Source organism: Pseudomonas sp. LFS044, from assembly GCF_047978245.1.
Classification (GTDB): Bacteria; Pseudomonadota; Gammaproteobacteria; order Pseudomonadales; family Pseudomonadaceae; genus Aquipseudomonas.
Genome location: NZ_JBFPFX010000032.1, coordinates 1 through 56199, shown reverse-complemented (window position 1 = coordinate 56199; position 56199 = coordinate 1). Strand labels below are relative to the sequence as shown.

Sequence of the window (56199 nt, the reverse complement as noted above, 5' to 3'; positions counted from 1 at the left end):
CCAGCAACACATTGAATTCCGACAGGTCGCCATGCACCAGCCCGGCACACAGCATCAGCACGATCTGGCGAATGACGAAGGCGTGGTACTCACGCGCCTCCTCGGCCTCCAGGTGCACGTCGTTCAGGCGTGGCGCGGCGTCGCCGTCGGCGTCGGTCACCAGCTCCATCAGCAGCACGCCGTCCTGGAAGTCGAACGGTTTGGGCACCCGCACCCCGGCACTGGCCAGGCGGAACAGCGCCGCCACTTCGGCGTTCTGCCAGGCATCCTCGGCCTCTTTGCGGCCGTACTTGCTGCCCTTGGCCATGGCCCGGGCCTGGCGACTATTGCGCACCTTGCGGCCCTCCTGGTACTCGGCGGCCTGGCGGAAACTGCGTTTGTTGGCCTCTTTGTAGACCTTGGCGCAACGTACCTGGGCGCCGCAACGCACCACGTAGACGGCAGCTTCCTTGCCGCTCATCAAGGGTCGCAGTACTTCGTCGACCAGTCCGTCTTCAATCAGCGGTTCGATTCGTTTTGGCGTCTTCATCAGGCTTGTGTTCGGGGTCCTGTCTGGCCTTATGGCTGGGTTGGCGGACATCCTCTCACAGCCTGATGCGACTTGCTCGTTTGTCTGCTCAGGCGGCTGCCCGCCGCTGCTCGATCATGTACCGAGCACGGTCGAACGCCCAGTTGTAGACCACCGTGTAGGGCAGAATGATCACGAAGAAGCCCAGCTCGACCATGAACGCCTGCCACAGCGAAATCTCGAGCATCCAGGCCGCCACTGGCAGGCACCACACCACCAGCCCCGCCTCGAAGCCCAAACCGTGAACGAAACGCGATAACGCCTTCCACTGGATGCGCGGGGTCACCACGAAGCGGTCGACCAGCGCGTTGTAGGCCATGTTCCAGGCCATGGCGATCAGCGAAAGCGTGACTGCCAGGCCACCGGCGGTGGCCAGCGACTTGCCCATGATCCACGACAACAGCGGCGCACACAGCAGCACGGCAAAGACTTCATAGCCAATGGCATGCACCAGACGTTCGGTGAAAGCGGCTTTTTTCATGACAAATTCCATCCAGATAATGACCTCGTGCTTCACATTTTCTTTGATGGAACTGATACTCACCACATAGCACCTATCGGTTTTATCAATACCTATGCGCTACTCGCCCGAAGCCCTCGTTGCCTTTGTCGAAGCCGCCGCCCTCGGCTCGTTCTCCGCTGCGGCGCGCAAATTGCGCAAGAGCCAGTCCACCATCAGCATCGCCATCGCCAACTTCGAGGCCGATGTGGGTTGCCCGCTGTTCGACCGCGCAGGCCGCCACCCTACGCTCAACGCAGCGGGCCGCCAGGTGCTGGGCCACGTCGAGGCGATCCTCGATGCCAGCGCCAGGCTGGATGCCTTGGCGGTGCGCCTGGCCGGGCAGGTCGAGCCACTGGTGTCGGTGGTGATGTCCGACAGCTACAGCGTGACGTTCCAGGGCGCGGTGATCAGCCGCTTCGCCGCCAGCTACCCGCACACCGAGCTGCGCTGCGGGCCAGCCGAGGACGCCGACGTGATCGACATGATCCAGCAGGGCATGGCGCACATCGGCATCCTCGCCGCACAGCCGCAGTACCCGGCCGACGTGGCCGTGGCACGCCTGCCAGAGCAGGCGGAGTTTGCCCTGTATGTCGGCACCGGGCACCCGCTGGCCACGCTGGCGGCAGTGCAACCGCAGCACCTGGAGAACGAGCGCCAGCTGTATATCCGGACTTACGCCCCTAGCCTGCACCGCGGGCGCGGCCAGGCCTGGTCGGCGCCCGACTACCTGACCTTGCTGGAATTCGCCGTGCGCGGCTTTGGCTGGGCCGAGCTGCCCAGGGCGCTGGTGTCGCGCTTCGGCAGTGGCCTGGTGGAATTGCCAGTGGCGGGTTACCCACGGCGCGTCGCCATGGATGTGGTCTGGTCACGCGGCCACCCGCTGGGGCCGGCTGGGCAGTGGCTGGTGCAGCAACTGCTCGAGCACACCTGATCAGGCAAGCAAGGCCTGAGCTAGACAATGCTGGAAGCTTTCCAGGAACACCGTCTCGGCCATGGTCATCCTCTGCTCCCTGTTCCAGAGCAAGTGCAAATCTGCGTTGACGATGCCTTCTGCAGGCGGCAACCGCCACAGCAGCCCCTTTTCCACATCTTCATGGAGGAGGTGTTCAGGCATGCAGCCTACTCCGTACCCCGCACAAACCAGCCGCTGAACTTCCTCTACGCTAGGAGACGATGCAACGATGCGCCCGGTGAACCCATGCTGGTCACGGAACATCGCAAGCGGCGACAGGTTGCCGCCCAACTGGTCGCTGACAAAACTCACGAAATTCTCCCCACGAAGCGACTCGAGCGTCACATCGCTGCGCCCAAATAATCGATGCCGCACGCCACAGAAGAACGCATAACGCTGGCTGACAAGTAGACGTTGCTCGAGCTTGGGCTGCGGAATGCGACACAGGCCGACGCCGGCTGTGGCCGTTTTCTGCAGCAAAGAGCTGATGATATCGGCGCTGCGCATGACATCGATTTCCAGTTCTACACGTGGATGCGCCTCGTGGAAATCGCCCAGGAAATCGTCGTAGAGCTGTGACTGCACTCGACTGACGCTCAGCACTCGCACCTTGCCTACTACGTCATCGCTTTCCTTTTCCACCGCGGCGCTGATGCGCGATACATCCCCATAAATATCGATGGCAATGCGCAACACTTCCTCCCCGGCAGCCGTAAGGTCAAAACGCGGACCACCTCGGAGAATGAGCGCGCAGCCGAGCTGCTCTTCCAGACGCCTCAGCGCCTGACTAACCGCAGACTGGGTCACGTGCAACCTGGCTGCAGCTCTGCTGATGCTGCCCTCTTGGCCAATCGCAAGGTAGGTACGCAGCAGGTTCCAGTCCAGGCGGTCGTTCAAGAATCGACGCCCTTCCCATTTGTTGACCAAAGCATCAGATCGTGAAGTTGGTGGATTCATTGAGTGACCTATTAGTAGCGGTGCTAATACGACGGATAAGAATTAGCAAATTGACTAATCATAGGCCCAAGGCGATAAATCTCGAAAGCGCCAACAGAGCGCGACCGGCTTAGCCAAACCTGCCCACCTGCCTATAACTCCAAGAAGGGCCTTGCATGCATACGTCAAACCAGCCGCGTCGTGCGGCGGCTGCCGCATTTGTCGGCACCACCATCGAGTTCTACGACTTCTACATCTATGCCACGGCGGCTGCGCTCGTCCTGGGCCAAGTGTTCTTCCCGAGCAGCAACCCCTTGCTCAGCACCTTGGCGGCATTCGGCACCTTCGCAGTGGGATTCGTTGCGCGTCCGTTGGCAGGCATGGTCTTCGGCCACTTGGGTGACCGTCTGGGCCGCAAGAAAATGTTGCTGGTCACCATGGTTCTCATGGGCCTGGCCACCACGGGCATCGGCCTACTGCCCAGCTACGCCAGTGCTGGCATCTGGGCACCTATCGGGCTGATTGCCCTGCGCATTGTCCAGGGGATCTCCGTCGGTGGTGAGTGGGGTGGTGCCGTCCTGATGGCCAGTGAACATGCTCCGGCCAAACGCAAAGTGTTCTACGCGTCATTCGCTCAGCTCGGTAGCCCAGCAGGCTTACTCCTTGCTCTCATCGCGTTCCGCCTGGTGTCTACATTGGAACCCGAAGAGTTCCTCAGCTGGGGTTGGCGCCTGCCGTTCCTGGCCAGTGGCGTGTTGATGCTGGTTGGCCTGGCAATTCGATTCGGCGTAGAAGAGAGCCCTGAGTTCCAAGCCGCCAAGGCCAAGCAAGAAGTCGTCAAATACCCGGTGCTGGAAGTGGTGCGTGACTGCTGGAGGCAGATCCTCTTTTCCGCCCTCGCAGTAACCATCGGCTCCGCAGGCTTCTTCTTCACCAACACCTTCATGATCACCTACGTGACCACCTATCAGGGTATCCCTCGAGCAACCATCCTCGACTGCCTGTTCCTGGTGACCATCCTGCAGTTCTTGACCCAGCCACTGGCCGCGCTGCTGGCTGAACGCATCGGCGAAGGCCGCTTCCTCAAACTGGTAGCCCTGCTGTGCATGGCTGTGCCCTACCCCATGTTCATGCTGGTCGGCACCCAGAACCTGGTGCTGATGACAGCCGGTATCGCCATGGCAGTTGTCACGCTCTCGGCTTTGTATGCGGTGATCGCCGGCTACATGACCCAAGCCTTCCCTGCCCACCTGCGCTATTCCGGGATCTCTCTGGCCTACCAGTTGATTTGCGCCATCGCCGGGGGCAGCACGCCGATCATCGGCACCCTGCTGGCCGACCGCTTCGCCGGCCAGTGGCTGCCACTCGCCGTGTTCTTCACCGCACTCTCCACGCTTTCCTTGATCGGCGTCTGTGGTCTCTCTCGCCTACGTGGCGAGCAGCAGCAACCCATCCCCGCCATCGCTCGTTAAATCAGGAGTTTTCATGAGCAAGCCGCACAACATCAGCGATGTCGAATGGCAGGCACGCTGCGAACTGGCCGCGCTGTACCGAATGGTTGCGCACTTTCGCATGACCGACTTGATCGACACCCATATCACCCTGCGTATTCCTGGGCCTGAGCATCACTTCCTGATCAACCAATACGGGGTGATATTCGACCGGATGCGTGCCAGCGACCTGGTACGCATCGACCAACATGGCAATGTCGTCGACCAGGCCAATGGCGAGCGCCGGGTGAACGCTGCTGGCTTCGTGATCCACTCAGCGATTCACATGGCACGACCGGACATGCACTGCGTGATCCACACCCATACCGCCGCCGGAATCGCCGTCTCGGCCCAGGAGCACGGGTTGTTGCCGATCAGCCAGCATGCATTGAAGTTCTACGAAAAGCTGGCGTACCACCAATACGAGGGCATCGCCCTGTCCCTGGATGAGCGTGAGCGCCTGATCGCCGACCTTGGCACCCACAAAGCGATGATCCTGCGCAACCATGGCCTGCTGGCCGGCGGCGCCAGTGTTGCCGAGGCCTTCCACGAGATTCACTTCCTGGAACGCGCCTGCCAGGCGCAAGTGCAAGCATTGGCCGGCGGCAGCAAGCTCATCTACCCCAGCGAAGAAGTGTGCCGCCACACCGCCGCACAGTTCCAACGCGACGAGTCTGCGCAAATCATCAGCCTGAGCTGGGACGCTGCCTTGACCTTGATCGAACAGCAACGCGAGTCGTACTGCTCATGAAGCCGCTGGTATTGCTTTCAACTGACCAAGCACTTCTGGGCCAACTGCAGTCTGCCTTCGCGCGCAGCGCTCCCCAGCTACGTGTGGTGCTGGCCAACGATCCCGCTGCCCAGGAGGCACAGGTAGCCGCTTGCTGGTTCCCTCCAGTAGGCAGCCTCAGCGCATTACCCAACCTGAAGCTGATTCACTCGGTGGCTGCTGGTGTTGATCACCTGGCCAACGACCCGAGCCAGCCAGCATTGCCAGTGTGCAGAGTCGTAGACCCAGCTCACCGCCAAGGCATGGCGGAGTACGTTCGCTGGGCGGTCATCCACTACCATCGGGACTTCGACCGAGCACTTGCCCAACAGCAGCAACAGGTATGGCAACGTCACCCTCAACGCCTCGCTGCCGAATACCGCATCGGTGTGATGGGGCTCGGTTCCCTGGGAGGCGCCATTGCCGGCGAGTTGGCCGAGGCCGGATATGCGGTCCGAGGTTGGTCGAGGAGTGCCAGGCAGCTGAACGGCGTGCGCACATTCGCAGGCGCTGGGGCGTTCGATCTATTCCTGGATGGCCTCGACCTGTTGATCAATCTGCTGCCGTTGACCGATGCCACTCGCGGCATTCTCTGCCAGAAAACCTTTGAAGCCTTGGCGCCGAACGCGGCAGTGATCAACTGCGGACGCGGGCAACACCTGCAGGTGGATGACCTGGTCAACGCCATCAACAGAGGCCGACTGCGCGGTGCGCTGCTGGATGTGTTCGAAAAAGAACCGCTGCCATTGGACAGCCGCCTCTGGAGCACGCCGGGCATCGTCGTCACACCCCACATGGCCTCATGCGCGTCTCACGACTGCATTGCCCAGCAAGTGGCCGAGAACGCTCGGCGCCTGGCCTGCGCTGAACCCCTCCTGAACCAAGTAGACCCCGCGCTCGGATACTGATCCCACCGCCTGTTTGAGGATTCATATCATGCATACATGCAATGGCACACGGCTGTGGGACGGCCTCATGGACATGGCCAAGGTCGGCCCGACTGCCAAGGGCGGCAACTGCCGCCTGGCACTGTCGAAAGAAGACCGAGATGGACGCGAGCTGTTCGCGAGCTGGTGCCGCGAGGCCGGCATGAGCATCCATGTCGACGCGATCGGCAACCTGTTCGCCCGCCTGCCAGGCCGCAATGACGCCCTGCCCCCTGTGGTCATGGGCAGCCATCTGGACACTCAACCGAAGGGCGGTCGCTTCGATGGCATCTACGGTGTGCTTGCCGGCCTGGAAGTGGTACGCAGCCTCCAGGACAAAGGCCTGCAGCTTGAGCGCCCATTGGAAATTGCGGTGTGGACGAACGAAGAAGGCGCTCGTTTTACGCCTGCCATGCTCGGCTCCGCGGTGTTCACGGGCGAGCTGCCCCTCGCCCAAGCGCTGTCCAGCTGCGATGCTGAAGGCGTCAGCGTGGCCGAAGCGTTGGAACAAACCGGCTATGCGGGTGAGCTTGCTCTGGGCCGTGAGTTCGACGCGTACTTCGAAGCACATATCGAACAAGGCCCAATCCTGGAAGATGCAGGCCTGCCCGTAGGCCTGGTGATGGGTGGACAAGCGATTTGCTGGCTGGACATCGAGATCAGTGGACAGGCCGCTCACGCTGGCACCACGCCCATGCCCTTGCGCCGCGACTGCCTGTTCGGCGTGGGAGAAATGATCACCGCACTCGAACAACTGTCACGCGACTTCGCACCCAAAGGTCTCGTTACCGTTGGCCAATTGCAGATCGCCCGCTCTTCCCGCAACACCATCCCTGGCCACGTGGCGTTTACCCTCGACCTTCGCCATCACGAAGACGCCGCCATCGCTGACATGGAAGCCAGCGCCCGTGCACTCATCGACCAGATCGCCACCAAGCGTGGCTTGCAAGTCCAGATCGAGCGCCACTGGCTGAGCCCGGCCACGCCGTTCGACCCGGCCTGCATCGATGCAGTACGCAAAGCCATCGAAGGCCTGGGCTACCCGTACCAGCCAATCGTCAGCGGCGCCGGCCATGACGCCATTCACCTGGCCCGTCACTGCCCAACCACTATGGTGTTCATCCCCTGCGTCGGCGGCCTGAGCCATAACGAAGCCGAAGACGCCTTGCCCAACGACGTGACCATGGGCTGCGACGTATTGCTCAACGCCGTGCTGAACCGCGCCGACCGGCGCTGACTTAGCCAGATCCACCCAGGCGCCCAGCCAATTCAAGAAAGCTGGGCCCACGGGAACGCTTTGCCCAAAAACAAGAAATAGCCGCTCCATCTTCAGCTGCCAATAACAACCAGAACCCATCTTTCGGGAGAAAATGGCAATGACCAGCCCTGCGTACACCGAGGTTGCCAGCACGCAACCACAACGCACCGCCGACATGAAAAAAGTCGCGGTCGCCAGTGTGATCGGCACCACCGTTGAGTGGTATGACCTGTTCCTCTTCGCCACGGCCTCGGCCCTGGTATTCAACAAAATCTTCTTCCCAGGCTTTGATCCCCTGGTAGGCACCCTCCTCGCTTTCGGCACCTTTGCTTCAGCCTACGGTGCCAGGATGATCGGCGCCGCGCTCTTCGGTCACTTCGGTGACCGCCTGGGACGTAAATCGATGCTGCTGATTTCGCTGCTGACCATGGGTGCGGCCACGTTCGCCATCGGCCTGTTGCCAAGCTACGAGTCGGTGGGCATCTGGGCGCCGATCATGTTGCTGACATTGCGAATTATCCAGGGCCTGGCCTTGGGTGGGGAATGGGGCGGCGCTGTGCTGATGGCCGTGGAGCACGCGCCAAAACATCAGCGTGGGCTGTACGGATCGTGGGTTCAGATCGGCGTACCGGCGGGTACGATGCTGGCCAATCTCGTATTCCTGATGTTCGCCACAACGCTGAGCAACGAACAGCTGCTGGATTGGGGATGGCGTGTCCCATTCCTGCTCAGTGTTCTGCTGATCGGACTGGGCTTGTACATCCGCCTGAACATCCATGAAACGCCGTCGTTCAAAGCAGTAGAGAACAAAGGCACCCAGGTCAAAGTGCCTCTCTTCGAAGTGTTCCGCAAATACTGGAAACAGGTTGTCCTGGGTGGCGTGGCAACCATGTCCACTGGCACCTCCTACAACCTCATTGTGGCCTTCGGGCTCACCTACGGCACCCAGACCTTGGGCTTCACACGGGGCGAAATGCTCACGGTGGTGCTGGTTTCCTGTGCAGCCTGTATCGGCATGCTCCCGTTCTTTGGGTCACTCTCCGACCGGATCGGACGTAAGCCGATCATCATCGGCGGGATCATCGCTGAGGCACTCGTGGCCTTCCCAATGTTCTGGCTGATGGACACCAAAGTGTTGGGCCTGGCCTTCGCCGGCTACTTCCTGATGATGACTGCATTTGCGGCCAACTACGGCCCCATCGCCACCTTCCTTGCCGAGCTGTTCGGCACTCGAGTGAGGTATTCAGGGCTTTCGATCAGCTACATGCTTTCCGGCCTGCTGGGGAGTGCCGCTACCCCTCTGGTCACCACCGCGTTGCTGTCTTGGACTGGCACCGGCTCATCGATTGCGTGGTACATGATCGGCTCAGCAGCAGTCTCTCTGATCGCTCTACTGCTACTCACCGAGACCTTCGAACGGGATATCGATCAAGCACGGCAGTAAGTCCGTGCCGTACCCCCGAAATGCTCGCCTTTGGAGCGGGCGCTTCCCAGTTCCGTTTGTAGAGTTTTCACGATGAAAAAATACCTGATGAGTGCCGGCGTATTCGCCCTCTCTCCTTTCGCTCAGGCTGACCTGGTGGCAGACAGCCATGCAAATCTTGGTCTGCGAAATTTCTACTTCAACAACGATTTCCGCGATCAAGCTGGCAGCCTTGGCCAGAGCAAAACCGAGGAATGGGCACAAGCGTTCGTCTTCGATTTCAAATCTGGCTATACCAATGGCCCAATAGGCATAGGCTTGGATGCTTTGGGATTGATGGGCGTGACGCTTGATAGCGGGGATGGTCGCCACCGTGGCAGCAGCATGATCCCCGATGACGGCTCGGGCGCGGCTCAACAGTGGAGCCGCCTGGGCCTGACACCCAAGCTGAAAGTCGCCAACACCGAACTGCGATACGGCACGCTGATGCCCAAGCTTCCGGTGCTGACCTACAACGATGGTCGCCTGCTGCCCCAAACGTTCGAGGGGGCGCAGATCACCTCCACCGACCTGGATGGCCTGACGCTAACTGGCGGGCGCCTGAACCGTGCCACGGGTCGCGCCTCCAGTGACCGCACTGGATTGGCGGTAGCGGGAGGTTCCCGTGAGAGCGACCAGTTCCTGTTCGCGGGTGGCGACTACCGGCTCGGCAAGCAACTCACGGCGCAATACTACGTTGCCAACCTCGAGGACTATTACACCCAGCACTTCGTAGGCCTCACCCACACGCTTGCGCTCCCCGAAGGCCAATCGCTGCGGACTGATCTGCGTTACTTTCGCACCGTCGCCGATGGAGCCAACGACTCCGCTGCTGGTCGTGCAAGTGGGTACCGCGTGGGGGGCTACACCGAGGACGGTGACGGCAAGATCGATAACCACACCTGGAGCGCCGCGCTGACCTATTCCGTCCAGGGCCACGCGCTGATGGGCGGCTATCAGGAGGTGTCGGATGCAAGCAACTTCGTCCAGCCGAATCAGGGCTCCCTCAGCGGCAAGGGCGCAGGGGGTGCCAGTGTCTACCTCTACACCGACCGGATGCTCGCGAGCTTCAACCGAGCAGGCGAGCGTACCGCGTTCGCCCAGTACAGCTACGACTTCGCCGCTGCCGGCGTACCTGGCCTGAAGTTCGCCCTGATGTACCTCAAGGGTGACGACATCCGCACCACCAGCGCAAATGACGCGAGCGAATGGGAGCGGGATATCGGCCTGGACTATGTCGTGCAGGCCGGTGCACTCAAAGGCCTCGGCCTGGCTTGGCGCCACGGGTTGCTGCACTCCGAAATCGACCCCAACCAGGAACAGAACCGACTCATCGTCAGCTACACCCTGGCGCTTTTCTGATTTCTGACCCAGTGCTGCCGGCGAGCCGGTGGCACGCCTTCGCTCCAAGGAGTTCTCAATGCAACGCATCCACAGCGCCCCTGGCACTATCAGCCCAGTAGGCCCGTATTCCCAAGCCGTGGTCAGCGGCCACTTGGTGTTCACCGCCGGCCAGATTCCATCACTGGGCAGCCTGGAAGAGCAGCCCGACAATTTCAAAGACCAGGTCAGGCAGACCTTCGCCAACCTTGCCGCGATCCTCGAAGCGGCGGGCTCCAGCCTGTCCCACATCGTCAAGGTCAACGCCTACCTGACAGACCCCGATCAACTGGTGCCCTTCAACGAGGTGTACAAGGAAATCCTTGGCCATGCACCACCCGCTCGTACAACCGTCTGCGTGCAGTTGTGGGGCGTGAGCCTGGAAATCGACTGTATAGCCGAGCTGGTCGACATGGAGCGTGGGCAATGACCGACAACGATCTGATCGCAAAGCTGCGAGAAGTCAGCTTCGCCACACTGGGCCACTTCCTCGAACGAGGGTTCGTCAGCCATGAAGTCCGCGCAATGGTACCGGGCGGACGCATTGTCGGCCGGGCAGTGACGTTGCGGCTTGCACAGCCGGATGCCATCGCAGTCAATCGCGCCCTGGTCTCCCTGCAGCCAGGCGACGCTCTGGTGATCGACATGGCGGGTGACCATGCCCACGCTTGCGTTGGCGCCGTCACGCAGTTCGCGGCTCGCTGCGCAGGTGCAGCCGGCATCATCGTTGATGGCGTAGTTACCGACATCAACGAACTGCGTGCCTGCCAATTACCGGTCTTCGCCCGCGGCACCACGCAGCTGACTACCAAGCTGATCGCAAGCGCCGCAAGCCAGGTGAATGTGGCAGTGAACTGCGCTGGTGTTACGGTGAACCCAGGCGACCTTGTCTTGGCCGATGACAACGGTGTGCTCATCTTGCCAGCGGGAGAGCTGGCAACCGTAATAGACAAAGCGCTGCATGCCGATCTTACTGAGCCCGATTTGCTGGCGCGGCTGCGCGATGGTGAACCGCTCTACAAGGTGCTGGTTACAAGTACTGGAAACGACTAGACCAGCCGCACTGCGGGTTCCAGCGCTAGGTTGTCAATCATGAAGCCGCCATGGCCGATGGGAGGCCAGCGCCCAGGAGGGGCATACAGCCGCCCGAAGAACACGCCGCGAGCGCTACAGGCGGTGTATTCAGGCGCTCGAAAGGGTTAGGCCGTCAGAATGTCTACGAGCATCTGTGCAGGCTTACTCAACTCGACACCAACCCGGGTCACGACCTCGTAGGGCTCGCTCCGCGACTTCAGTTGCAGCGGTAAACGCACCAGCATGCCGTGGTCCAGGGCCATCCTGGCGACATCCCACGGCATCACCGCGAGCAGATCACGATCTTGCATGAGCATGGACAGGGTCGTGAAAGTCGACGAAGTCTCGATGGGGTATTGCGGGAAGCTCAAGCCGGCCTCGCGAAACTCCCGCTCAAGGGTCAGACGCATAGGCATGTTTACCGGGAACACCACCCAGCGCGATTGCGCCAACTGCTCAAGCGTCAACTCTGCGCAGGCCGCCAGCGGATGCGCCGGGTTTGCCACCAGCACCAACTGCTCCTGATGTTTAACCCGGCTCTCATAGGCTGTAGGCCTTGAGCTGACGCTGGTTCGGCAAATCACCACATCCACGCGCCCTTGGTCGAGCAGGTTGAGCAAGCGGTCACTGGTGTCCTCTACCACCGATACCGATAGGTCCGGTTGGTTCTCGCGCAAACGCGCCAGGCCTTCCACCATGATCGGCACGGCGCCCATGATGGTGCCCACCGACAAACGTCCCCCATGCCCCTGGAGAATGCCCAGCATCTCCTCACGCAGATGCGCAAGGTCGTTACCAATCAAGCGTGCATAGCGCACCACGCAACGGCCCAGGTCATTGGCTTCGAGGCCTTTGCTGGTCCGTTCGAACAGCACCGCGCCCAGCGTCGACTCGATCTCGTTCAGCGCCTTGGTCGCCCCGGGCTGGGTAATCGACATGGCCTCGGCGGCCTTGTGGATCGAACCCAGCTCGTCGAGGCTGATCAGCAGCCGCAACTGACGTAGGCGCAGGCGCGAAGCCATGGAGCTCAAGGGAGGCAGCATAGGGGATCACTAAAAGTTATCACGGGGTCAACAGCTCTCATTAGGCACCAATGGCAGGGATATTTAAAGTGGCTGGCACGTGCTTCCCCACAACAACAACCCGGAGCCAGCATGCGCCTGATCCAATTCGAAACCGCACCCTCCCAGCGCCACGTCGGCGTCGTCGAAGGCGACCTGATTCAGGTTGTGCGCGACACCACGCACCTGCGGGAACTGGCCCTTGCAGCCATCCGCAACCAGCGCAGCCTCGCCGCGCAAGTGCTCGAACGCGGTCTGGACAGCACCGACCAGCGCTACAGCGATGCCTTGAACGAGTGCCGGGTGCTTCCACCGCTCGACCATGAAGACCCGGCACACTGCTTGATCAGCGGTACCGGGCTCACGCACCTGGGCAGTGCCTCTACCCGCGACAAGATGCACCAGCAGAAAATCGCCGACGGGGCGGCGCTCACCGACACCGCGCGCATGTTCCAATGGGGGATTGAGGGTGGCCGCCCCCCAGCAGGCAGTGCCGGCGCGCAGCCAGAGTGGTTCTACAAGGGCGATGGTTCGATCGTCGTCCGCCCAGGGCAAGCCTTGCAGCCCCCCGCCTTTGCCGAGGATGCGGGTGAAGAACCGGAACTGGCTGGCCTGTATGTGATCGGTGATGACGGCCTGCCGTACCGGCTGGGCTTTGCCATCGGCAACGAGTTTTCCGACCACGTGATGGAGCGGCGTAGTTACCTGTACCTGGCGCACTCCAAACTGCGTAATTGCTCATTCGGTCCCGAACTGCGTGTCGGCGAGTTGCCACGCCATCTGCAGGGCAGCAGCCGAATACTGCGCGGTGACCAGGTGATATGGGAAAAGGATTTTCTTAGCGGTGAGGACAACATGTGCCACTCGTTGGAGAATCTGGAGTACCACCATTTCAAGTACAGCCAGTTTTTGCGCCCCGGTGATGTGCACATTCACTTCTTCGGCACCGCGACGCTGTCGTTTGCCGACCAGGTCAAGGCCGTCGAGGGCGATGTGTTCGAAATCAGCCTGGCGGAGTTCGGCGCCCCCCTGCGAAACGGCATCAGCAAGACGCCTGCGGCCATCGCACCCGGCGCGGTGAAGACGCTCTGACCCGACGGCGGCGCAGGGCCGCGCCGCCGCGGCATTTCATAACAATCACAAAAGTGAGATGAGCATGAACAACAGCCCTTCCCCTGCAGCTCCCGCGCCTGCTTTGGCGATGACCGTTAACGCCAAGCCGACCACTGTGCGTTGGCGCATCTTCCTGATCCTGCTGTTGCTGGCGGCGATCAACTACATCGACCGCGCTTCGCTGTCGGTAGCACTGCCGATGATTTCCGCCGAATTCGAGCTGACGCCTGCGCTTGAAGGCTTGATCCTGAGCGCGTTCTTCTGGTCATACGCCTTGATGCAGATTCCTGCAGGGGTGCTGCTCGATCGCTTCCAGGTGCGCAATATCATTGGCGTCGCAACCATCGGCTGGGGCGCATTCCAGGCCTTGGGCGGGTTTGCCCATAACTGGATCACGTTGCTGGTCACGCGCATTGGCCTGGGCGTGGCAGAGTCGCCAATCATGCCCGCTGGCGCCAAGCTCAACGGCGCCTGGCTGACGCCCAACGAGCGTGGCCGGGGTGCCACTCTGGTCGACGGCGGCGCGCCGCTGGGCACTGCATTCGGCGCCATTATCATCGCCGGCCTGATCACCTGGTTCGACTCTTGGCGCATCGCCTTTATCGTCGCTGGAGTCGGCACAGTGGCCGCCGGTATCTGGGCCTGGTGGTACATCCGCAACCACCCCAGCGAGCATCCGCACGTCAATGCCGCTGAATTGGCTTACATCACCCAGGCCAACGATGCCGCGAGCAAGGGCAACGGCAACGGCAACCGTAAGGCCGTGCTCAAGGAATTACTCAAAAGCCGCTCTGTGCTGTGCATGTTCGCCGGCTACGCCTGCTACAACAGCGTGTTCTACGGCCTGCTGACCTGGATGCCGAGCTACCTGCACCAAGCGCATAACCTCGACATCAAGGCCATGGGCGGGGCGACCTTCCTGATCTTCATGTGTGGCTTCGTTGGCGAGCTGATCGGCGGCTGGGTCTCCGACAAATGGAAAGCCAGCGGCGGTAAACCGAATACTGTGATGCGCAGCATGTTCGCCGGCTCCGCCGCGGTCGCCGCACTGTGCATCCTGCTGGTGGCCTACACGCCGGATGCCGGCCTGGTCATCGCCCTGCTCTGCGTGGCGCTGTTCTTCATCCGTTGGTGCGGTATGTACTGGTGTCTGCCAGCCATTCTGGGCGGTAAGTCCAAGGCCGGGGTGCTGGGCGGCAGCATGAACTTCTGCGGCAACATGGTCGGCGTGCTGGTGCCGATCCTGATCGGCCTGATCGTGCAGTTCACCGGTTCCTATTTCCTGGCCCTGATCTTCTTCGTGGTCATGGCCTTCGGCCTGATGCTGTTTTCTGGCCTGATCGACTATCGCGAGCGCGGGCTGGCCTGAGCCAGGCGCCCCATTGAGGTGAATGTCATGCAACTCATTACAACAACAGGCAGTGCAAGCGCTGCCAACGCCGTGATCCGGCTCAACCCGCTGGACGATGTCCTCGTTGCTCGCCAGCCCCTGACCGAAGGCCTCTTGCTGGACGAAGGCATCACGGTGCGCCAACCGATTCCAGCCGGCCACAAAGTCGCAGGCCGCGATATCAAGGCAGGCGAACCCCTGCGCCGCTATGGGCAAATCATCGGCTTTGCCAGTCAGGCCATCCGGGCTGGCGAACATGTGCACGTGCATAATCTGGCGATGGGCGACTTTGCCCGCGACTACGCCTTTGGCGTCGACGCCAAGGGGCAGCAGGCGCCCAATGACGATACCTTCATGGGTATAGTGCGCGCCGATGGCCGGGTCGCCACGCGCAACTATATCGGCATCCTCACTTCGGTGAACTGCTCGGCCACGGTGGCGCGGGCTATCGCCGACCACTTTCGCCGTGACATCCACCCCGAGGCGTTGGCGCCCTACCCTAACGTCGATGGCGTGGTCGCCCTGACCCACGGCGTCGGTTGCGCAGTCGACCCCGGTGGCGAGGCACTTGCCATGCTGCGCCGTACCCTTGGCGGCTATGCCGTGCATGCCAACTTCGCTTCGGTGCTGTTGATCGGCCTGGGCTGCGAAACCAATCAGATCCCCGACCTGCTGGCGGCCCAGGGCCTGCAAAGCAGCCATGCACTGCGCACGTTCACCATCCAAGGTACTGGCGGCACCTCGAAGACCATTGCCAGCGGGATCGCCCAGGTCAAGTCGCTGCTGGCCGAAGCCAATCAGGTCGAACGCCAGCCGGTCAGCGTCCGCCACCTCACGGTCGGCCTGCAGTGCGGGGGCTCGGACGGCTATTCGGGTATCACCGCCAACCCGGCGCTTGGCAATGCGGTCGACCGCCTGGTGGCGGCCGGCGGCACCGCAATTCTCTCGGAAACCCCGGAAATCTACGGCGCCGAACACCTGCTGACACGCCGCGCGGTCAGCCAGCAGGTGGGCGAGAAGCTGATCGCCCGCATCCAGTGGTGGGAAGCCTATTGCCAGCGGATGGGCGCCGAACTGAACAACAACCCGTCGGCGGGCAACAAGGCCGGCGGCCTCACCACCATCCTGGAAAAGTCCCTGGGTGCCGTGGCCAAGGCCGGCTCCAGTGACCTGATCGATGTATACGAGTACGCCGAACCAGTGCACGCCCACGGCCTGGTGTTCATGGACACGCCCGGCTACGACCCAATCTCTGCCACCGGCCAGGTCGCCGGCGGCGCCAACCTGATCGCCTTTACCACAGGGCGCGGCTCGGCTTATGGCTGCGCGCCCTCGCCGTCGATCAAGCTGGCGACCAACACCCGCCTTTGGGAAACCCAGGAAGAGGACATGGACGTCAACTGCGGCGGCATTGCCGACGGCAGCATGACCATCGAAGAGCGTGGTGAACACATTTACCGAATGATGCTGAGCATTGCCTCGGGCGAACGCAGCAAGAGCGAACAGCATGGCTACGGCCAGAATGAGTTCGTGCCATGGCAGATCGGCGCCATTACCTGATCCCCCAGCCTTCATAACCGGAGCCCGCATGACCCGAATTCTTGGTCACAACTACATCGCCGGCCAGCGCTCGGCGCAAAGCAACACCCTGCTAACCAGCCTCGATGCCACTACCGGCGAGCCGTTGCCAGGCGTATTCAGCCAGGCCACCGAGGCTGAGGTTCACGCCGCCTGCGTCGCTGCAGCGTCCGCCTTCCAGCCCTACCGCAACCTGCCCGCCGAGCAGCGCGCAGCGTTTCTCGAGGCCATCGCTGACGAACTCGATGCCCTGGGCGATGACTTCATCACCACGGTGTGCCGCGAGACTGCCCTGCCTGGCGGGCGTATCCAGGGCGAACGCAGCCGTACCAGCGGCCAGCTGCGCCTGTTCGCCAAGGTGTTGCGCCGAGGCGACTTCTACGGTGCGCGGATCGATCGCGCGCTGCCGGAGCGCCAACCCATGCCCCGCCCTGACCTGCGCCAGTATCGGATCGGCGTCGGCCCGGTGGCGGTATTTGGCGCCAGCAACTTCCCCCTGGCGTTCTCCACTGCCGGTGGTGACACCGCTGCGGCGCTGGCCGCAGGCTGCCCGGTAGTATTCAAGGCGCACAGTGGCCACATGGCCACCGCCGAGGCGGTGGCCGACGCGATCCTGCGTGCCGCGACCCGCACCGGCATGCCGGCCGGGGTGTTCAACATGATCTATGGCGGCGGTGTCGGCGAGTGGTTGGTCAAGCATCCGGCAATTCAGGCGGTGGGGTTTACTGGCTCGCTCAAGGGCGGAAATGCGCTGAGCCGCATGGCTGCAGAGCGCGCTCAACCGATCCCGGTGTTTGCCGAAATGTCCAGCATCAACCCGGTTATCCTGCTGCCTGAAGCGTTGCAGGCGCGGGGCGAGCAGGTGGCGCGTGAGTTGGCGGCCTCGGTGACGATGGGGTGCGGGCAGTTCTGCACCAATCCCGGTTTGATCATCGGTATGGGCTCTGCGGCATTCACTGACTTCATCGAAGTGTTCAAGGGTCAGATAGCCGAGCAACCGGCGCAGACCATGCTCAACCAAGGCACACTGGCCAGCTATCGCCATGGCCTTGAGCAACTGTACAACCACCCAGGCGTGACCCACTTGGCGGGTGCCGTGCAAGGTGAGCGTCAAGCGCAGCCGCAGTTGTTCAAGGCGGATGTCAGCCTATTGTTGGGCGGCGATCCATTGCTGCAGGAAGAAGTGTTCGGGCCGGCCACGGTCATCATCGAGGTCGAGGACCAAGCGCAACTGGCTACGGCGGTGCAGGCATTGCGCGGGCAACTGACCGCTACGTTGATTGGCCAAGCCGAGGAACTGGTCGGCTATGGTTGGCTGAGCCAATTGCTACAGGAAAAGGTCGGTCGGGTGCTGCTCAATGGTTATCCAACCGGTGTCGAGGTGTGCGACGCCATGGTGCATGGCGGGCCCTACCCGGCTACCTCGGATGCTCGCGGCACCTCCGTCGGTGCCCTGGCGATCGACCGTTTCCTGCGTCCGGTATGCTTTCAGAACTACCCGGATGCGCTCCTCCCCCCAGCGCTGCAAAACGCCAATCCGCTGGGTATCAGTCGTTTGGTCGACGGTGAAATGCTGCGTTCAAGCCTGGCGGATTGACTTGGCACCACGCGCAACGATCGGGGCCCTCCCGCTTCGCGGGCGCCCCGGTCTTCGTCATCAAGGCCGCTCCAGCTGATCTCGCAGATACTCGATAAAGCGCTGGGTTTTCGCGGGAAGCAGTCGGGTTTCTGTCAATGCGTACACGGGTACCGGTGTCGCTTGCCACTTCGGCAATACCCGTTGCAAAACCCCTGCCTCGACATCTGGAGCAGCGATACCGGCAGGCAGGAGTGCGATGCCAAGGTCCAGCGAGGCAAGTCGACGCAACATCCCCACACTGTTCAGCTCAAAGCGGCCACCCACCTGAACCTGTTCGACCGCACCCTCGCTGGTCAGGGTCCACTTGTCCGCGCTTGCCCCTGACATCCGCAGGCATTCGTGATGCACAAGCTCCGCTGGATCGTGGGGCTCGCCGGAAACCCCCAGGTATTGAGGTGAGGCGTAGAGGCCGCGTTGCAGGGTGGCCAGTTTCCGCGCAATCAAGTTGGAATTGGCCGGCTCGCCCATCCGAATGACGACATCCACGGGGTCACTGACCAAATCGACCTGCCGTGGTGTGAGATCGAAGTCAAAGGTAATGCCTGGATACAGTCGTGCGAAATCCGCAATCAACGGCGCCAGGTAGATGTTGGCGAAGTCCACTGGCAACGAGGCGCGCAACAGGCCGCTGGGCCTGGCGAGCAACTCACCCAGCTGCTCATGCGCCAGCCTCGCTTCGTCGACAATGCGTTTGCACCGATCAAAGTAAAGCTGGCCGGCCTCTGTCAGCTCAATCTTGCGCGTGGTGCGATGCAGCAGGCGCAACCCTATCTGCTTCTCCAGGCTGGTAATACGCCTTGAAAGCGTCGAGCTTGGCATGTTCATGGACTCCGCTGCGCCCCGAAAGCTGCGCATCTTCACGACCTCGACGAACAGAGCCATGTCGTTCAGGTATTCCAAGCATTGCTCCAAAAATGGATCAGTCATTTCAATTTTGCCGTATTTATCCCGGCAACGGATTGAATGATGATAACCCCATCACCGCAAAGGAGCACTGTAATGAACTCTCTTTTTTCCGAAGTCCAAGTAGGCCGTTACACGCTGTCCAACCGCATGGTCATGGCCCCCATGACGCGTTCACGTGCCGACGATGCTGGCGTTCCTTCCGATCTCGTCACTACCTACTATGAGCAACGCGCCAGTGCTGGTCTGATCATCTCCGAAGGTGTTTTCCCGGTTGCGCTTGGCAAGGGTTATGTACGGACCCCGGGCATTGAAACCGATGAGCAGGTAGCAGCGTGGAAAAAGGTCGCTGAAGCCGTTCACGCCCGTGGCGGCCGTATCTTCATGCAACTGATGCACTGCGGCCGTGTTTCTCACCCGTCATTGATCGACGGCGCCCAGCCACAGGCACCATCAGCCATCAAGGCCGCGGGCCAAACCTATACCGCTACCGGCCTTCAGGACTTCGTCATCCCGCATGCACTGAGCATCGTCGAAATCGCCGGCGTCGTTGAAGGTTACCGCCAGGCTGCTCGCCGGGCCATCGAGGCTGGCTTCGACGGTGTGGAGTTGCATGCAGCGTCGGGTTATTTGCCGGAACAGTTCCTGTCCAGCGGCAGCAACCAGCGCGAAGACGAATACGGAGGTTCAGTTGAAAACCGCGTTCGCTTCGTTCTCGAAGTGCTTGCCGCGATAGTCGAGGAAGTGGGCGGCGATCGCGTGGGTATCAAGATTTCTCCGGAAATGAACTTCAACGATATCGTCGACGCCAATCCGCAAGAGACCTACACCTACCTGGTAAAGCACCTGCGGCCGTTCAACCTCGCCTACCTGCACGTCGCGCTGTTTGGTGCCGAGTTCGACTACCACAGTGCACTGCGTCCGCTCTTCAATGACAGCTACCTGATCGGCAGTGGCCTGAACAAAGAAAGCGCCGAGGCGCTTATTTCCGGCGGCAAAGCGGATGCAGCCGTACTTGGGGGTGCGTTCCTCGCCAACCCGGACTTGCCAGAGCGTCTGCGCGTCGGTGCCGAGCTCAACGCCCCGGATAAAAACACCTTCTATGCGCCTGGCGCAGAGGGCTACATCGATTACCCAACCCTGACCCAAGGGGCCTGAGGAGCGCCGCCATGCTACCCACCGCACGCCTGCAGCGTATGAATCATGGAAGCCAGTTCCGAGCGTTCAGCCTTCGTGGCGATCAGTTTGCGAAACCAATTGATCCGTTCCTGGGTGTGGATCATGCCTGGATCAGCGGACCGACCTTCCCACCGCATCCGCATGCGGGTTTCTCCGCCGTGTCATACCTGTTTCTGGATTCAGAAACGGGGATCGATAACCGGGACTCACTGGGCAATCGCAATTTGATTCATCCCGGTGGCCTGCACTGGACGGCGGCGGGTAGCGGCGTGGTGCATGAAGAGGTACCAGCGGAGCCCGGCAAGACCGTGCACATGCTGCAAATCTTCATCAATCTGCCCGAGGACAAACAGGCGCAGGCTCCACATGCCTTCAGCCTGGAAGCACGCGATGTACCCGTTGTACGCCTGCCGGGAGTGAAGATTCGTGTCCCCCTTGGGGCCTTCGGCGAGATCGCCTCCCCCCTTTCGTTACCCACCGATGTCCGATTATTGGACATCCTGCTGGAAGCGGGCAGCGAGGTAGAAATTCCAATCCCTGTCGGGCATGTCGCGTTCGTCGTGCCGATTGATGGTGAGGTCGCTGTGGAGGGTCAGCCGTTCAGTCCGCTTGATCCAAAGGCCCCAGTAAATCTGCCCCAAGGGCAAAGGAGGGTTATCACGATGCAGGCAGAAAACGGCGCCGCAAAGGCAGTGGTTTTTTCAGGTACGCCGCTGAACCAGCCCATTCATTGGCAAGGCCCAATGGCGCTGGCGTCACCCGGTGCCCTGGGCGAAGCCGTGCAGCGCTACCAACGCGGGTTGTTCGGCAGCCTGCACAGCCAATGAGCCAACAACCGTTCCCCTACTTAGCGAGAAGATCATCATGACTCACGAAAATTTCAATGCTGACAACGCTGCTCTGCTGCTGATCGATCATCAGGTTGGCACCATGGGGTGGGCTAAATCCATGCCCTTCGATGAGCTCAAACGCAATGCCCTGATGCTCGCCAAGGCGGCGCGTATTCTCAAGCTGCCGGTCGTGCTCACCTCCAGCATGGAGGAGCATGCGCAAGGGCCGTTGCTGAGTGAACTGGAAGAAATCCTCCCGGCCGAGTTCGCGGGGCGCATCAAGCGCTTGGGCATCGTCAACGCGATGGACGATGAACATTTTGCCGCAGCCGTCAAAGCAACTGGTCGCAAGAAGCTCATCATTGCCGGCGTAACCAATGATGTCTGCACCGTCTACCCGGCACTTTCGCTGGTCCGTGACGGCTTCGAAGTACAGGTTGTCGCCGACGCGGGCGCGTCGCCAACCGCAATGGCTGATGACATCGCGCTGCGCCGGATGGACAAGGCTGGGGTAACGCTGACCACCACCAACCAGCTGATTGCCGAACTGGCCGGGAGCTGGGCAACGCCTGAAGGCGGTCAGTTGGTACAGGTGCTCATGGAGTCGTTCAGCGGCTGAGTGAGCCCCAGTCACAGTACCCCGCAAGGCGCGGGGTACTTCTTTCTCACCGCAGCGGACCTCACACTCATCACCACCCACCAAGGCTGTCAGCCAAGCGCTCAAGAACAACTTGCTCGACCGCGTGCGACGCATTTGGCCAGCGCTCTGGCAAGTGGCTGTAATACTTGGGATCGCGTTATCGGCTGATTGAACCACCGCGTGCTGCGGCGGTTCGCTTCGTAGCAGCTGTTCTCACCGCACGAACTTCCGTTGTTACGACGCCCTGTCGATGCTTCTAACCACCCGGCACTGCATGGCGTGCGGGTTTAGAGAGGGGTCGACATCGGTGACGGCTTTTCGCAATCGCGCGGTTTCAGGGTCCTGAGTAAAACCTTCAAAGTCATCTTCGCTCTCCCATTGCGCGTAGTTGAGTACCGCCTTCCCATCGAGACTTGCATGGAAGGTTGAGGAGACGAAGCCCGGCCTGTATCGCACCCATCGCTCAACCTCGGCAGCAATGGCTTCAATCAGCACTAGCTGCTTGTCGGCGGTTACATCAAAGCGTACCACCTGGGTGAATATGTCGTTTTCCTCAATTTTTGCCATGAGATATTCCTTGTCGCCGGCTTCTTGGATGACGAGTTGTTCAAAGCGCTCTAGTTATTTCTTTCGATATGCGAACGGCCGAGTGGTTCGCTCCGGCTCTGATTCGACATGCCAAAACCTCCACCGTTGTCCAGGATAATCGGTAGGGCCAAGCCGCTCAGTCGCTGGCATCGACTGCAACCACCTGCCAGCTGTCATCCGGGTCAAAGCGCTGCATGGCCTTGGCCAGCTTGTCGCCCTGCGGCCCCAGGTCTTTCTCGAACACCTGGCCGTCGTGGCTGACCATGAAGCTCATCACCCCGGTGTCGGCATACCTTGCAGGCCAGGCGACCATGGCGAAGCCACGGCTCATCTGCGTGCCGATCAGGTAGCTGTAGGCACCGCCCGGGGCCGACGGGCCCTGGGCGTCGAGGATGCGGAAGTGATAGCCGTACCAGTCGTCACCCACTGCATCCTGGCCGAACAGCGGGCCTAACGGGCTGACCTGGCCGTCCGCCTCGCCCTCCCAGTACAAGCCGTCGTGCTTGCCGGGGGTGCTGAAGATCTGTTGGGCGTACTCCAGGGCACCGTTGCCGTTGCGGTCTTGCGAGGCGTATTCCATCTGCGCATCGTGGTAGGCAAGCAGCGACTGCACGGCCGCCAGCTCATCGCGGCCGATGCGCCGTGCACGGATCTCGGCGCTGCCAGCCTTGAGGTCGAAGCGCCAGCCGCTGGCACTCTGTGCCAACGGAATCGGCAAGGTCCAGTGCTCGCTGCCTACCGCCAGTACCGCCTGGCGATCACCTTTCTGTTCGACCTGATGCTGCTGGTGGTACTGCTGCAGGAAGGCATCGACGTCGCTGCGCTGCACGCCTTCGCGAGGGATGTAGGTGCGCCAGTCGTCACCGAGCAACTGCGCCAGGCGCGCCTGGTCGGCATGCTCCGTGCCCAACGCCTGGACGAAGGCTTCGACGGCCTTTTCAGGTGTCGGGAATGCCTGCTGAGCGGCGGCCAGGCTTGACCCTGCGCTGCCCAGGGCAACCAGGCAAACCGTGAGGATTGTCCTGTTCATCGCCGGCCTCCTCCGCCGCCGCGGCGCATGGGCGCGCTGGGCCGGGAGATGGCGTGCCCCGCCGCGCGCGATGCATTCGGCCGTTGGGCGAGCGTCTGGCTGGTGCGGCCGCGATCGGCCAGGGCCGTGGTACGCGCTGGTGAGCGTACGCCCTCGAAGGCATTGTCGCGCGCCCTGCCGGCACTGTTGTTCGGCCTGTTCTGCAGCGTCTGGCGGGCCTGCGGATTGTCGCGGTTGCTTCTGGCCTGCGGCTGGCGGTCGGTGGCACGCGGGCGGTTGGCCTGGGCTTCGCGCACCTGTTCACGGGCCTGGCGGTTGCTGGTGGCCGGCCGTTCGATGCCCGCCTTATCCATTGACGCGCGGGCGCGGTCGCGGGCCTGGGCGCGCTGGGCGTCGTCGCCTCGGAACGCCGCACGCTGGCTAGCCCCGTCAAGTTGTCGCCCATATTGCTGGCGGCTGCGGTTGTCGCGGTACGGCACGCCATCACGGTGCACGGCGTTGTGCTGCCAGGTGTTCTGGTTGTTGCCGATGCGGTTGTTCACGTTGATGTTGTTGTAGCGGTTGACGTCGATATCGATGTCGTTGCGCCCCCAATCGCAATCGCCCCACAACGAATTGACGATTGCCACACCGGTGCCAAAGGCCAGCCCGGCCATCAGCGCCGTCCCCGCGTAATACAGCGGCGACGGCGGGTAATACACCGGCGGCGAAGCCGGGTAGGCCCAGGTGCCGTAGCTGGTGGTCGGGTTGTAGGTGGGCACGTAGACCACCTGCGGGTCGGCCGGCTGGATGATGATGGTGCTGGCCGGCGCACTGCTGGCAGTCGAAGCCGGGGCAGCCTGCACCGTGACGTTCTGGTACTGGTTGCTTTGCAGGTTGCCTGCCGCCTTCGCTTGCTGGCGCAAACGCTGCACGGCGCCCATCACATCATCGGGCTGGGCCAGGAAGGCATCCCCCAGGCGCTGCACCCAGACCGGGTCCTGCCCGAGCACCACCAGCACCTGCGGGAACGCTACCAACGCCTGAACGCTAGGGTCCCAGGGCTGTTTGGCGACTTGCTTGACGGCATCATCGCCCTGGGCCTTGGGGTTGGCCTTGGACCAGGTCACCGCTTCGGCCACTTCCCCGGGGTAGGTGGCGGCCATCAGCACCTGCGCCAGCAGTGCATCGGGGTACAACGCGATGGGCGCGAGCATCTGGTCGAGCTGTTCCTGATTGAACACCGCCTGTTTGGCCGACTGTGCTTCAGCGGCCGAGGGCGCAGGTGCGGGAGGCGATTCGCCCTGGGCAAAACCCGACGCAGCGCTCAGGCAGAGCACCGCCGACACGATACATAGCAATGGCATGCGCATCACAGTTCCCTCGGGGTGAAGCTGCGTGGGGTGTAAGCCTAGCAAAGGCTGCGTGTTGCACACCGTACTTGCCAGCATCAATAGTCACTATCGAGAGGGGCAATTTCTACTGATCGCGCTCACCCAATAACCTAGCTCCATCGATTCGCCACTTGCCCCCGTACTCTGGAGCTTCCAATGAACACCACGGCCCGCCTGCTGCTCGCTGCCCTGACCGCCACTGGCATTGCCGTGCTCAGCGGTTGCACCAGCCACCCCGAACTGCGCCCTTACACCGCCGAGGAAAACCGCCAGCTGCAACTCGAAGCCATTCAGCGCCAAGCCCTGTCGCTGGATGAATACGAACTGCGCAAGCGCGTGATCCTGCGCGCGGCAAGCCCGCAAGTGGTGACCGAGGTGGTCGAGACGCAACCAGGGTTCAGTGGCTGAGTTGAAAGACGTGCGGGGCGCTCTATCATGGTGGCTGCCGGGCTGAACCCTTCAGCCCTTACCACCGAGGTTGCCAATGATCGACCACCTGGACCATCTGGTGCTGACTACCGTCGACGTGCAAGCCTGCACCGACTTTTATACCCGAGTAATGGGCATGCAGCTGGAAACCTTCGGCGCCGGCCGCCTGGCCTTTCGATACGGCAACCAGAAAATCAACGTGCATGTGCGCGGCCATGAGTTCGAGCCCAAAGCCCACCTGCCCGTGCCTGGGGCACTCGACCTGTGCTTCATCGCCAGCGTCAGCCTGGAGGCGGTGATCGCCCACCTGGAGCAGGCGCAATGGCCCATCATCGAGGGGCCTGTCAAGCGCACCGGGGCGACCGGGCCGATCCTGTCGGTCTACGTGCGGGACCCGGACCTCAACCTGATCGAGATTTCCCAACCCCTTCAATGAGTGCCATGTAGTTTTCCCTGCTCGGCAACACGGGTATCCTGTGCCGCTCAAGAGCAAGCCTTCCAGGACGGTGACCATGATCAGGCCCCTTCTGTTGTTGAGTGTGGCCCTGCTGTTCAGCCAGGCGCTGCAGGCGCAGCAGATCCAGCGCCAACTGGGCGATTTCGACTTCAAGCTCGGCACCACGCCTTCACGCAGCATGGCCCAAGGGCTGATCTCGCCGAGCGCGGTCGGCGCCTTCCACGGCGGCCTGGACCTCAGCCATCCCAGCGGCTGGTACCTCGGCCAATATGCGCCGAGCATGGGTGTAACGCCCGATTCCACCCTGCGCCTGGACAGCTACCTGGGCTACAAGGACCATTTCGACAGCACCTTGGGTTACGAAGTGGGCCTGATCCACTACAGCCAGCCCAATATCGCCGGGCCCGACAGCTATGCCCTGTATGGCGGCATATCGATCATGGGCAGCCGCATCGGCGGCGCCTGGCGGGACAACCCGGACAACCGCACCGGTACCCTGTTCGCCGACTTCGGCCAGTTGCCGTTGCTCGATGCCGACTTCACCGTCAAGCTCGCTCACCATCGCCTGGGCACCCCCTTCACCATCGGTGACGGCAGCCAGGTGAACGGGTTTTCGGACTGGTCGCTGGAGCTGTCGCGGCCTTGGCTTGGCATCGACCTCAACCTGATCTACAGCAACTCCAACCTCAGCGGTGGTGGCTGTGATGCCTACGCGGGCATCAACACCTACTGCGACAGCATGGTCACGCTCAAGGCGCAGCGCAGCTTCTTTTAGCCTGCGGGGGCATGGCGTCAGATCCCTCCCCCCGCCAGCAACTCTGTCATCACTTCGGCCAGCGCCTTGATCATCACGTCCGCCGTCGGCCGGTGGAGGATGACGATTTCGTAACTGTCCACCTCCGGCAACCCCTGCTGCTGCCCCATTACCCGATGTTCACGGGTGGCAGCGCGCGGTGGCAGCAGGCTGATGCCCATGCCATCGGCCACTGCCGCCTGGATACCGCTGAGGCTGGAGCTGGTGAAACTGATGCGCCAGCGCCGGCCCATGCCTTCGATGGCGCTGATCATGTCTTCGCGGTACAGCCCACGTGGCGGGAAGGTCACCAGCGGGATCGGGTCGAGCTCGAAGGACGGCATGCGCGCGCTGTCGATCCATTGCAGGCGCTCGGGCCAGCAGGCGACGCCTTCGCGGGTATTGCGCCGCTGCTTGAGCAGCACCAGGTCGAGTTCACCGTTGTCGTAGGCCTGGCTGAGGTCGCGACACAGGCCGCTGGTGACTTCCAGCTTGACCTGCGGGTGCAGCCGGCTGAAGGCCGACAACGCATTGGTGGTGCGCCCACCGACAAAGTCTTCCGGCACGCCCAGGCGCACGGTAACGCCGACCATGGCCCCGGCCAGCGCTTCGAGCATCTGGTCGTTCAGCGCCAGCATGTGCCGGGCATAGCCGAGCAAGGTCTGGCCGGCGTCGGTAGGCAGCACGTCGCGGTTGCCTCGCACCAGCAAGCGGTGGCCGACCATGTCTTCCAGGCGCCGGACTTTCTGGCTGATGGTCGACTGGGTCGAGTGCAGGCGTGCAGCGGCAGTGGTGAAGCTGCCGCAATCGGCCACCACGACAATGGCGCGCAGCAGGTCTAGGTCGAACAGGGCTCTATTCGATTTCACGCTGATGGACATCTGGGTATTCAACTAATGGATGGCAGAGCTGACTTCTACCACGGCTAATCACCGAGTGCCACGCCTTCGCGGCGCGGGTCGGCGCCACCCGCCCACCCTGTGGCAGTGCGCTGGATGATCTGCATGCCACTGGTCATGGGCATGGGCGTGACCTCATGGCCCCAGGCTGCCAGTTGGCGGATCAACGCCTGGCTGGTCAACCCGGCTTCCACTTCGGTACCGGCGTTGCGGCTGCCAAAGTTCGGCAGGTTGCTGGCCTGCTGCGGGTCGAGCCGCCAGTCCAGCAGGCCGACCAGCGCCTTGTTCACGTAGCCGATGATCTGTGAACCACCCGGCGATCCGAGGCTGGCGACCAGCTCGCCCGAGCCAGGCGCAAACACCAAGGTTGGCGCCATGGCGGACAGCGGGCGCTTGCCAGGCTGCACTCGGTTGGCCACGGGCTTGCCGTTTTCCTGCGGGATGAAGGAAAAGTCAGTGAGCTGGTTGTTCAGCAGGAAGCCCCTGACCATCAGGTGCGAGCCGAACGCCGCCTCCACCGACGTGGTCATGGCCAGGGCCTGGCCGCTGTCGTCCACGGCCGAGAGGTGTGAGGTGGAAATGCGCAACGGTGAGCGGTCGGGGGCCAAGGCAAGGTCCGCGCCCTGTGGCTTGCCTGGGCGCGCGTACTTCATGCTGAAGTCACCGACCTGCTTGGCGCGCTCGGCCAGGTAGGCAGGAGCAGTCAACGCCTTGAGCGGAACCGGCACGTAGTCGGTGTCGGCCAGGTACTGGGCGCGGTCGGCGTAGGCTAGCCGCTCGGCTTCGGCGATCAGGTGGACTGCCAGTGGGGCCGGCTCCAGGCCTGCCACGGACGACGTGATGCGCGGTGGCATGGTTGCCAGGTCGCGCGGCGGGTGGCTGCGCTGCAGTGCGTCAAGGATGCCCAAGGTCTGCAGCACGGCCACCCCGCCCGAGGACGGCGGCGGCATGCCGCAGACTTGCCAGGCTTTGTAAGGGCCGCACAGCGGTGTGCGCTCCCGGGCCTGGTACTGGCGCAAGTCCTGCATCGACAGTTGCCCGGCATTGGCGTGGCTGCGCACCTGGGCCACCATGGCCTCGGCGATGTCACCGGTGTAGAACGCGTCGACACCCTGCGCTGCGATGCGCTCGAAGGTTTGCGCAAGCTCCGGGTTGCGCAACAACGTGCCCACTGCCAGAGGCCGGCCCTGGCCATCGAGGAAATACCGGGCCATTGCCGGTGAGCCGGCAATGAAAGGGTCACCGGCCACCAGAGTGTGCAAGCGCTGCGAAACCGGGAAACCCTTGCGCGCCAGGGCGATGGCCGGGGCAAACAGCTCACTCCACGGCAGCTTGCCATGCTGGTCGTGGGCCAGCTTGAGGGCGCGCAGCACGCCGGGCACGCCCACCGAGCGCCCACCGATCTGTGCGTCCCTGAACGGCATCGGTGTGCCGTCCGGTTGCAGGAACAACTTTTCCGTTACCCTCGCCGGCGCCGTTTCGCGGCCGTCGTACGCCTGCACACGCTGGCCATCCCAGTACAGGATGAACCCTCCGCCACCAATGCCGCTGGATTGCGGCTCGACCAGGGTGAGCACCATCTGCATGGCGATTGCCGCATCGATGGCGCTGCCGCCGGCCCGCAGCATGGCCCGCCCGGCCTCGCTGGCCAAGGGGTTGGCGGCGGCGACCATATGGCGGGTGGCGTGCACGGGTTGCAGGCCGCTGCGGTAGCCGGATTGCAGCTCGGGGGGTGCGGGGAGCAGTTGGTCGGCAGAGGCGTATTGGGTGGCGAGGGCCAGGGACATGGTGCAGATGAGGTGGGTCGGGAATGGCATTGGGGGTGTCCTTTCGAAGTGCATGACGCGGGGCTTTTGGCGCGCTTGAGATCGAGCGCCGCCCGCGCGGCGCATCGCGGGCAAGCCCGCTCCTACATTTATTGCAACCTGCCGTTCCAGTCAGGCCATGGTTGTTCGCCTTGGCGCATGACTTAAGTCAGGCGAGGCGGCAGCAGCGCCAGCCGAAAAACCTCGTCGAGCCTCCAAGGCTGACAACTATGGCCTATCAGGCCATGGCACGTTGCAACAAATGTGGGAGCGGGCTTGCCCCGCGAAGCGCCGCGCGGGCGGCGCTCGATCTCAAGGGCGCTGAAGATCTCAAGGCAAGCGCTTCGCGATGCGCCGCGCGGGCGGCGCTCGATCTCAAGCGCGCCAAAAACCTCCCGGCATGCACCTATACACCCTTACACCACCTCCTCAAACGGCAACCCCACATAGTTCTCGGCAATGTTCACCAACCCCGCCTCGGACGACAGGAAGTACTCCCGATCCGCTTCCTGCATCTTCTGGTCCCAGGCATCCTTGTGCTCACCGAAGTCATGCAGCAACTGGGTCATGAACCAGCTGAACCGCTCGCCTTTCCATACCCGGCGCAGCGCCAGCGGTGAATACTGCTGCAGCAGGTCGGTACGCCCCTCGCGGTAAACCTTGACCAGGATCCGATACAGGTAATTGACATCCGAGGCCGCCAGGTTGAGGCCCTTGGCGCCGGTGGGCGGCACGATGTGCGCGGCGTCGCCGACCAGGAACAGGTTGCCATACTGCATCGGCTCGACCACCTGGCTGCGCAATGGCGCGATGCTCTTTTCCAGCGCCGGGCCAGTCACCAGGCGCCCCGCCACATCCTCGGGCAACCGGGCCTTGAGCTCACCCCAGAAACGCTCGTCCGGCCAGTCCTCCACCCGTTCCTCCAGCGGTACCTGCAGGTAGTAGCGGCTGCGCGTCTGCGAGCGCTGGCTGCACAGCACGAAGCCGCGCTCATGGTGGGCGTAGATCAGTTCATGGTTGACCGGCGGGGTGTCGGACAACAGGCCCAGCCAGCCGAACGGGTAGACGCGCTCGTAATGCTTGAGCACGCCTTGCGGGATGCTCTGCCGGGAAACACCGTGGAAGCCGTCGCAACCGGCAATGTAATCACAGTCCAGGCGGTGGGTTTGCCCGTCCTTCTCGAACGTGACATAGGGCCGTTCGCCCTTCAGTTCGTGTGGCTGGACATTGCTGGCGGCATAGATGATCGGCGCGCCGCTGGCCTCGCGTGCCTGCATCAGGTCGCGGGTAACTTCGGTCTGGCCGTAGACCATGACCGTCTTGCCACCGGTCAGGCCCTTGAGGTCCAAGCGCTGGCGCCGGCCGCCGATCAGCAACTCGACACCTTCATGGACCAGCCCTTCGTGGTCCATGCGCTGGGAAACACCCGCTTCACGCAGCAGGTCTACGGTACCTTGCTCAAGCACCCCGGCACGGATGCGGCCGAGCACGTATTCAGCGGTTTGGCGTTCGAGAATGACCGTGTCGATTCCAGCCTTGTAAAGCAATTGGCCAAGCAGCAGGCCGGACGGACCAGCCCCGATGATTGCAACCTGAGTTTTCATTGTTGTTGTCTCGTGCTATTAGGGTTCGCACTTGCATTTTTACTGGCAACTCTGGCCAATTAAGTGTGCTATCCCATGCAAAACCTGCACTTTTATAAAAAGTGTTCGATAAACGGACAGGCGTTACCAGCATGAAATCCACCCTCCCCGGCGTACCGTTGTTCCAGCTCTATGGCGAAAACCAGGCCTGGCCCGGTACCGACCTGCTGCATTGCGAGTCGATCCCCGCGCGCAGCCGCTTGCACCATTGGGAGATCAAGCCGCACCAGCACGCCGAGCTGTTCCAGTTGCTGTATGTGCAGCGTGGCCAGGCCCAGGTGGAGATCGAGGGCGTGCGCAGCGTCGTCGACGAGGCCGCAATCCAGGTGGTGCCGCCGCTGACCGTGCACGGCTTTCGCTTCAGCGCCGACATCCAGGGCCATGTGCTGACTTTCGGTACGGCCTTGGTGGCCGACCTGGAGCAACGCCTGGGCGCGCCGCTGAGCGTATTGACGAAGGCTGCGTGTTACCCGCTGGGCAAGGACCGCGTGCGGCTGCGCAACCTGATCGAGACGCTGCAGCAGGAATACCAGGGCCACGAGCCGGCACGGGTAACCCTGCTCGAAGCCCTGGTGACCGCGCTGATGGTGTGGATCAGCCGCCGGCAGCAACTGGGCCAGGCGCCGCGTAACCGCGATGAGCGTGACCGGCAGCTCCTGGGGCAATACCTGCGCCTGGTCGAGGCGCACTACCGTGAGCATTTGTCGGTGGAAGATTTTGCCGCCCGGATGAACATCCAGAGCCTGCAGCTCAACCAGCTGTGCCGGGCATTGAGCGGGCAGACCGCACTGCAAGTGGTGCATCAACGGCTGTTGCTGGAGGCCCGGCGCAACCTGATCTACACACGCATGAGCATCGGGCAGCTGTCGGACAGCCTGGGGTTCAGTGACCCGACCTACTTTGCGCGGTTCTTCAAACGCCTGAGCGGGCAGACGCCCAATGGCTATCGGCGTTCAGTGCAGCCTGAATGATTGGCGGTAGCCCGAAGAGGCCGGTGAACAAGCACATCTCCACCGCCCTGCTTGACGTATACGTCAACCTGCATTCAGGATACTGGCATACCCCACGCCGAGCCCAAGCATGAGTAGCCAGACCTACAGCATCTCCGACCTTTCCCGCGAGCTGGACATCACCACCCGCGCCATTCGCTTTTACGAGGAACAGGGCCTGCTGAGCCCGGAGCGGCGCGGCCTGGAGCGCATCTATTCGGCACGCGACAAGGTCAGCCTGAAGCTGATCCTGCGTGGCAAGCGCATCGGCTTCTCACTGGCCGAATGCCGTGAACTGATCGAACTGTACGACCCCACCAGCGGCAACCTCAAGCAGCTCAACAGCATGTTGGGGAAGATCGCCGAGCGTCGCGCCCAGCTTGAACAACAAATGCTCGACATCCACCAGATGCAACTGGAGCTGGACACCGCCCAGGAACGCTGCGAACAAGCCCTGGCCGCCACCTTGAACAATAACGACAACCGTTGACCCGCCACAGGAACCCCGCCATGCCTTTGCCCGAAAAAGTCCGCCTGGTCGAAGTCGGCCCCCGCGACGGCCTGCAGAATGAAGCCCAGCCCATCAGCGTCGCCGACAAGGTGCGGCTGGTCGACGACCTGACCGACGCTGGCCTGGCCTACATCGAAGTCGGCAGTTTCGTCTCGCCCAAATGGGTGCCGCAGATGGCCGGCTCTGCCGAAGTGTTCGCCGGCATCCAGCAGCGCCCAGGCGTTACCTATGCGGCCCTGGCGCCCAACCTGCGTGGCTTCGAGGACGCCCTGGCGGCGGGGGTGAAGGAAGTGGCCGTATTCGCCGCCGCTTCCGAGGCGTTTTCCCAGCGCAACATCAATTGCTCGATCAGCGACAGCCTGAAGCGCTTCGAGCCGATCATGGAAGCCGCGCGCAGCCACGGCGTGCGGGTGCGCGGTTACGTTTCCTGCGTGCTGGGCTGCCCGTATGAAGGCAAGGTCAGTGCCGAACAGGTCGCCCCGGTGGCCAAGGCCCTGCATGAGATGGGCTGCTACGAGGTATCGCTGGGCGACACCATCGGCACGGGCACCGCAGGTGATACCCGGCGGCTTTTCGAGGTGGTCTCGGCCGTGGTGCCGCGTGCGCAACTGGCCGGGCATTTCCACGACACCTACGGGCAGGCGCTGGCCAATGTGTACGCCAGCCTGCTCGAAGGCATCAGTGTGTTCGACAGTTCGGTGGCCGGGCTGGGGGGCTGCCCTTACGCCAAAGGCGCCACGGGCAACATCGCCAGCGAAGACGTGGTGTACCTGCTGCACGGCATGGGGATCGAAACCGGTATCGACCTCGACCGGCTGATCGCGGCCGGGCAACGCATCAGCGGCGTACTGGGCCGGGCCAATGGTTCGCGCGTGGCGCGGGCACGCAGCGCGCACTAGGGTTCACACGCCTGTCACATCTGTGTGGGTGGAGTGTTACCGCCCCCACAGGCTCCAGCAAAAAATCGGGTAACAGGGAAACAATTCGACAGAATTTCAGGTGGCCCGTTTTTCCATTTTCGATCAAGCCTTTGATTTTAAAGGATTTTCTAAAGTTGGCACGGCACCTGCTATATCTTTGGTACAACAACAACAAAAAACGTGACACCCAATAAAAACAACATGTACCGGCTCTGACATAACAAAAACAACACGGCAGAGGCGCAGCAAGCAGATCTTTTTGAAGTAGGCAGGTTTTTCAGGGGTTCGCCCCCGCGAGCTGGCACAGAACAATAAAACTACCTCAAGGTAGCGGCAGTCAGCATCGGATCCTCAGGATGAAAGCAGGTCAGCGCTCAAAAAAATACGTTTGCTCTTGACCCCGGGTGGGGGTCGCTCGCAACACCAGGACAGGCTTACAAAAACAACAAAAGGCCGGTCTCAATAATAAGAAAAGAGCAGGCAACAACGCTTTGAGGGGAGCTTCGGCTCCCCTCAGTGCTTCCCGCTCCCCTCCTCTCTCTGCTTCTCTTCGTTCTCCCTTTCTACCTTGTCCACAACCAACGGCATCGTTGCCAGCACCAGCAATGCCATCAGCGTGCTGATCAGGGCAGTCGCCTCGCGCCCCATACCCGCCGCCGTGCCGATCGCAGCCGTCATCCACAGCCCGGCAGCGGTGGTCAGGCCTTTGACATGGCTGGGATCCCGACCGTTACCTTTGAGAATGGTACCCGCGCCGAGAAAGCCGATGCCCGCGACGATGCCCTGGACCACCCGGCTCAGCGCCTGATCGTCGGCCCCGGCCATGCTGGGCGCCAACACGAAAAGCGCGGCCCCCATGGACACCAGCATGTGCGTGCGCACACCGGCAGATTTACCTTTGTGCTCGCGTTCGAAGCCCAGCACAGCGCCCAGCACCGCTGCCATCAACAGGCGCAGGAGGATGCGCGTGACTTCCTGTTCGTCAGTGATGTCGGCGAATTCCGCCTGGATGGTTTGCCAGATGACGTCCATGGGTGAGTACTCATGTGTTGCCCGCGAAAAGGCCGATACAGGCACCTGGATGGTTGACCCCTGCACATCAGGCAAAGTGCCCGCCCGGCCGAATAATGCAGCAACCCTGCATGGCCTGCGGTCACAACTGTTGACCGCACCCCGGAGGAGCCACCCCATGCCCATCGAAATCGAAGAAAGCACCCGCCGTTGCACGCTCATTGGCGAAGACCTGCGCATCGAAGGCGAAGGCCCGGACATTGAGATCATCACCGATGAACAACTGCACATGTCCGTGGCGCTGCTGGCCGGTCAGCGTGTACCGATTACCGAAAGCGAAGCCGACGCGCTGACTGTAGCCGGTGCGGTGGATAGCCGCAGGCATCTGAAAGCCAGCGTTCCAGGCTCGGTGATTTAAGGCTTCAGCAACATTTGGCGGCAATCTGATACGGTTTTAATGGTGAAATCTGAGCCTGTGCTGGAAACAGCTCGGCGCTCATAGTGCTCATGCCTGATCGAGGCGCGATGAGCACCGAAGCCATGAACGACCGAATCGAAGTCATCGAACTGGCCGCCCCCAAGCGGCCTGCCGTCAGCGGTATCCATACCCGCAGTTTCACGGGCCTGTACCGCAACCTGCGCATTGGCTTCGCCGGCCTGCTGTTCATGCTGTTCTTCGGGACTGCCTGGCTCGACTGGAACGGCCGGCAGGCCGTGCTGTGGGACTTGTCGAGCAGCAAGTTCCACATCTTCGGCGCCACCTTCTGGCCGCAAGACTTCATCCTGCTGTCGGCACTGCTGATCATCTGCGCGTTCGGCCTGTTTGCCATCACTGTGTACGCCGGCCGTGTGTGGTGCGGCTACAGTTGCCCGCAAAGCGTGTGGACCTGGCTGTTCATGTGGTGCGAAAAAGTCACTGAAGGCGACCGCAACCAACGCATCAAACTGGCCGCCGCGCCCTGGGGCCTGAACAAGCTGGCGCGCCGTACGTTCAAGCACAGCTTGTGGCTGGCGATTGGTGTGCTCACGGGGCTGACCTTCGTCGGCTACTTCACACCCATCCGCCCACTGGCCCAAGCGCTGTTCAGCCTGCAACTGGGCGGCGTGGCGTTGTTCTGGGTCGTGTTCTTCACCGCTGCCACCTACATCAACGCAGGCTTGCTGCGCGAGGCGGTGTGCCTGCACATGTGCCCTTATGCGCGCTTCCAGAGCGTGATGTTCGACAAGGACACCTTGGCCGTGGCCTACGACCCGCGCCGCGGCGAATCACGCGGCCCACGCAAAAAGGGCAGCGACGCGCGCGCGCAAGGCCTGGGCGATTGTATCGACTGCACCTTGTGCGTGCAGGTCTGCCCCACCGGCATCGACATCCGCCAAGGCCTGCAGATGGCCTGCATCGGCTGCGCCGCCTGTATCGATGCCTGCGACAACGTGATGGCCAAGATGGGTTACCCGCGCGGCCTGATCGGTTACAAGTCCGAGCACAGCCTGCAAGGCGGCACCACGCACTGGCTGCGGCCGCGGCTGGTGGGTTATGCGGTGGCCTTGCTGGTGATGATCGGTGCGCTGGTGGCGGCCTTGCAGTTGCGCCCGATGGTGTCGCTGGATGTGATCAAGGACCGTGGCCTGTTCCGTGAGAACGCCCTCGGCCAGATCGAGAACATCTACTTGCTCAAGGTCATCAACAAGACCGAGCAAAGCCAGCGCTATCATCTGCGCCTGCTGGACGCCGACGGCTTCGAGCTGCATGGCAAGGCCGAATTCGTCATCCCCGCCGGCGAGATGAGCGAACTGCCGGTGTCGGTGGCCATGCTTGCCGAGCGCCCCGCCAGCAGCTCGCAGGCACTGGCCTTTGAAATCCAGGACAGCGATCAACCGGCGATCCGCAGCGTGGCGCACAGCCGCTTCGTCGCACCGGTCAACCGCTGATCCCTTACACTCACTGTTCACCTTGCTTGCCGAGCCCCCATGAAACGCTACGAACGCTTTGCCGACGACATTGCCGAACTGATCCGCTCCGGGGTGCTCGGCCCCGGCCAGCGCGTGCCTTCGGTACGCTATGCCAGCCAGGCCCACGGGGTCAGCCCATCGACGGTGTTCCAGGCTTACTACCTGCTGGAGCGCCGCGGGCTGATCCGTGCACGGCCGCGCTCGGGCTATTTCGTCAACGCCCATGCGCCGCGCCAGTTCAGCGAACCGCAACCGCTGGAGCCGCTGAGCGAATCGACCGACGTGGATGTCAGCGCGCTGGTGTTTTCCATTCTCGAATCGATCAAGGACCCGAACACCGTGCCGTTCGGCTCGGCCTTCCCCAGCCCCGAACTGTTCCCGCTGCAGCGCCTGTCGCGCTCGCTGGCCAGCGCCAGCCGGGCCATGGACCCGCGCATGGTGGTCACCGACCTGTCGCCGGGCAACCCGCAGTTGCGGCGGCAGATCGCCCTGCGCTACATGGTCGGCGGGCTGATGTTGCCGATGGAAGAATTGCTGATCACCAACGGCGCACTGGAAGCGCTGAACCTGTGCCTGCAGGCGGTCACCGAGCCTGGCGACCTGGTGGCAATCGAGGCGCCGGCCTTCTACGCCTGCCTGCAGGTGCTCGAGCGGCTCAAGCTCAAGGCGGTGGAGATCCCGGTGCACCCGCGCGAAGGCATGGACCTGGCCGCGCTCGCCCAGACGCTGGACAAGCACCCGATCAAGGCCGTGTGGTGCATGACCAACTTCCAGAACCCGGTAGGTGCGAGCATGCCCGAGGCGAAGAAACAGGCGTTGGTCGAGCTGCTGCGGCGCCACCAGGTGCCGCTGATCGAGGACGATGTGTACGCCGAGCTGTACTACTCGCAACAGGCGCCCAAGCCGGCCAAGGCCTTCGACACCCAAGGCCTGGTGATGCATTGCGGTTCGTTCGCCAAGAGCCTGGCGCCCGGCTACCGCATCGGCTGGGTAGCCGCCGGGCGCTTCGCGCAGAAAATCGAACGGCTCAAACTGATGACCTCGCTGTGCGCGTCGATGCCGGCCCAGGCCGCCATCGCCGACTACCTGCAACACGGCGGCTACGACCGCCACCTGCGCAAGCTGCGCTACGCCCTGGAAGGGCAACAAGCCAACATGCTCGCCGCCATCGCCAACTATTTCCCGCCGCAGACGCGGGTCAGCCAGCCATCCGGCGGTTACTTCCTGTGGCTGGAGTTGCCCGAGCAGATGGATGCGCTGAAACTGTTCCACATGGCCCTGGCCCAGGGCATCAGCATCGCACCGGGGCCGATTTTCTCACCCACCCGACGCTTCGGTAACTGCATCCGCCTGAACTACGGCAGCCCCTGGCATGACGATGCCGAGCGTGCCATGGAGACCTTGGGGCGCATCGTGCGATCGTTCTAGCCGCCACCGGGGCGCACAGGCTAAAGTTGTGCACTGCTCTGTGCCGGACGCCCCAATGCCCCACCGCGAATTGCAGCAACTGCGCCAGCAGGTCGAAGCCCTGCAACGGCGCAATGCCGAGCTTGAGTCAGCCCAGGCACACCAGCAGGCGCTGGGTAGTGACCTGTTCCGCTCTCTGTTCGACACCATGGACGAAGGCTTCTGCGTCATCGAGTTCTTCGACGGCCCGCATGGGCCGCTCAGTGACTATGTTCACGTCATGGCCAATGCGGCCTATGCCAAGCATGCCGGGATCCCGAACGTGGTGGGGCAGAAGCTGCGCGAGATGGTCCCCGACGAGGCCGACGACTGGGTGGCGCGTTACGGCGCCGTGCTGCGTACCGGCGAACCTCTGCAGTTCGAACAGGAGCTGATTGCCACCGGCCACGTGCTTGCCGTTTCGACGTTTCGCGTTGAACCACCCGAGCGGCGCCAGGTGGCCGTGTTGTTCCAGGATATGACGGAACGGCGCAAGGCCGAGCATGCGCTGCAACGGCTCAACGAAGAACTCGAACAGCGTGTCAGCGAAGCGCTGGCCGAGCGTCGGTTGTTCGCCGAGTTGGTCGACCACAGCGTGGCCAATGTGCATGTGATCGATAAGCGCATGCGTTGGCTGGCAGTCAATCGCCAGGCACAGGAGGACTTTCACCAGCTGTACGGGCGCATGCCGGACGTCGGCGACCACATGCCCGCGCTGATGGGTGAAGATTCGCCGGACTACTGCCTGATACTGCCGCTGTGGCAACGCGCGCTGGCCGGTGAGCAGTTCACCACATCCGGGGCCTTTGGCCAGGCACCGAACCGGCGTCACTTCGAGTTACGCTTCAATGCCTTGCTCACCCCCGAGGGCACTGTTCAGGGAGCCTACCTGTTCGCCTATGACATCAGCGAGCGTGTGCAGGAGCAGCAACGCCTGGCCAAGGCCGAACAGGCGCTGCGCCAGGCGCAGAAGATGGAGGCTGTGGGCCAGCTGAGCGGCGGTATCGCCCACGACTTCAACAACCTGCTGGGGAGCATTCTCAACGCTCAGGAATTGATGCACCAACGCCTGGCCCAGGCCCGTTACGAGGAGTTGGCCCATTTGCTGGACCTGTCCAGCGACTCCGCGCAACGGGCCTCGTCGCTGGTACACCGGCTACTGGCCTTCTCGCGTCAGCAGACCTTGCAACCGCTCGCGACCCAGGTCACCGCGCTTGTCAGCGGCATGGAAGACCTGATCCGCCGCACCATTGGCCCATCCATCACACTGCGCAGCCACTTCGCGAGCGAACTGTGGCCCACCTTCATCGACCCTCCGCAACTGGAAAGTGCGCTGCTCAACCTGTGCATCAATGCCCGCGATGCGCTGCCAGCCGGCGGCACGGTCGATATCCTGGGTGAGAATATCGTGCTGGACCCTGAGCTCGCGCAACCGCTGGATCTCCCGCCCGGGGACTATGTACGCCTGAGCGTGGTCGACAACGGCTGCGGCATGAGCGCCGAGGTGGCAGCGCGGGCCTTTGACCCCTTCTTCTCGACCAAACCCATGGGCCATGGCACGGGCCTCGGGCTCTCGATGACCTACGGTTTCGTCCGCCAGTCGGGGGGCAAGTGCGTCTGCTCTCCACGCCTGGCGAAGGCACTCGGATCACGCTGTACCTTCCGCGTCACCCTGAGCAGCCCCAGGTGCCGGCCAGCGCGCCCAGACGGGCATTGCTGGACAGCCGCCGCGCCAGCGGCCAACGCATCCTGCTGGTCGAAGATCAGATGGCCTTGCGCCTGGTCGTCGCCGAGGTACTGGAGGAGCTGGGCTACCAGGTCGAAGCGTTCGAGAGTGGCCCGGCAGCGCTGGCTTACCTGCAACATGCCGAGCCGCCAGCCCTGCTGCTCAGTGACATCGGCCTGCCCGATGGCCTTGACGGCCGCCAGCTGGCCGAGCGTTGCCGCCTTGAGTACCCCGACCTGAAAGTGTTGTTCATCACCGGTTACGACGAGAGGGCGGCGCTGAGTGACGGCCAGCTGCTGCAGGGGGCCAGCGTGCTGACCAAGCCTTTTGACCTGGACGTACTGGCCGAACGCGTGCGCCAGTTGCTGGCCGATGAGCTGCCCTGAGGGCCGCGATCAGCGGCCGCCGCCGAGGTCGATGAAGCTGCCGGTACTGTAGGAGGCTTTTTCCGACAGCAGCCAGAGAATCGCCTCGGCCACTTCTTCGGGGCGCCCACCGCGCCCCATGGGCAGGCCTGGCTCGAGCTTGGCCACCCGGTCGGGGTCACCGGACAGGGCATGAAAGCCGGTATGGATGTAACCGGGGCGCACGCCATTGACGCGCACGCCCTCGCCCGCCACTTCCTTGGCCAGGCCGATGGTGAAGGTGTCGAGGGCGCCTTTGGAGGCGGCGTAGTCGACATACTCGTTGGGTGAGCCCAGGCGCGAGGCCACCGAGGACACATTGACAATGGCACCACCCTGGCCGCCGTGCCGCCGGGCCATGCGCAGCAGCGCATGCTTGGCGCAAAGCATCGGACCGACGACATTGGTTTTCATCACCTTGAGCAGGCGAAACTCGGACATGTCCTCGACACGGCTCTGCAGGCCGATGGTGCCGGCATTGTTGACCAGCGCGGTGACCGGCCCGAGTTCGTGGTCGACGCGTTGGAACAGCTGGATCACCTCATCTTCGACGCTGGCGTCGGCACGCACGGTGATGGCCTCGGCACCGAGCGCACGGACCTGTGCCAGGAGGTTTTCGGCGGCCTGGTCGTCGGCGTGGTAGTTGATGCAGATGCGGTAGCCCTCTCGGGCGGCCTGCAAGGCGGTGGCCGCGCCGATGCCGCGGCTGGCGCCGGTGATGACGATGACTTTGTGCATGGTGTTTAACGGATCGTTCAGGGGACGGACCTTCGACGATAGGGGAAAAGCCCTGTTATTGGAACGATCGTCACGACTTGACAAACTATGGCTCGACGCGTTGCGTCGGGTTTTGTCGCAACCTGTGATAGGTTGCGCAGCTTGTTTTGCCAAGGAATTCAACGTCAATGGAATTGACGAGTATTTTTGCACCCCAGAACCGCCGTCTGATCAAACTCACTACCCCTATTCAGGATGACCAGGCGTTATTGCTGGAGCATTTCAGCGGCAATGAAGGGTTGTCCACGCTGTTCAGCTTCGAGCTGGCACTGATCAGCCAGGATGCCAGGCTCGAACTCAAGTCATTGATGGGGCAACCCGCCCATCTGGAGATCGAACTGGCCGACGGCGGCACCCGCCACATCCATGGTCACATCACCCGGTTCAACCTGCTCGGCAGTGACGGTGGCCTGGCGCGTTACAGCGCGACCCTGAGCCCATGGCTATGGATGCTGTCGCGTCGTGTGGATTCGCGGATCTTTCAAGAGAAGACCGTTGAAACGGTCATCCGCAGGGTGTTCGAGCATTATGGTGGGTTGCGCGAATACGAGTTTCGCCTGCTCAGGCCGCTCAAGTCACACAGCTACATCACCCAGTACCGCGAAACCGACCTGGATTTCGTGTTGCGCTTGCTGGAGCAGGACGGCCTGTTCTTCTACTTCGATCATTGCAAGGACGGCCACAGCCTGATCATCACGGATCGATCCCAAGGCCTGGAAGCGCTGCCCGAACAACCGCAGATCCGCTACCACAGCGCCTTCGTCACCGAGACCAGTGACTCGATCACCCAGTGGCGTAGTCACCGGGCCTTGCAACCGGGCAAGATGGCCATCCAGACCTTCGATTACAAGCAGCCAAGAAATCCATTGTCCATCCACATGGACAGCCTGAATGAACAGGGCGACGTCCCGCCCTACGAGGTCTATGATTTTTTCGGTGCCTACAGCCATGGCCTGCACGACGAGGGTGAGTCCCTGGTCCGTCGCCACCTGGAGATCATCGAAGCCCAAGCCAAGACCTTTACCGGCACCAGCAACTGCCGGGCCATGCGGCCGGGCTACAGCTTCGAGCTGACCCAGCACTTCGACCATGAAGGCGGCGCAACAGATGATCGCCAGTTCCTGCTGGTGTCGGTCGAGCACCGCGGGCGTAACAACTACTTTTCGGATGAGCCGGCAGGTTACGACAATCAATTTGTCTGTATTCGCCAGCGCATCCCTTATCGCCACCCGATCACCGTGGCGCGCCCCACCATCAATGGGCCGCTCAGTGCGATCGTGGTCGGGCCGGAGGGGGAAGAAGTCTTTACCGACGAACTGGCGCGGGTCCAGGTCAGGTTCCATTGGCAGCGCGCAAGCAGCCTGCCGCAGGGCACCACCTGGGTGCGGGTGGCGATGCCCAGCGCCGGCAGTGGCTTCGGTCATCAGTTCTTGCCACGTATCGGCCAGGAAGTGTTGGTCACCTTCCTGGCAGGTGATATCGACCGCCCCGTGGTCACCTCGGTGCTGTACAACGCCGACCAAACGCCGCCGCGTTTCAGCAAAGCCTCCGGCCTGCCCGGCAACCGTGCGCTTTCCGGCATCCAGACCCAGGAGCACAAGGGCCGTGGGTTCAACGAGCTGTTGTTCGATGACACACCGGGCGCCTTGCGGGCCCGCGTCGGCACCACGCACCAGGCCACAGCACTCAACCTGGGCAAGCTCACCGAGCCACGCACTGATGGCCAGGCCAAGGCCCGTGGCAACGGGGCCGAATTGCGCACCGACGCCGCGATTGCCCTGCGTGCGGCCCAAGGCATGTTGCTGACCACCTATGCACGCCAGGACGCCACGGGGGCGCAACTGGACCGCGAAGAGCTGCTGACGCTGCTGGCCGAGTGCGGGGCGCTGTTCAAAAGCCTCGGGCAAACCGCTGCCGCACGAGGCGGGGCAGCGGTAAACAGCGAGGGCATCGACGCCTTGAGCCAGGCGCTGAAACAGTGGCCAACGCCCGACAGCGACAGCCCGGGCAAGCCAGTCATGGCCGTTGCGGCCGAGGCAGGTATCACCAGTGCCACACCGCGTTCGCAAATCCACTATGCCGGTGCTAACCACGACACCACCGCCCAGGACCACCTGCAGTTGACCAGCGGCGCGGCCATGCGCCTGCAAGCCGGCAAGGGCATCGCTGCCTTCGCCCAGGACGAGGGTATCAGTGCTATCGCCAACCGCGGCAAAGTGCTGGTCCAGGCCCAGGAAGACGACATCACCGTCAACGCACAGAAAAACCTGCACCTGTCGGCCGCCGAAGGCGAGGTGGTCGTCACCGCGCCAACCATCCGCCTGGTGGCCGATGACGGCAGTTACATCAAGATCGGGGGCGGCGTCGAAATCGGCAGCCAAGGCAAGGTGATCGTCCATGCCAGCGAGCATGACTGGGTCGGGCCCAACACCGACAGCGCCCAGGTACCGGCATTCACCCGCGACCCGGCGGCGCAACGCCTGGCTTTCCACTACCCGGGGCACGCCGACGACAGCGTGCGAATGGCCGTTGACCACGCCTACCAGATCAAGCTCGAAGACGGCAGCACTGTACAAGGCCTGACCGACGCCAGCGGGCTCACCGAACACGTCGAGCGCGAAGCGATGCACCAGGCACAAGTGGCTGCCCTGCGCAGCACCGGCAGCAAAGGAGGCAGCCAATGAGTGGCGATCAAATTACCGTGGCTGAAAGTGTCACCCGGCTGGTACCCAACTTCAGTACCGAACGCAAAATGGAGGTGCCCGCCGACCTGCCAGGGGTGGTGATCTTCTTGCACGGCGTGAATGACCCGGGGGCTTCATACGAGTCGGTAGAGACGGGGTTGTGCCAGGGGGTGAATGAGCGATTGGATCGGCCTGATCTGAAGGCGGGGCGGTATGGGACTGATTACAATGCTGCGAAAGTTATCCCGATTGAGGAACGCGGTGAGGATCACAAAGCCACACTCGACGATCCAGATACGTACCTTTATCAGCGAGACGCGGACGATCCCAAAACCCGCAGCCTGATGATCCCATTCTACTGGGGCTATCGCGCCGAGCCTGGCGAGATCAAGCGCGATGAAAATAACGATCCGACCAAACTGCGCGACCAATACCAGGACGTCTTCGAGAATCGTCTGGACCGGCACTTTGCCAAGGGCGGCGGTTTTTTCGCCAACGCCACCAACAACCTGCTGGAGATGTACGGTAAAGGCTTTGCCAAGCTCCTCCGGATATTTGCGCAACCCTCGCTATCCAACCCTCAGTACATGGGAAAAGGGCCGCATCGGCGTTACTTTGTGTTGGCGGCGACGCGACTGGCCATGCTGGTCAGTGAGATCCGTCGCATATCGCCTGATGAAACCATTACCATCATGGGCCACAGTCAAGGCACCTTGATTACCCTGCTGGCCCAGGCCTTGTTGATCGATAAGGGCCAACGCTGCGCCGACACAGTCATCATGGTGGACACGCCTTACAGTGTCCTGCCCAAGGCCACGCCCAAAGGCCATGACACACTCGCGACGCTGATCAACATCGCCACGGCGGTCACCCAGGCACCTCATACCCAGCCGCCGCTGTCCGCACTCAGGGACAACAAAACCTACGGCGGTCGCACGGGCCCAAAGTGGTCGCCCACACAGGGCACGCGCAAGGACAAGGTCGGCAACATCACCGTTTTTCCAGAGCGTGATAATCGCGGCAAGGTATACCTGTACTTCAGTCCGGACGACACCACTGTCGCGCTGGACGACGTCCAGGGCATCGGTACCTATGGCGTGCCCAACGCCTTGCCTGACGGAAGACCAGCGATGGCGGCGTTGCAGGCCTTGCGCTTTTACCAGCGCATGTGGACCAAGCGGTATCGCAACGGCGAGCCGGTGCTGGTCGGTGACGCCATACAACAAACAGTGCTGCGGGCGCAGGGAGAGCCCCGATACCCAGGCGGCTGGTCAGGGGCCGCAGTGGTCTCGCAAGCGCCTATAGCAAAAGGTGAAGAACGCCTGATCAATGCCGAATCCTTGAACCCACCCCACGCGCCTCAGATGTTCGGCGGTGAGGCGGTAACCGGCACCCCCACCCAGGCAGGTATGGACGGCCCCGATGACGTCAGCATCCGCTCTGCGTTGGGCAACCCGATGGCCGAGTTCAAATCGATCAAGGTCCGTACCAACCCTACCCGGGTCGACCGGGAAGAAGAACGTGCTCGGTGGAACGCTGGCAAAGAGCCCGGCGATCAAACAGCAGCCATACGCCAAGAACCCGTGTCGGGTAATCCGATGCTGAAGACCCAGGATCATTACGTCATTTTCCGTGAAGAAACGCCTAATGAAATCCAGGCCCGGATGCCCACAGATCCGGATGAAATGGACCCTAACAGCTATCATTCGGCGGTTTTGCGCAGCCCGGAGAACCAACGCTGGGTAACGGCGATGGACATTGCGATTGGCCAGGCGCACAGCCTCGATGATCCGGCTATGCGGGAGGTGTTGGTTGCGATTGCGGATTGGAAGATGGACAAAAAAGTCTTTCAGATAATCAAAGAATTACCAGCTTGGGCGTGCCTGAGCAGGGAAGCTCAGGCATTGGTGACTGCCAGTAGTAAGTATTATCAACGGGGGGTGTTCCCGTCTGCTGAACTGGTCTCGCTAACGCCACCGTCCTTGCTAGCCGATGCACCTGTAAAAGGAGATGGCCGATGAAGGACTTATCCCCTTCCCCTAAGTCACGGCCCAACTTGAAACCTTATCAACTGATCGCCGGGGTGCTCATTGTGCTCTGGCTTAGCTTCATCTGGGTCGTCCAACTCAAAGCACAGGAAGCCGACATGGTACTTCGCGACATGAAACCCGTCATGGCCTGGGGCATTGCCGCTATCGTCGGCTTACTCCTGGTGATATTTAGCACTCACTGGTGGGGCAATGCCTTGGCAAGTGAGAAAGCAGAGCTTGCCAATTATCGAAACCAGATAGAGCTCAGAAACGCCGAACACCAGGCTATCCAAGCCCGCACCTACGCCTTGGAAATTCGGGGAGTTGGACTTGGAATTTACACAGACGGCCAGTCCAAGATCTGGCAGTTCATCAAAAAGAAGAACGACAACTTCGCTTCGATCTACTCGCAGGATGCGAAAGACTACAATCCGTCATTAACCTCCAGGAGAAACTCTGCAGGCATCAAAACCCGTATCGCATTCAAGAATTCGGCAGGTGAATCAGTGGCGTACTGGCCAATCCCGGTGTTTGCGCTTGGGCCGCCCGACCCCTACGCCAAAGGGTACAGAGCAGCAGGCCTGATCAATGAAGGGCGTAATGCTGCGACCTTGGGCGTTACCCAGTTTCTCTGGCAAGACGATGAAAACACTACCCATGCGCAAGGCATGATCGAGCGACTGTTCATGTTCTTTGACGATAACCCCAAGGTGCCACAGGCCTTGATCGCGAGCCAGGATGGGGATGTTGCGCGGGACCCTTATCGCAAACCGGGCACACCGGGATTGCAAAATGGCCACGTGGTACCGACGATCTACGAGAATGCGACTGGCCTGCTGGTCACGCGCTCGGACCGAGTGGATCGCTACATTCGCCCCTTCGTCACCCGTGACGCCGAGGACAACCAGGACAAAAAAACTGATTTTGGCAAGTTGTGGGCGTTTTATTGGAACCGGGACAGGGCATTTATAGACTGGTATGAAGCCGCCGAGCTCGCCAAAGGCACCGAAGTCTCGGAAGACCCGAGCACCATGTCCACCGCCTACTGGCAATCGCAACTACCTAACTTGTGGAAAACCCTCAATAACCGCGGCCCAGGCCATTTCGAACCGTCCCCGTGGCTGCCCGTACGTTGGGCCGAACACCAACTGAAAGAGTTCGACGCCGCACCAGTGCTGGGCTACCTGCACCGTCCAATCAAGGTTTCAATGCAGGACGAACACGGCAAGCGCCTCAAACCCGCATTGCAGGCCAAGGCCTTGCAAGCCGGTTGGCTCAAGGCTCTCGACACCCTGCCCGCTGGGCATAAGCCGGTGCGAGTGTTCTACGACACCACTAACAACGCTGAAGCGGAAATCGCCCTGACCAATGCCTTGCACAGCCTCAATACCGATGGCCAAGGCCTGGACCTGGGCAATGTCGAAGAGGGCTACGACATCGGTCGACGCCTGGGCAATACCGGCGTCAGCGGCGCACTGGTGGAAATCAACCTGGCCACCATCGCCAGCTACCACGACGGCGGTGCCAGTGCCGTGGTGTACGCCGGCAGCGACGGCAGCCTCACCGTGCAGATGATCAGCCCGCCGGATGAGGCACGCAAAGCGAAGAACCAGCAGAACCGCGGCGCTGACCCCTTCAAGTATGGCCTCCCAAGCGCCGGACGATCCTAGGCATGAGCTCTCCCATCTGCCTGGGCGACCCCACTAGCAGCGGGGGCAGCGTGCTGTCATGCCAGCTGGCTGGCACCCACACCATCAACGGTAAAACGCCAGCGGTGCTGGGCGACAAGGCCAGTTGCCCGCTTCACCAAGGGGTTTTTGCCTTTGTCGAAGGGCACCCTCGCCGACGCCTGAATGGTAAGCCTGTGGTGCTGCAAGGCCATCGGCTGGCATGCGGGTGTCATGGTGTGGCCAACCATGCGCTGAATGTGAGCGTCGAGTAGTCACGAGCTGCGGACCGCCCAACCTCAAACCTCATCAGCGGATCGCCAGAGTGCAGCTTGTGCTCTGGCTCAGCTTCATCTGGATTGTCCAACTCAAAGCACAGGAAACCGGCATGGTACTTCGCGACATGAAACCCGTCATGGCTTGGGGCATTGCCGCTATTGTCGGCTCGCTGCTGGTTATCTTTGGCACTCACTGGTGGGGCAATGCCCTGGCAAGTGAGAAGGCAGAGTTTGCCAATTATCGAAACCAGATAGAGCTCAGAAACGCCGAACAACTGGCCACGCAAGCACGGATCTACGCCTTAGAAATTCGCGGATTGGGACTTGGAGTTCACACTGACGGCCAGTCCGAAATCTGGCAGTTTATCCAAAAAAAGAACGATAATTTCGCTTCGATCTACCCGCAGGACGCGAAAGATTACGATCCGTCATTAGACACTAGGCGAATCTCAGCAGACATCAAAGTCCGTATCGCATTCAAGAATTCGGCAGGTGAATCAGTGGCGTACTGGCCAATCCCGGTGTTTGCGCTTGGGCCACCCGACCCCTACGCAAAAGGGTACAGAGCGGCCGGCCTGATCAATGAAGGGCGTAATGCTGCGACCTTGGGCGTTACCCAGTTTCTCTGGCAAGACGATGAAAACACTACCCATGCGCAAGGCATGATCGAGCGACTGTTCATGTTCTTTGACGATAACCCCAAGGTGCCACAGGCCTTGATCGCGAGCCAGGATGGGGATGTTGCGCGGGACCCTTATCGCAAACCGGGCACACCGGGATTGCAAAATGGCCACGTGGTACCGACGATCTACGAGAATGCGACTGGCCTGCTGGTCACGCGCTCGGACCGAGTGGATCGCTACATTCGCCCCTTCGTCACCCGTGACGCCGAGGACAACCAGGACAAAAAAACTGACTTTGGCAAGTTGTGGGCGTTTTATTGGAACCGGGACAGGGCATTTACAGACTGGTATGAAGCCGCCGAGCTCGCCAAAGGCACCGAAGTCTCGGAAGACCCGAGCACCATGTCTACCGCCTACTGGCAATCGCAACTACCTAACTTGTGGAAAACCCTCAATAACCGCGGCCCAGGCCATTTCGAACCGTCCCCGTGGCTGCCCGTACGTTGGGCCGAACACCAACTGAAAGAGTTCGACGCCGCACCAGTGCTGGGCTACCTGCACCGTCCAATCAAGGTTTCGATGCAGGACGAACACGGCAAGCGCCTCAAACCCGCATTGCAGGCCAAGGCCTTGCAAGCCGGTTGGCTCAAGGCTCTCGACACCCTGCCCGCTGGGCATAAGCCGGTGCGAGTGTTCTACGACACCACTAACAACGCTGAAGCGGAAATCGCCCTGACCAAAGCCTTGCACAGCCTCAATACCGATGGCCAAGGCCTGGACCTGGGCAATGTCGACGAGGGCTATGACATCGGTCGACGCCTGGGCAATACCGGGGTCAGCAGCGCACTGGTGGAAATCAACCTGGCCACCATCGCCAGCTACCACGACGGCGGTGCCAGTGCCGTGGTGTACGCCGGCAGCGACGGCAGCCTCACCGTGCAGATGATCAGCCCGCCGGATGAGGCACGCAAAGCGAAGAACCAGCAGAACCGCGGCGCTGACCCCTTCAAGTATGGCTTGCCAAGCGCCGGACGATCCTAGGCATGAACCATCCGATCTGCCTGGGCGACCCCACCAGCAGCGGGGGCAGCGTGCTGTCATGCCAACTGGCTGGCACCCACACCGTCAACGGCAAAACGCCAGCGGTGCTGGGCGACAAGGCCAGTTGTCCACTTCACCTAGGGGTTTTTGCCTTTGTCGAAGGGCACCCAAGCCGACGCCTGAACGGTAAGCCTGTGGTGCTGCAAGGCCATCGGCTGGCATGCGGGTGTCATGGCGTGGCCAGCCATGCGCTGAATGTGAGCGTTGTGTAGTCACAAGCCTCGCACCCCCAACCGCAAACCTCATCAGCTGATCGCCAGAGTGCTAATGGTGATGGCTTACACCCTGAGTCAAATCACATCCACAAAGGACTTTTTTCATGCGTAAATTTCTCCGTTTGCCAGTCTCGAAAGTAACCCGTATGACGCTTCTTTCGCTCATTGCACTGACCTTTGGCACGACAGCAACGGCGGCTGATTACGCCTGTGACGGATTTGTCGGTAGTTTCTCCAATCGTCCCGATAATCTTCGTCCCGAGAATGAAGCAACCGTGAAAATCGTTAAAGATGGCAACGGCTTTGCAATTATTGTCCAAGGTGACTCACCTGACGACTGGGAGCGCATGCCGCTGAAGGTTGGCGTACCCGAATATATACAGAATGAGATGCTCGCGGAGGGAAAAAAAATGACTCCGCTAACGTGCGCATTATCAGCTGATGGGGTTTTACTCTGGCAGTTTCCGGCCGGTAGCCCAGACAACCCTTCTGAGAGCAAAAGCCGCAACCGCTCCCAGTACCCGCAAAAGACCCCTTATATTATGATCGTCAACGGGGGAATGGCTGCTGGGGAAACTGGACTATACCGAGTTAGAACAGAGGATTAATCCCGCCTAGGGTAAGCGTCCGCCCAACTCACCTTGCGTAAGTTAGGCAGGCACCCACTGATGCGGCAATAGTTGCCCGATCTCACTGGCCCGCTGTGTTGGCAACCGCGTGAGCACATGTTTGAGATAGGCATACGGATCATGCCCATTCATACGCGCCGACTGGATCAAGCTCATGATTGCAGCCGCCCGTTTACCACTGCGCAGCGACTCGGCACACAGCCAGTTCGAGCGCCCGAGTGCCCATGGCCGTATCTGGTTTTCGGCGATAAAGGTGATCGCGGCCGCTTAAAAATACGCGGACACCATCGCCCTTGAAGCTGGAGTTCGGAAGGTGAGTTCGCCGGACGCTTACGCACCCACCCCTAGCGGTGGGCTTGGCGGTCTTGCCGCCGGTGAGATCGAGCGCCGCGCGGGCGGCGCTCGTTCTCACAGGCGCCTAAGCGCCCAAGGCGAACTCGCTCAATGCCCCGCCGAAGCCGGCCCCGCCTTCGCCGTAAACGGCGGCTTGGCAAACCACACCAACAGAATCAAGCCGGCAAACACCCAGCCCATCAAGGTGAAGTAATCCACCGTCGACATCATGTATGCCTGCCCATTGAGTATCTGCTCCAGCTGCGCATAACTCTGCGGGCTGGCCCCGCCCAGTTGCTCCAGCGTGTGCCGCGTTGCCGGGTCGTACTGGCTGATGTGCTCACTCAGGTACGCATGGTGCTGGTCCGCCCGGCGAATCCAGATCCACGTGGTCAACGACGCCGCAAAACTTCCCCCCAGCGTACGCAAGAACGTCGCCAGCCCCGAGCCATCGGCAATCTGCTGCGGCGGCAAGTCCGAGAGCAGAATGCTCAAGGTCGGCATGAAGAACAACGCCACGCCAATCCCCATGAACAGCTGCACCAGGGCAATGTGCTGGAAATCCACCTCGTTGGTGAACCCCGCACGCATGAAGCAACTGGTGCCGATCGCCAGGAAGGCCAGCCCCGCCAGCACCCGCAAGTCGAAGCGATGCGCGTATTTGCCCACGAACGGCGACATGATCACCGGCAGCAAGCCGATCGGGGCCACCGCCAGGCCCGCCCAGGTAGCGGTGTAGCCCATCTGCGTCTGCAACCACTGCGGCAGGATCAGGTTGATGCCGAAGAACCCCGCATAGCCGCCCACCAACACGATCGTGCCGATGCGGAAATTGCGGTGCGCGAACAGCCGCAGGTTGACCACCGGGTGGCGGTCGGTCAGCTCCCAGATGATGAAGATCGCCAGGAACACTACCGAGATCAAACTGCCGACAATGATGAACGACGATTCGAACCAGTCCAGGTCATTGCCTTTGTCGAGCACCACCTGCAACGCGCCCACCCCGACGATCAACGTCAGCAGGCCGATGTAGTCCATCGGCTGGCGGCTGGTGACCACCGGGCGCGTGCGCATTTGCTGGCGCACCACGGCAGCGGCGAACAGGCCGATCGGCACGTTGATGAAGAAGATCCAGGGCCAGCTGTAGCTGTCGGTGATCCACCCCCCAAGGATCGGCCCGGCAATCGGCGCCACCACCGTGACCATCGCCAGCAAGGCCAGCGCCATCCCCCGTTTGGCTGGCGGATACACGGCAATCAGCAAGGTCTGGGTCATCGGGTACAGCGGCCCGGCCACCACGCCCTGCAATACCCGAAAGCCGACCAGCTCCGGCATCGACTGGGCGATACCGCACAAGAACGACGCCAGCACGAACAGCAGCGTGGCCCAGATGAACAGCTTCACCTCGCCGAAACGCCGGCTGAGCCAGCCGGTCAGCGGCAAGGCGATGGCGTTACTCACCGCAAACGAGGTAATCACCCAGGTGCCCTGCTCGTAACTCACGCCCAGGTTGCCAGAAATGGTCGGCAACGCCACGTTGGCGATCGTGGTGTCGAGCACCTGCATGAAGGTCGCCAACGACAGGCCGATGGTGGTCAGCAGCAGGCTCGGCGGGGTGAACTGCGCCGCAGCGTTGTTGCTCATCGTTGCGCCGTCTTGCCGGTGGCACTGTTCTGGTGGATCAGCCGGGCGATCAGCTCATCAGCCTCGACCAACTGGCGGTCGTACACCTGGGTGGTGTAGCTGGCCTGCTGCGGTGGCTGTTGGGCCAAGGCCCGGCCGCTCTGGTCGTGCAGGTCGACCTCGACCACAGTGGACAGGCCGATGCGCAGCGGGTGGTCCTTGAGCTGGTCAGGGCTGAGGTGAACGCGCACCGGCACGCGCTGGACGATCTTGATCCAGTTGCCGGTGGCATTCTGCGCCGGCAGCAGGGCGAAGGCGCTGCCGGTGCCAGCGCCAAGGCTGTCCACCGTACCGCTGTACTTCACCTCGCTGCCGTACAGGTCGGCGCTGATTTCCACCGGCTGGCCGATGCGCATGTCGCGCAGCTGGGTCTCTTTGAAGTTGGCGTCGATCCACACCTCGTCCAGCGGGATCACCGCCATGGTCGCGGTGCCGGGCTGCAGGCGCTGGCCAAGCTGCACGGTACGCTTGGCGACGTAGCCGGTGACGGGCGCCACCAGGGTGGTGCGGGCGTGGTCGAGGTAGGCCTGGCGCAGGTCGGCGGCGGCGGCCATGACTTCAGGGTGCGATGAGACCACCGTGTCATCGACCAGCGCGGTGCTGGTGTTGAGCTGCTGCTGGGCGCTGTTGACGGCGGCCTGGGCCACGGTCAGGTCATCGCGGGCATGGGAGATTTCTTCAGCGGCAATCGCGCCGCTGTCGGCCAGCACCTTGCGCCGGTTGTAGTTCTGCCGGGCTTTCTGCAGCTCGGCCTGGCGCGTCTGCAGCTGCGCCTTGAGCGAGTCGACATTGCTGTACAGGCCACGCACCTGGCGCACGGTGCGCGCCAGCTTGGCCTCGGCGGCCTGCAAGGCCACCTCGCTGTCGGCCGGGTCGAACTGCAACAGCACCTGGCCTGCGTGCACCAGGTCGCCGTCATCGGCGCCAATACTGGTGACGGTCCCGGTAACCAGGGGTGTGATCTCCACCACGTTGCCGTTGACATAGGCATCGTCGGTGCTTTCGTGCCAGCGCCCGATCAGGCTGTACCAGGCCCAGGCGCCAGCGCCGGCGAGCAGCACCACCAGCAGCAGGCCAAGCAGCCAGACTTTGCGCTTGCGCGACGGTTCCGGTGCGGCGGAGGGGGTTGAGGTGTCTGCGGGAGTAGCCATGGCAATACCTTGGAAAATGCGTAACAGGGATCAACGATCGCCGAAGCGGCGGATCGTCAGAGGGTCGCCGGCACCGAGCAGGACCTTGGCCAGCAAGCTTTCGAGGGCCTTCAGTTCGTCGGGCTGGAGCACGCCGACCAGTTCGTTCATCGCCGCCGCGCCAATCTCCGGCAAGCGGTCGGCCAGACGCTGGCCATCGGCGGTCAGGGCCAGGCGAACCTGGCGGCGGTCGTCGGCGCAGCGGTTGCGCAGGATCAGCCCCTTCTGCTCGAGGCGGTCGAGCATGCGGGTCATCGAACCGCTGTCCAGGCCCAGGTAGCGGCACAGTTCGGCCGGTGTATCCACCTGGTACTGGGTGACGATGATCAGCACCTTGAACTGCGCGGCGGTGACGCCCTCGGATTCCAGGTGCCAGTCGAGAATGCGGTCCTTGAGGATCGCCGCGCGGCCCAGCAGCATGCCGATGGCGCAGGACTGGAAGTTTTCCGGGGTGAAATGGGACATCGGCATCGGCTCGGGCAATTGTGTAAAAATATTACTGCCTAGGCAGTGAATGTCAAAGCTTTCATTAGGGGGCTATGCAAAAACCGTGAGCATTGCCCTCCATCGCGGGCTGGCCTGGGTACAAGGGCGCGAAGCGTTCTCAAACGCTGAATATCGGTTGCGAAACCGACGAAAAACACAGCTAACTGATAGTCATTCGCCATTACGTCGGTTCTCGGCAGCCTCTTGCAGGGGTAGAATGCGCAAAACCCGGAGCCGCAATGAACCACGACCGCCTCAACCCCAGCCCAGACGATGCCATCACCGACGCCGCCGCGCATTGGTGCATGCGCGTGCATGCCGACGATTGCACGAAGGTCGAGCGCGAGGCATTTGCCCGCTGGCTGGCGGCGGACGAGCGTCACGCCCACGAGTACCAGGTGATGCTGGAGATCTGGCAAACCGCCGACCTGCTGCCGCGCAACGCCACGGTCATCGACTTCAACCCGCCTGCGCGCCAGGTGGCGCGGCCACGCAACTGGCGGCCAACGGCCTGCGCCGCGGCGATTGCCCTGCTGGTGCTGCCCTTGGCTGGCTGGATGGGCTGGGAGCAAGGTTGGCTGCCGAACCATTACCAGCACTTCGAAGCGGGCAATCAGGCGCAGACCGTGCAGTTGAGCGACGGCAGCTCGGTGCAACTCAACCTCAACTCCGAACTGACCTACCTCAACTACAAGGACCGGCGCCAGGTCACCCTCAAGCATGGCGAAGCGTTCTTCAAAGTGCAGCACGACAGCGCACACCCGTTCATCGTCCGCGCCGGCCACGGCCAGACCCGCGTCACCGGCACCCAGTTCAACGTTTGGAAGTATCAGGACCAGGTCAAGGTCACCCTGGTGGAAGGCTCGGTGCTGGTCAGCAGCGACGGCAACTCGGGCGGTTACCGCCTGGGGCCGGGCATGCAGGCCAGTTATCGCACCGGCGACTTCGAGCCGCACCTGGCCGAGAGCGACGATTACAACAACAGCCTGGCCTGGCGCAGCGGCAAGCTGGTGCTCGACAACCTCAGCCTCGATCAGGCCTTGCCGGTGATCAACCGCTACCTCGCTGCGCCGCTACTGCTGGCCGATGCCAGCACCGGGCGCATCCGCATCAGCGGCGTCTACAACACCAACGAAGTCGCCCGGCTGGTGGACAACCTGCCCAAGGTGCTGCCGGTCTACTTGACCCGCAGCAAGGACGGCAGCACCGTCCTCAACAGAATTTCCCCCCCGCCCGACAAGGGCTGAGGCCTCACAGCGTCATCGCCGCCAGCCAGCCGAATGCCAGCAATGGCAGGTTGTAATGGATGAAGGTCGGCACCACGGTGTCCCAGATGTGATGATGCTGGCCGTCGACATTGAGCCCGGAGGTTGGCCCCAGGGTCGAGTCCGATGCCGGCGAGCCGGCATCACCCAAGGCACCCGCGGTGCCGACGATGCACACCGTGGCCACCGGGTCAAAGCCCAACTGCACGCACAGCGGCACGAAGATCGCCGCCAGAATAGGCACCGTCGAGAACGACGAGCCGATACCCATGGTCACCAGCAACCCCACCAGCAGCATCAGCAAGGCACCGATGCCCTTGCTGTGGTTGATCCATTGCGCCGAAGTTTCGACCAGGCTCTTGACCTCCCCGGTGGCTTTCATCACATCGGCAAAGCCCGAAGCGGCGATCATGATGAAACCGATCATGGCCATCATCTTCATGCCTTCGGTGAACAGGTCATCGGTGTCTTTCCAGCGCACGATGCCGGACAACGAGAAGATCAGAAACCCGACCATGGCGCCGATGATCATCGAGTCCAGCCACAGCTGCACGATGAACGCCGAGGCGATTGCCAGCCCCGCCACCAGCAGGGTCAGCGGGTTGTACGCCACGCTCACCTGCTCCACCTGCTCGATACGCGCCAGGTCGTAGTCGCGCTTCTTGCGGTAGCTGATGAACACCGCCATCAACAGCCCGACCAGCATGCCCGCCGCCGGAATGGCCATGGCATGGGTGACGTTGACGCCACTGATGTCGACACCGGCGCGGGCGACATTGGCCAGCAGGATCTCGTTGAGGAAGATGTTGCCAAAGCCCACCGGCAGGAACATGTACGGGGTGATCAGGCCAAAGGTGATCACACAGGCGATCAACCGGCGGTCGATGCGCAGGCGGGTCAGTACGTACAGCAGCGGCGGCACCAGCAGTGGGATGAAGGCGATGTGGATGGGCAGGATGTTCTGCGACGACACCGCCACCACCAGCATCAGGCCGATCAGCAGCCATTTGACCTTGCCGCCGTTGGCGTGGCCCTGGCGGTCGATCATGGCCAACGCACGGTCGGCCAAGGCGTGGGCAAGGCCCGATTTGGCGATGGCCACGGCAAAGGCGCCAAGCAAGGCATACGACAACGCCACCGTGGCACCACCGCCCAGGCCACCGTTGAAGGCCTTGAGCGTGCCTTCTATACCCAGGCCACCGACCAGCCCCCCGACCAGGGCGCCAATGATCAGGGCGATGACCACGTGCACCCGCGACAGGCTGAGTATCAGCATGATGCCGACCGCGGCAATCACTGCATTCATGGTTTGGCTTTCCTCGTAGCTGCAGGCAAAAAAGCGCGCACTCTGACGCAGTGGGGTACAGATGTCAAAATTGCCATGTCGCGGCAGATTACGCGGGGGCTGGATTTTAAATTGAATGGTTGAATAAAGAAAAAAGAGGGGTGGCCGATATAGGGGCGTGGCTTAGAGGTGCCTGCCTTGAGGTTTGCAGCGCTCTGGAGATCGAGCGCCGCCCGCGCGGCGCATCGCGGGCAAGCCCGCTCCTACATTTGTTGCAACGCGCCGTTCCAGTCAGGCCATGGTTGTCCGCCTTGGCGCATGACTGAAGA

At 62.1% G+C, this 56199-nt stretch carries 51 protein-coding genes and 2 pseudogenes (1 of these 53 only partly in view); 35 read left to right on the top strand and 18 right to left on the bottom strand.

The genetic code is table 11. The features are described 5' to 3' along the window. Both ACNQPL_RS22730 and ACNQPL_RS22725 read right to left on the bottom strand, forming a co-directional pair. Nucleotides 1-529: the 5' portion of a PA4780 family RIO1-like protein kinase gene (locus ACNQPL_RS22730; RefSeq protein ID WP_346613095.1), read on the bottom strand. The gene continues 365 nt to the left of window position 1, outside the view; the window shows 529 of its 894 coding nt (coding positions 1-529); its start codon is at nucleotides 527-529; its stop codon lies beyond the left edge, outside the window. 88 nt (nucleotides 530-617) lie between these two features. After that, nucleotides 618-1049 (bottom strand): multidrug/biocide efflux PACE transporter, encoded by a 432-nt coding sequence (locus ACNQPL_RS22725; RefSeq protein ID WP_416467967.1) that lies wholly within the window; start codon nucleotides 1047-1049, stop codon nucleotides 618-620. A 94-nt stretch (nucleotides 1050-1143) separates the two neighbouring features. On the opposite strand from ACNQPL_RS22725, the gene ACNQPL_RS22720 reads away from it, so the two are divergent. Further along, entirely contained in the window at nucleotides 1144-2001 is an 858-nt protein-coding gene (locus tag ACNQPL_RS22720) for a LysR family transcriptional regulator (RefSeq protein ID WP_416467966.1), read from the top strand. Here the strand turns inward: ACNQPL_RS22720 and ACNQPL_RS22715 are convergent, their stop codons facing one another. Beyond that, nucleotides 2002-2979, bottom strand: a complete 978-nt coding sequence (locus ACNQPL_RS22715; protein WP_346613092.1) for a LysR family transcriptional regulator — start codon at nucleotides 2977-2979, stop codon at nucleotides 2002-2004. Nucleotides 2980-3134: 155 nt separating this feature from the next. Between ACNQPL_RS22715 and ACNQPL_RS22710 the strand changes: the two genes are divergently transcribed. The 8 genes from ACNQPL_RS22710 (at nucleotide 3135) to ACNQPL_RS22675 (ending at nucleotide 11296) form a co-directional block, all read left to right on the top strand. Next, nucleotides 3135-4430 (top strand): MFS transporter, encoded by a 1296-nt coding sequence (locus ACNQPL_RS22710; protein WP_416467965.1) that lies wholly within the window; start codon nucleotides 3135-3137, stop codon nucleotides 4428-4430. A 13-nt stretch (nucleotides 4431-4443) separates the two neighbouring features. Then, nucleotides 4444-5199, top strand: coding sequence for a class II aldolase/adducin family protein (locus tag ACNQPL_RS22705; protein ID WP_346613090.1), 756 nt, complete (start codon nucleotides 4444-4446; stop codon nucleotides 5197-5199). Further along, nucleotides 5196-6125, top strand: coding sequence for a 2-hydroxyacid dehydrogenase (locus tag ACNQPL_RS22700; protein WP_416467964.1), 930 nt, complete (start codon nucleotides 5196-5198; stop codon nucleotides 6123-6125). The genes ACNQPL_RS22705 and ACNQPL_RS22700 overlap by 4 nt, the downstream gene beginning before the upstream one ends. Nucleotides 6126-6153: 28 nt before the next feature. After that, complete coding sequence (locus tag ACNQPL_RS22695) at nucleotides 6154-7380, top strand: Zn-dependent hydrolase (RefSeq protein ID WP_416467963.1); 1227 nt, start codon at nucleotides 6154-6156, stop codon at nucleotides 7378-7380. A gap of 139 nt (nucleotides 7381-7519) precedes the next feature. Further along, on the top strand, nucleotides 7520-8845 hold the full coding sequence (locus ACNQPL_RS22690) for an MFS transporter (protein ID WP_416467962.1): 1326 nt from the start codon (nucleotides 7520-7522) through the stop codon (nucleotides 8843-8845). A gap of 72 nt (nucleotides 8846-8917) precedes the next feature. Continuing rightward, complete coding sequence (locus ACNQPL_RS22685; protein WP_416467961.1) at nucleotides 8918-10225, top strand: OprD family porin; 1308 nt, start codon at nucleotides 8918-8920, stop codon at nucleotides 10223-10225. Nucleotides 10226-10283: 58 nt separating this feature from the next. Beyond that, nucleotides 10284-10673, top strand: coding sequence for a RidA family protein (locus ACNQPL_RS22680; RefSeq protein WP_346613085.1), 390 nt, complete (start codon nucleotides 10284-10286; stop codon nucleotides 10671-10673). Then, complete coding sequence (locus tag ACNQPL_RS22675; protein WP_416467960.1) at nucleotides 10670-11296, top strand: RraA family protein; 627 nt, start codon at nucleotides 10670-10672, stop codon at nucleotides 11294-11296. Before ACNQPL_RS22680 ends, ACNQPL_RS22675 begins: the two co-directional genes overlap by 4 nt. A gap of 146 nt (nucleotides 11297-11442) precedes the next feature. Here ACNQPL_RS22675 and ACNQPL_RS22670 read toward each other — a convergent pair whose 3' ends face one another. Continuing rightward, a complete protein-coding gene (locus tag ACNQPL_RS22670; RefSeq protein ID WP_416467959.1) occupies nucleotides 11443-12339 on the bottom strand; it encodes a LysR family transcriptional regulator in 897 nt (298 codons plus the stop codon). A 132-nt stretch (nucleotides 12340-12471) separates the two neighbouring features. Here ACNQPL_RS22670 and araD1 point away from each other — a divergent pair, with 132 nt between their 5' ends. The 4 genes from araD1 to ACNQPL_RS22650 all read left to right on the top strand — a co-directional run bounded on the left by araD1 (nucleotide 12472) and on the right by ACNQPL_RS22650 (nucleotide 18056). Beyond that, nucleotides 12472-13470 (top strand): AraD1 family protein, encoded by a 999-nt coding sequence (gene araD1 / locus ACNQPL_RS22665; protein WP_416467958.1) that lies wholly within the window; start codon nucleotides 12472-12474, stop codon nucleotides 13468-13470. Nucleotides 13471-13534: 64 nt separating this feature from the next. Beyond that, complete coding sequence (locus ACNQPL_RS22660) at nucleotides 13535-14860, top strand: MFS transporter (protein ID WP_416467957.1); 1326 nt, start codon at nucleotides 13535-13537, stop codon at nucleotides 14858-14860. A gap of 27 nt (nucleotides 14861-14887) precedes the next feature. Further along, the gene (locus ACNQPL_RS22655; RefSeq protein WP_416467956.1) at nucleotides 14888-16441 is read left to right on the top strand and encodes a UxaA family hydrolase; all 1554 of its coding nucleotides are present in this window, start codon (nucleotides 14888-14890) and stop codon (nucleotides 16439-16441) included. Between the two features lie 28 nt (nucleotides 16442-16469). Then, the gene (locus ACNQPL_RS22650) at nucleotides 16470-18056 is read left to right on the top strand and encodes an aldehyde dehydrogenase (NADP(+)) (protein ID WP_416467955.1); all 1587 of its coding nucleotides are present in this window, start codon (nucleotides 16470-16472) and stop codon (nucleotides 18054-18056) included. Between the two features lie 60 nt (nucleotides 18057-18116). On the opposite strand, the gene ACNQPL_RS22645 is transcribed toward ACNQPL_RS22650, so the two are convergent. Next, the gene (locus ACNQPL_RS22645; RefSeq protein ID WP_416467954.1) at nucleotides 18117-18998 is read right to left on the bottom strand and encodes a LysR family transcriptional regulator; all 882 of its coding nucleotides are present in this window, start codon (nucleotides 18996-18998) and stop codon (nucleotides 18117-18119) included. Between the two features lie 99 nt (nucleotides 18999-19097). Between ACNQPL_RS22645 and ACNQPL_RS22640 the strand changes: the two genes are divergently transcribed. From ACNQPL_RS22640 to ACNQPL_RS22630, 3 genes are read left to right on the top strand one after another with little or no spacing between them, the layout of a single operon-like run. After that, the gene (locus ACNQPL_RS22640; protein ID WP_416467953.1) at nucleotides 19098-20159 is read left to right on the top strand and encodes an alkene reductase; all 1062 of its coding nucleotides are present in this window, start codon (nucleotides 19098-19100) and stop codon (nucleotides 20157-20159) included. An 11-nt stretch (nucleotides 20160-20170) separates the two neighbouring features. Next, nucleotides 20171-21007: a pirin family protein gene (locus tag ACNQPL_RS22635; protein ID WP_346613076.1), complete on the top strand. Its 837-nt coding sequence runs from the start codon at nucleotides 20171-20173 to the stop codon at nucleotides 21005-21007. A gap of 37 nt (nucleotides 21008-21044) precedes the next feature. Then, nucleotides 21045-21629, top strand: coding sequence for an isochorismatase family protein (locus tag ACNQPL_RS22630; RefSeq protein WP_346613075.1), 585 nt, complete (start codon nucleotides 21045-21047; stop codon nucleotides 21627-21629). Between the two features lie 255 nt (nucleotides 21630-21884). On the opposite strand, the gene ACNQPL_RS22625 is transcribed toward ACNQPL_RS22630, so the two are convergent. The 3 genes from ACNQPL_RS22625 to ACNQPL_RS22615 all read right to left on the bottom strand — a co-directional run bounded on the left by ACNQPL_RS22625 (nucleotide 21885) and on the right by ACNQPL_RS22615 (nucleotide 24620). Continuing rightward, nucleotides 21885-22217 carry an antibiotic biosynthesis monooxygenase family protein gene (locus ACNQPL_RS22625; protein ID WP_416467952.1) on the bottom strand — a complete coding sequence of 111 codons (333 nt, stop codon included), beginning with the start codon at nucleotides 22215-22217 and terminating at the stop codon, nucleotides 21885-21887. A 157-nt stretch (nucleotides 22218-22374) separates the two neighbouring features. Further along, entirely contained in the window at nucleotides 22375-23268 is an 894-nt protein-coding gene (locus tag ACNQPL_RS22620; protein WP_416467951.1) for a DUF2950 domain-containing protein, read from the bottom strand. Continuing rightward, the gene (locus ACNQPL_RS22615) at nucleotides 23265-24620 is read right to left on the bottom strand and encodes a DUF3300 domain-containing protein (RefSeq protein WP_416467950.1); all 1356 of its coding nucleotides are present in this window, start codon (nucleotides 24618-24620) and stop codon (nucleotides 23265-23267) included. The genes ACNQPL_RS22620 and ACNQPL_RS22615 overlap by 4 nt, the downstream gene beginning before the upstream one ends. A gap of 177 nt (nucleotides 24621-24797) precedes the next feature. On the opposite strand from ACNQPL_RS22615, the gene ACNQPL_RS22610 reads away from it, so the two are divergent. From ACNQPL_RS22610 to ACNQPL_RS22600, 3 genes are all read left to right on the top strand, one after another. Then, nucleotides 24798-25049 carry a hypothetical protein gene (locus ACNQPL_RS22610; protein ID WP_346613071.1) on the top strand — a complete coding sequence of 84 codons (252 nt, stop codon included), beginning with the start codon at nucleotides 24798-24800 and terminating at the stop codon, nucleotides 25047-25049. 76 nt (nucleotides 25050-25125) lie between these two features. Continuing rightward, nucleotides 25126-25506 (top strand): VOC family protein, encoded by a 381-nt coding sequence (locus tag ACNQPL_RS22605; protein ID WP_416467949.1) that lies wholly within the window; start codon nucleotides 25126-25128, stop codon nucleotides 25504-25506. Nucleotides 25507-25582: 76 nt separating this feature from the next. Continuing rightward, nucleotides 25583-26302, top strand: a complete 720-nt coding sequence (locus tag ACNQPL_RS22600; RefSeq protein ID WP_346613069.1) for a TorF family putative porin — start codon at nucleotides 25583-25585, stop codon at nucleotides 26300-26302. A gap of 17 nt (nucleotides 26303-26319) precedes the next feature. On the opposite strand, the gene ACNQPL_RS22595 is transcribed toward ACNQPL_RS22600, so the two are convergent. From ACNQPL_RS22595 to pobA, 3 genes are all read right to left on the bottom strand, one after another. Then, entirely contained in the window at nucleotides 26320-27201 is an 882-nt protein-coding gene (locus tag ACNQPL_RS22595; protein ID WP_346613068.1) for a LysR family transcriptional regulator, read from the bottom strand. A 44-nt stretch (nucleotides 27202-27245) separates the two neighbouring features. After that, nucleotides 27246-29036, bottom strand: coding sequence for a gamma-glutamyltransferase (gene ggt / locus ACNQPL_RS22590; RefSeq protein WP_416467948.1), 1791 nt, complete (start codon nucleotides 29034-29036; stop codon nucleotides 27246-27248). A gap of 404 nt (nucleotides 29037-29440) precedes the next feature. Then, entirely contained in the window at nucleotides 29441-30628 is a 1188-nt protein-coding gene (gene pobA, locus ACNQPL_RS22585) for a 4-hydroxybenzoate 3-monooxygenase (RefSeq protein ID WP_416467947.1), read from the bottom strand. 131 nt (nucleotides 30629-30759) lie between these two features. On the opposite strand from pobA, the gene ACNQPL_RS22580 reads away from it, so the two are divergent. The 3 genes from ACNQPL_RS22580 (at nucleotide 30760) to ACNQPL_RS22570 (ending at nucleotide 33066) form a co-directional block, all read left to right on the top strand. Beyond that, a complete protein-coding gene (locus tag ACNQPL_RS22580) occupies nucleotides 30760-31638 on the top strand; it encodes a helix-turn-helix domain-containing protein (RefSeq protein ID WP_416467946.1) in 879 nt (292 codons plus the stop codon). A gap of 109 nt (nucleotides 31639-31747) precedes the next feature. Beyond that, nucleotides 31748-32146: a MerR family transcriptional regulator gene (locus tag ACNQPL_RS22575; protein WP_346613064.1), complete on the top strand. Its 399-nt coding sequence runs from the start codon at nucleotides 31748-31750 to the stop codon at nucleotides 32144-32146. A gap of 20 nt (nucleotides 32147-32166) precedes the next feature. Next, on the top strand, nucleotides 32167-33066 hold the full coding sequence (locus ACNQPL_RS22570; protein ID WP_416467945.1) for a hydroxymethylglutaryl-CoA lyase: 900 nt from the start codon (nucleotides 32167-32169) through the stop codon (nucleotides 33064-33066). A 534-nt stretch (nucleotides 33067-33600) separates the two neighbouring features. Here the strand turns inward: ACNQPL_RS22570 and ACNQPL_RS22565 are convergent. Then, entirely contained in the window at nucleotides 33601-34119 is a 519-nt protein-coding gene (locus tag ACNQPL_RS22565) for an MgtC/SapB family protein (RefSeq protein WP_346613062.1), read from the bottom strand. 157 nt (nucleotides 34120-34276) lie between these two features. Here ACNQPL_RS22565 and ACNQPL_RS22560 point away from each other — a divergent pair, with 157 nt between their 5' ends. The 5 genes and pseudogenes from ACNQPL_RS22560 (at nucleotide 34277) to ACNQPL_RS22540 (ending at nucleotide 39606) form a co-directional block, all read left to right on the top strand. Then, complete coding sequence (locus tag ACNQPL_RS22560; protein WP_346613061.1) at nucleotides 34277-34516, top strand: DUF3203 family protein; 240 nt, start codon at nucleotides 34277-34279, stop codon at nucleotides 34514-34516. Nucleotides 34517-34638: 122 nt separating this feature from the next. Further along, entirely contained in the window at nucleotides 34639-36027 is a 1389-nt protein-coding gene (gene ccoG / locus ACNQPL_RS22555; protein WP_416467976.1) for a cytochrome c oxidase accessory protein CcoG, read from the top strand. A gap of 39 nt (nucleotides 36028-36066) precedes the next feature. Next, a complete protein-coding gene (gene mapR / locus ACNQPL_RS22550) occupies nucleotides 36067-37476 on the top strand; it encodes a GntR family transcriptional regulator MpaR (protein ID WP_387529600.1) in 1410 nt (469 codons plus the stop codon). Beyond that, nucleotides 37421-39112 (top strand): annotated as a pseudogene (locus ACNQPL_RS22545) (PAS domain-containing protein); the annotation flags it as partial. The gene mapR and the pseudogene ACNQPL_RS22545, both read left to right, overlap by 56 nt. A gap of 149 nt (nucleotides 39113-39261) precedes the next feature. Further along, nucleotides 39262-39606, top strand: a complete 345-nt coding sequence (locus ACNQPL_RS22540; RefSeq protein WP_416467944.1) for a response regulator — start codon at nucleotides 39262-39264, stop codon at nucleotides 39604-39606. Nucleotides 39607-39615: 9 nt separating this feature from the next. Here ACNQPL_RS22540 and ACNQPL_RS22535 read toward each other — a convergent pair whose 3' ends face one another. Continuing rightward, the gene (locus ACNQPL_RS22535) at nucleotides 39616-40362 is read right to left on the bottom strand and encodes an SDR family oxidoreductase (protein ID WP_346613057.1); all 747 of its coding nucleotides are present in this window, start codon (nucleotides 40360-40362) and stop codon (nucleotides 39616-39618) included. Nucleotides 40363-40529: 167 nt separating this feature from the next. Between ACNQPL_RS22535 and ACNQPL_RS22530 the strand changes: the two genes are divergently transcribed. From ACNQPL_RS22530 to ACNQPL_RS22500, 7 genes are all read left to right on the top strand, one after another. Further along, nucleotides 40530-43085: a type VI secretion system Vgr family protein gene (locus ACNQPL_RS22530; protein ID WP_346613056.1), complete on the top strand. Its 2556-nt coding sequence runs from the start codon at nucleotides 40530-40532 to the stop codon at nucleotides 43083-43085. Beyond that, entirely contained in the window at nucleotides 43082-45106 is a 2025-nt protein-coding gene (locus tag ACNQPL_RS22525; protein WP_346613055.1) for an effector protein Tle3 domain-containing protein, read from the top strand. The genes ACNQPL_RS22530 and ACNQPL_RS22525 overlap by 4 nt, the downstream gene beginning before the upstream one ends. After that, a complete protein-coding gene (locus ACNQPL_RS22520) occupies nucleotides 45103-46785 on the top strand; it encodes a type VI lipase adapter Tla3 domain-containing protein (protein ID WP_416467943.1) in 1683 nt (560 codons plus the stop codon). Before ACNQPL_RS22525 ends, ACNQPL_RS22520 begins: the two co-directional genes overlap by 4 nt. A gap of 2 nt (nucleotides 46786-46787) precedes the next feature. Further along, complete coding sequence (locus tag ACNQPL_RS22515) at nucleotides 46788-47057, top strand: PAAR domain-containing protein (RefSeq protein WP_346616241.1); 270 nt, start codon at nucleotides 46788-46790, stop codon at nucleotides 47055-47057. A 50-nt stretch (nucleotides 47058-47107) separates the two neighbouring features. Next, entirely contained in the window at nucleotides 47108-48724 is a 1617-nt protein-coding gene (locus ACNQPL_RS22510) for a type VI lipase adapter Tla3 domain-containing protein (RefSeq protein WP_416467942.1), read from the top strand. Nucleotides 48725-48726: 2 nt separating this feature from the next. Next, complete coding sequence (locus tag ACNQPL_RS22505) at nucleotides 48727-48996, top strand: PAAR domain-containing protein (protein WP_346613053.1); 270 nt, start codon at nucleotides 48727-48729, stop codon at nucleotides 48994-48996. A 107-nt stretch (nucleotides 48997-49103) separates the two neighbouring features. Beyond that, on the top strand, nucleotides 49104-49607 hold the full coding sequence (locus ACNQPL_RS22500) for a hypothetical protein (protein WP_416467941.1): 504 nt from the start codon (nucleotides 49104-49106) through the stop codon (nucleotides 49605-49607). A gap of 42 nt (nucleotides 49608-49649) precedes the next feature. Here the strand turns inward: ACNQPL_RS22500 and ACNQPL_RS22495 are convergent. From ACNQPL_RS22495 to ACNQPL_RS22480, 4 genes and pseudogenes are all read right to left on the bottom strand, one after another. Next, a pseudogene (locus tag ACNQPL_RS22495) lies at nucleotides 49650-49871 on the bottom strand (transposase domain-containing protein); the annotation flags it as partial. A gap of 198 nt (nucleotides 49872-50069) precedes the next feature. Continuing rightward, nucleotides 50070-51605, bottom strand: a complete 1536-nt coding sequence (locus ACNQPL_RS22490; RefSeq protein WP_346613051.1) for a DHA2 family efflux MFS transporter permease subunit — start codon at nucleotides 51603-51605, stop codon at nucleotides 50070-50072. Further along, on the bottom strand, nucleotides 51602-52795 hold the full coding sequence (locus ACNQPL_RS22485; RefSeq protein WP_416467940.1) for an HlyD family efflux transporter periplasmic adaptor subunit: 1194 nt from the start codon (nucleotides 52793-52795) through the stop codon (nucleotides 51602-51604). The genes ACNQPL_RS22490 and ACNQPL_RS22485 overlap by 4 nt, the downstream gene beginning before the upstream one ends. 30 nt (nucleotides 52796-52825) lie before the next feature. Then, nucleotides 52826-53299: a MarR family winged helix-turn-helix transcriptional regulator gene (locus ACNQPL_RS22480; protein WP_387529624.1), complete on the bottom strand. Its 474-nt coding sequence runs from the start codon at nucleotides 53297-53299 to the stop codon at nucleotides 52826-52828. Between the two features lie 260 nt (nucleotides 53300-53559). Here ACNQPL_RS22480 and ACNQPL_RS22475 point away from each other — a divergent pair, with 260 nt between their 5' ends. Further along, a complete protein-coding gene (locus tag ACNQPL_RS22475) occupies nucleotides 53560-54567 on the top strand; it encodes a FecR family protein (RefSeq protein WP_416467939.1) in 1008 nt (335 codons plus the stop codon). A 4-nt stretch (nucleotides 54568-54571) separates the two neighbouring features. On the opposite strand, the gene ACNQPL_RS22470 is transcribed toward ACNQPL_RS22475, so the two are convergent. Then, nucleotides 54572-55891, bottom strand: a complete 1320-nt coding sequence (locus tag ACNQPL_RS22470) for a Na+/H+ antiporter family protein (RefSeq protein WP_346613047.1) — start codon at nucleotides 55889-55891, stop codon at nucleotides 54572-54574. Nucleotides 55892-56199 lie beyond the last annotated feature (308 nt).

Excerpts from the sequence above, each read along its gene's own strand:
- ACNQPL_RS22725 (WP_416467967.1), bottom strand. The coding sequence starts at position 1,049 with ATGAAAAAAGCCGCTTTCACCGAACGTCTGGTGCATGCCATTGGCTAT.
- ACNQPL_RS22720 (WP_416467966.1), top strand. The coding sequence starts at position 1,144 with ATGCGCTACTCGCCCGAAGCCCTCGTTGCCTTTGTCGAAGCCGCCGCC.
- ACNQPL_RS22715 (WP_346613092.1), bottom strand. The coding sequence starts at position 2,979 with ATGAATCCACCAACTTCACGATCTGATGCTTTGGTCAACAAATGGGAA.
- ACNQPL_RS22710 (WP_416467965.1), top strand. The coding sequence starts at position 3,135 with ATGCATACGTCAAACCAGCCGCGTCGTGCGGCGGCTGCCGCATTTGTC.
- ACNQPL_RS22705 (WP_346613090.1), top strand. The coding sequence starts at position 4,444 with ATGAGCAAGCCGCACAACATCAGCGATGTCGAATGGCAGGCACGCTGC.
- ACNQPL_RS22700 (WP_416467964.1), top strand. The coding sequence starts at position 5,196 with ATGAAGCCGCTGGTATTGCTTTCAACTGACCAAGCACTTCTGGGCCAA.
- ACNQPL_RS22695 (WP_416467963.1), top strand. The coding sequence starts at position 6,154 with ATGCATACATGCAATGGCACACGGCTGTGGGACGGCCTCATGGACATG.
- ACNQPL_RS22690 (WP_416467962.1), top strand. The coding sequence starts at position 7,520 with ATGACCAGCCCTGCGTACACCGAGGTTGCCAGCACGCAACCACAACGC.
- ACNQPL_RS22685 (WP_416467961.1), top strand. The coding sequence starts at position 8,918 with ATGAAAAAATACCTGATGAGTGCCGGCGTATTCGCCCTCTCTCCTTTC.
- ACNQPL_RS22680 (WP_346613085.1), top strand. The coding sequence starts at position 10,284 with ATGCAACGCATCCACAGCGCCCCTGGCACTATCAGCCCAGTAGGCCCG.
- ACNQPL_RS22675 (WP_416467960.1), top strand. The coding sequence starts at position 10,670 with ATGACCGACAACGATCTGATCGCAAAGCTGCGAGAAGTCAGCTTCGCC.
- ACNQPL_RS22670 (WP_416467959.1), bottom strand. The coding sequence starts at position 12,339 with ATGGCTTCGCGCCTGCGCCTACGTCAGTTGCGGCTGCTGATCAGCCTC.
- araD1 (WP_416467958.1), top strand. The coding sequence starts at position 12,472 with ATGCGCCTGATCCAATTCGAAACCGCACCCTCCCAGCGCCACGTCGGC.
- ACNQPL_RS22660 (WP_416467957.1), top strand. The coding sequence starts at position 13,535 with ATGAACAACAGCCCTTCCCCTGCAGCTCCCGCGCCTGCTTTGGCGATG.
- ACNQPL_RS22655 (WP_416467956.1), top strand. The coding sequence starts at position 14,888 with ATGCAACTCATTACAACAACAGGCAGTGCAAGCGCTGCCAACGCCGTG.
- ACNQPL_RS22650 (WP_416467955.1), top strand. The coding sequence starts at position 16,470 with ATGACCCGAATTCTTGGTCACAACTACATCGCCGGCCAGCGCTCGGCG.
- ACNQPL_RS22640 (WP_416467953.1), top strand. The coding sequence starts at position 19,098 with ATGAACTCTCTTTTTTCCGAAGTCCAAGTAGGCCGTTACACGCTGTCC.
- ACNQPL_RS22635 (WP_346613076.1), top strand. The coding sequence starts at position 20,171 with ATGCTACCCACCGCACGCCTGCAGCGTATGAATCATGGAAGCCAGTTC.
- ACNQPL_RS22630 (WP_346613075.1), top strand. The coding sequence starts at position 21,045 with ATGACTCACGAAAATTTCAATGCTGACAACGCTGCTCTGCTGCTGATC.
- ACNQPL_RS22625 (WP_416467952.1), bottom strand. The coding sequence starts at position 22,217 with ATGGCAAAAATTGAGGAAAACGACATATTCACCCAGGTGGTACGCTTT.
- ACNQPL_RS22620 (WP_416467951.1), bottom strand. The coding sequence starts at position 23,268 with ATGAACAGGACAATCCTCACGGTTTGCCTGGTTGCCCTGGGCAGCGCA.
- ACNQPL_RS22615 (WP_416467950.1), bottom strand. The coding sequence starts at position 24,620 with ATGCGCATGCCATTGCTATGTATCGTGTCGGCGGTGCTCTGCCTGAGC.
- ACNQPL_RS22610 (WP_346613071.1), top strand. The coding sequence starts at position 24,798 with ATGAACACCACGGCCCGCCTGCTGCTCGCTGCCCTGACCGCCACTGGC.
- ACNQPL_RS22605 (WP_416467949.1), top strand. The coding sequence starts at position 25,126 with ATGATCGACCACCTGGACCATCTGGTGCTGACTACCGTCGACGTGCAA.
- ACNQPL_RS22600 (WP_346613069.1), top strand. The coding sequence starts at position 25,583 with ATGATCAGGCCCCTTCTGTTGTTGAGTGTGGCCCTGCTGTTCAGCCAG.
- ACNQPL_RS22595 (WP_346613068.1), bottom strand. The coding sequence starts at position 27,201 with ATGTCCATCAGCGTGAAATCGAATAGAGCCCTGTTCGACCTAGACCTG.
- ggt (WP_416467948.1), bottom strand. The coding sequence starts at position 29,036 with ATGCCATTCCCGACCCACCTCATCTGCACCATGTCCCTGGCCCTCGCC.
- pobA (WP_416467947.1), bottom strand. The coding sequence starts at position 30,628 with ATGAAAACTCAGGTTGCAATCATCGGGGCTGGTCCGTCCGGCCTGCTG.
- ACNQPL_RS22580 (WP_416467946.1), top strand. The coding sequence starts at position 30,760 with ATGAAATCCACCCTCCCCGGCGTACCGTTGTTCCAGCTCTATGGCGAA.
- ACNQPL_RS22575 (WP_346613064.1), top strand. The coding sequence starts at position 31,748 with ATGAGTAGCCAGACCTACAGCATCTCCGACCTTTCCCGCGAGCTGGAC.
- ACNQPL_RS22570 (WP_416467945.1), top strand. The coding sequence starts at position 32,167 with ATGCCTTTGCCCGAAAAAGTCCGCCTGGTCGAAGTCGGCCCCCGCGAC.
- ACNQPL_RS22565 (WP_346613062.1), bottom strand. The coding sequence starts at position 34,119 with ATGGACGTCATCTGGCAAACCATCCAGGCGGAATTCGCCGACATCACT.
- ACNQPL_RS22560 (WP_346613061.1), top strand. The coding sequence starts at position 34,277 with ATGCCCATCGAAATCGAAGAAAGCACCCGCCGTTGCACGCTCATTGGC.
- ccoG (WP_416467976.1), top strand. The coding sequence starts at position 34,639 with ATGAACGACCGAATCGAAGTCATCGAACTGGCCGCCCCCAAGCGGCCT.
- mapR (WP_387529600.1), top strand. The coding sequence starts at position 36,067 with ATGAAACGCTACGAACGCTTTGCCGACGACATTGCCGAACTGATCCGC.
- ACNQPL_RS22540 (WP_416467944.1), top strand. The coding sequence starts at position 39,262 with ATGGCCTTGCGCCTGGTCGTCGCCGAGGTACTGGAGGAGCTGGGCTAC.
- ACNQPL_RS22535 (WP_346613057.1), bottom strand. The coding sequence starts at position 40,362 with ATGCACAAAGTCATCGTCATCACCGGCGCCAGCCGCGGCATCGGCGCG.
- ACNQPL_RS22530 (WP_346613056.1), top strand. The coding sequence starts at position 40,530 with ATGGAATTGACGAGTATTTTTGCACCCCAGAACCGCCGTCTGATCAAA.
- ACNQPL_RS22525 (WP_346613055.1), top strand. The coding sequence starts at position 43,082 with ATGAGTGGCGATCAAATTACCGTGGCTGAAAGTGTCACCCGGCTGGTA.
- ACNQPL_RS22520 (WP_416467943.1), top strand. The coding sequence starts at position 45,103 with ATGAAGGACTTATCCCCTTCCCCTAAGTCACGGCCCAACTTGAAACCT.
- ACNQPL_RS22515 (WP_346616241.1), top strand. The coding sequence starts at position 46,788 with ATGAGCTCTCCCATCTGCCTGGGCGACCCCACTAGCAGCGGGGGCAGC.
- ACNQPL_RS22505 (WP_346613053.1), top strand. The coding sequence starts at position 48,727 with ATGAACCATCCGATCTGCCTGGGCGACCCCACCAGCAGCGGGGGCAGC.
- ACNQPL_RS22500 (WP_416467941.1), top strand. The coding sequence starts at position 49,104 with ATGCGTAAATTTCTCCGTTTGCCAGTCTCGAAAGTAACCCGTATGACG.
- ACNQPL_RS22490 (WP_346613051.1), bottom strand. The coding sequence starts at position 51,605 with ATGAGCAACAACGCTGCGGCGCAGTTCACCCCGCCGAGCCTGCTGCTG.
- ACNQPL_RS22485 (WP_416467940.1), bottom strand. The coding sequence starts at position 52,795 with ATGGCTACTCCCGCAGACACCTCAACCCCCTCCGCCGCACCGGAACCG.
- ACNQPL_RS22480 (WP_387529624.1), bottom strand. The coding sequence starts at position 53,299 with ATGTCCCATTTCACCCCGGAAAACTTCCAGTCCTGCGCCATCGGCATG.
- ACNQPL_RS22475 (WP_416467939.1), top strand. The coding sequence starts at position 53,560 with ATGAACCACGACCGCCTCAACCCCAGCCCAGACGATGCCATCACCGAC.
- ACNQPL_RS22470 (WP_346613047.1), bottom strand. The coding sequence starts at position 55,891 with ATGAATGCAGTGATTGCCGCGGTCGGCATCATGCTGATACTCAGCCTG.